Annotated in this window: 46 protein-coding genes, 2 tRNA genes and 1 other RNA gene; 25 read left to right on the top strand and 24 right to left on the bottom strand. The window is 70.6% G+C overall.

What is annotated here, in order from left to right; all coding sequences use genetic code 11:
* From dnaX to ACH65_RS10680, 5 genes are all read right to left on the bottom strand, one after another.
* Positions 1 to 948, bottom strand: a 948-nt coding sequence (gene dnaX, locus ACH65_RS10695; RefSeq protein WP_049622581.1) for a DNA polymerase III subunit gamma/tau, incomplete at its 3' end; no start/stop codon positions are given.
* Positions 949 to 1277: 329 nt separating this feature from the next.
* An RNA gene (ffs, locus tag ACH65_RS18565) (signal recognition particle sRNA small type) lies at positions 1278 to 1374 on the bottom strand.
* 49 nt (positions 1375 to 1423) lie between these two features.
* Positions 1424 to 1516 (bottom strand) — tRNA-Ser (locus ACH65_RS10690).
* A 268-nt stretch (positions 1517 to 1784) separates the two neighbouring features.
* Positions 1785 to 2543, bottom strand: a complete 759-nt coding sequence (locus ACH65_RS10685) for an MBL fold metallo-hydrolase (RefSeq protein ID WP_049622580.1) — start codon at positions 2541 to 2543, stop codon at positions 1785 to 1787.
* On the bottom strand, positions 2540 to 3265 hold the full coding sequence (locus ACH65_RS10680; RefSeq protein WP_082190260.1) for a 3-deoxy-D-manno-octulosonic acid kinase: 726 nt from the start codon (positions 3263 to 3265) through the stop codon (positions 2540 to 2542). Before ACH65_RS10680 ends, ACH65_RS10685 begins: the two co-directional genes overlap by 4 nt.
* A gap of 36 nt (positions 3266 to 3301) precedes the next feature.
* Between ACH65_RS10680 and ACH65_RS10675 the strand changes: the two genes are divergently transcribed.
* Positions 3302 to 4372 carry a glycosyltransferase family 9 protein gene (locus tag ACH65_RS10675; protein ID WP_049622578.1) on the top strand — a complete coding sequence of 357 codons (1071 nt, stop codon included), beginning with the start codon at positions 3302 to 3304 and terminating at the stop codon, positions 4370 to 4372.
* A gap of 52 nt (positions 4373 to 4424) precedes the next feature.
* On the opposite strand, the gene ACH65_RS10670 is transcribed toward ACH65_RS10675, so the two are convergent.
* Entirely contained in the window at positions 4425 to 4868 is a 444-nt protein-coding gene (locus ACH65_RS10670) for an acetyltransferase (protein WP_049622577.1), read from the bottom strand.
* Between the two features lie 7 nt (positions 4869 to 4875).
* Positions 4876 to 5280 carry a DUF6165 family protein gene (locus ACH65_RS10665; protein ID WP_049622576.1) on the bottom strand — a complete coding sequence of 135 codons (405 nt, stop codon included), beginning with the start codon at positions 5278 to 5280 and terminating at the stop codon, positions 4876 to 4878.
* A gap of 192 nt (positions 5281 to 5472) precedes the next feature.
* On the opposite strand from ACH65_RS10665, the gene ACH65_RS10660 reads away from it, so the two are divergent.
* Positions 5473 to 5949, top strand: coding sequence for a glycine zipper 2TM domain-containing protein (locus ACH65_RS10660; protein WP_053096236.1), 477 nt, complete (start codon positions 5473 to 5475; stop codon positions 5947 to 5949).
* Positions 5950 to 6292: 343 nt separating this feature from the next.
* Here the strand turns inward: ACH65_RS10660 and lpxK are convergent, their stop codons facing one another.
* The 15 genes from lpxK to ACH65_RS19005 all read right to left on the bottom strand — a co-directional run bounded on the left by lpxK (position 6293) and on the right by ACH65_RS19005 (position 19462).
* On the bottom strand, positions 6293 to 7276 hold the full coding sequence (gene lpxK, locus ACH65_RS10655; RefSeq protein WP_049622575.1) for a tetraacyldisaccharide 4'-kinase: 984 nt from the start codon (positions 7274 to 7276) through the stop codon (positions 6293 to 6295).
* 10 nt (positions 7277 to 7286) lie between these two features.
* The gene (gene msbA, locus ACH65_RS10650) at positions 7287 to 8966 is read right to left on the bottom strand and encodes a lipid A export permease/ATP-binding protein MsbA (protein ID WP_237561491.1); all 1680 of its coding nucleotides are present in this window, start codon (positions 8964 to 8966) and stop codon (positions 7287 to 7289) included.
* A gap of 95 nt (positions 8967 to 9061) precedes the next feature.
* The gene (locus ACH65_RS10645) at positions 9062 to 9490 is read right to left on the bottom strand and encodes an ExbD/TolR family protein (RefSeq protein ID WP_049622574.1); all 429 of its coding nucleotides are present in this window, start codon (positions 9488 to 9490) and stop codon (positions 9062 to 9064) included.
* A gap of 3 nt (positions 9491 to 9493) precedes the next feature.
* Positions 9494 to 10150, bottom strand: coding sequence for a MotA/TolQ/ExbB proton channel family protein (locus tag ACH65_RS10640; protein WP_202594188.1), 657 nt, complete (start codon positions 10148 to 10150; stop codon positions 9494 to 9496).
* Positions 10151 to 10244: 94 nt separating this feature from the next.
* Positions 10245 to 12566 carry a DNA internalization-related competence protein ComEC/Rec2 gene (locus ACH65_RS10635; protein ID WP_049622572.1) on the bottom strand — a complete coding sequence of 774 codons (2322 nt, stop codon included), beginning with the start codon at positions 12564 to 12566 and terminating at the stop codon, positions 10245 to 10247.
* Positions 12567 to 12670: 104 nt separating this feature from the next.
* Entirely contained in the window at positions 12671 to 13369 is a 699-nt protein-coding gene (lolD, locus tag ACH65_RS10630) for a lipoprotein-releasing ABC transporter ATP-binding protein LolD (protein ID WP_049622571.1), read from the bottom strand.
* Positions 13370 to 13373: 4 nt separating this feature from the next.
* Entirely contained in the window at positions 13374 to 14621 is a 1248-nt protein-coding gene (locus ACH65_RS10625) for a lipoprotein-releasing ABC transporter permease subunit (RefSeq protein ID WP_049622570.1), read from the bottom strand.
* A 60-nt stretch (positions 14622 to 14681) separates the two neighbouring features.
* Positions 14682 to 15143, bottom strand: coding sequence for a hypothetical protein (locus ACH65_RS10620; protein WP_049622569.1), 462 nt, complete (start codon positions 15141 to 15143; stop codon positions 14682 to 14684).
* A complete protein-coding gene (locus tag ACH65_RS10615) occupies positions 15115 to 15363 on the bottom strand; it encodes an FAD assembly factor SdhE (protein ID WP_049622568.1) in 249 nt (82 codons plus the stop codon). The genes ACH65_RS10620 and ACH65_RS10615 overlap by 29 nt, the downstream gene beginning before the upstream one ends.
* Positions 15360 to 15671, bottom strand: a complete 312-nt coding sequence (locus ACH65_RS10610) for a hypothetical protein (RefSeq protein ID WP_161805610.1) — start codon at positions 15669 to 15671, stop codon at positions 15360 to 15362. The genes ACH65_RS10615 and ACH65_RS10610 overlap by 4 nt, the downstream gene beginning before the upstream one ends.
* A 63-nt stretch (positions 15672 to 15734) precedes the next feature.
* On the bottom strand, positions 15735 to 16517 hold the full coding sequence (locus tag ACH65_RS10605) for a succinate dehydrogenase iron-sulfur subunit (protein ID WP_049622566.1): 783 nt from the start codon (positions 16515 to 16517) through the stop codon (positions 15735 to 15737).
* Positions 16518 to 16621: 104 nt separating this feature from the next.
* Complete coding sequence (gene sdhA / locus ACH65_RS10600) at positions 16622 to 18409, bottom strand: succinate dehydrogenase flavoprotein subunit (protein WP_049622565.1); 1788 nt, start codon at positions 18407 to 18409, stop codon at positions 16622 to 16624.
* A gap of 5 nt (positions 18410 to 18414) precedes the next feature.
* The gene (gene sdhD, locus ACH65_RS10595) at positions 18415 to 18822 is read right to left on the bottom strand and encodes a succinate dehydrogenase, hydrophobic membrane anchor protein (RefSeq protein ID WP_049622564.1); all 408 of its coding nucleotides are present in this window, start codon (positions 18820 to 18822) and stop codon (positions 18415 to 18417) included.
* On the bottom strand, positions 18819 to 19214 hold the full coding sequence (gene sdhC / locus ACH65_RS10590) for a succinate dehydrogenase, cytochrome b556 subunit (protein WP_049622563.1): 396 nt from the start codon (positions 19212 to 19214) through the stop codon (positions 18819 to 18821). Before sdhC ends, sdhD begins: the two co-directional genes overlap by 4 nt.
* Positions 19215 to 19294: 80 nt before the next feature.
* Positions 19295 to 19462: a DUF1674 domain-containing protein gene (locus ACH65_RS19005; protein WP_082190259.1), complete on the bottom strand. Its 168-nt coding sequence runs from the start codon at positions 19460 to 19462 to the stop codon at positions 19295 to 19297.
* Positions 19463 to 19598: 136 nt separating this feature from the next.
* On the opposite strand from ACH65_RS19005, the gene ygfZ reads away from it, so the two are divergent.
* Both ygfZ and ACH65_RS10580 read left to right on the top strand, forming a co-directional pair.
* Complete coding sequence (gene ygfZ, locus ACH65_RS10585) at positions 19599 to 20420, top strand: CAF17-like 4Fe-4S cluster assembly/insertion protein YgfZ (RefSeq protein ID WP_049622562.1); 822 nt, start codon at positions 19599 to 19601, stop codon at positions 20418 to 20420.
* A gap of 450 nt (positions 20421 to 20870) precedes the next feature.
* Positions 20871 to 21305, top strand: a complete 435-nt coding sequence (locus tag ACH65_RS10580) for a cell wall hydrolase (RefSeq protein ID WP_049622561.1) — start codon at positions 20871 to 20873, stop codon at positions 21303 to 21305.
* Positions 21306 to 21379: 74 nt separating this feature from the next.
* Here ACH65_RS10580 and ACH65_RS10575 read toward each other — a convergent pair whose 3' ends face one another.
* Complete coding sequence (locus ACH65_RS10575; RefSeq protein ID WP_049622560.1) at positions 21380 to 21859, bottom strand: glycine zipper 2TM domain-containing protein; 480 nt, start codon at positions 21857 to 21859, stop codon at positions 21380 to 21382.
* Positions 21860 to 21887: 28 nt separating this feature from the next.
* Positions 21888 to 22487 (bottom strand): glycine zipper 2TM domain-containing protein, encoded by a 600-nt coding sequence (locus tag ACH65_RS10570; protein WP_049622559.1) that lies wholly within the window; start codon positions 22485 to 22487, stop codon positions 21888 to 21890.
* 187 nt (positions 22488 to 22674) lie between these two features.
* Here ACH65_RS10570 and ACH65_RS10565 point away from each other — a divergent pair, with 187 nt between their 5' ends.
* The 21 genes from ACH65_RS10565 to ACH65_RS10465 all read left to right on the top strand — a co-directional run bounded on the left by ACH65_RS10565 (position 22675) and on the right by ACH65_RS10465 (position 41256).
* Positions 22675 to 23481, top strand: coding sequence for a TatD family hydrolase (locus ACH65_RS10565; RefSeq protein WP_049622582.1), 807 nt, complete (start codon positions 22675 to 22677; stop codon positions 23479 to 23481).
* Positions 23482 to 23544: 63 nt separating this feature from the next.
* Positions 23545 to 24069, top strand: coding sequence for a MarR family winged helix-turn-helix transcriptional regulator (locus ACH65_RS10560; RefSeq protein WP_049622558.1), 525 nt, complete (start codon positions 23545 to 23547; stop codon positions 24067 to 24069).
* Between the two features lie 11 nt (positions 24070 to 24080).
* Positions 24081 to 25610: an efflux transporter outer membrane subunit gene (locus tag ACH65_RS10555; RefSeq protein WP_082190257.1), complete on the top strand. Its 1530-nt coding sequence runs from the start codon at positions 24081 to 24083 to the stop codon at positions 25608 to 25610.
* On the top strand, positions 25597 to 26811 hold the full coding sequence (locus ACH65_RS10550) for an HlyD/EmrA/EmrK family protein (protein ID WP_049622556.1): 1215 nt from the start codon (positions 25597 to 25599) through the stop codon (positions 26809 to 26811). The genes ACH65_RS10555 and ACH65_RS10550 overlap by 14 nt, the downstream gene beginning before the upstream one ends.
* Before the next feature lie 12 nt (positions 26812 to 26823).
* Complete coding sequence (locus ACH65_RS10545; RefSeq protein WP_049622555.1) at positions 26824 to 28374, top strand: DHA2 family efflux MFS transporter permease subunit; 1551 nt, start codon at positions 26824 to 26826, stop codon at positions 28372 to 28374.
* Positions 28375 to 28484: 110 nt separating this feature from the next.
* Positions 28485 to 28979 (top strand): polyhydroxyalkanoate synthesis repressor PhaR, encoded by a 495-nt coding sequence (gene phaR, locus ACH65_RS10540; protein ID WP_049622554.1) that lies wholly within the window; start codon positions 28485 to 28487, stop codon positions 28977 to 28979.
* 70 nt (positions 28980 to 29049) lie between these two features.
* A complete protein-coding gene (locus tag ACH65_RS10535; RefSeq protein WP_049622553.1) occupies positions 29050 to 30450 on the top strand; it encodes an FAD-dependent oxidoreductase in 1401 nt (466 codons plus the stop codon).
* A complete protein-coding gene (locus ACH65_RS10530; protein WP_049622552.1) occupies positions 30443 to 30850 on the top strand; it encodes a DUF3293 domain-containing protein in 408 nt (135 codons plus the stop codon). Before ACH65_RS10535 ends, ACH65_RS10530 begins: the two co-directional genes overlap by 8 nt.
* Before the next feature lie 63 nt (positions 30851 to 30913).
* Positions 30914 to 31549 (top strand): cytochrome c biogenesis heme-transporting ATPase CcmA, encoded by a 636-nt coding sequence (gene ccmA / locus ACH65_RS10525; protein WP_049622551.1) that lies wholly within the window; start codon positions 30914 to 30916, stop codon positions 31547 to 31549.
* Positions 31546 to 32232 carry a heme exporter protein CcmB gene (gene ccmB / locus ACH65_RS10520; RefSeq protein ID WP_049622550.1) on the top strand — a complete coding sequence of 229 codons (687 nt, stop codon included), beginning with the start codon at positions 31546 to 31548 and terminating at the stop codon, positions 32230 to 32232. Before ccmA ends, ccmB begins: the two co-directional genes overlap by 4 nt.
* A 5-nt stretch (positions 32233 to 32237) precedes the next feature.
* A complete protein-coding gene (locus tag ACH65_RS10515; protein ID WP_049622549.1) occupies positions 32238 to 32996 on the top strand; it encodes a heme ABC transporter permease in 759 nt (252 codons plus the stop codon).
* The gene (gene ccmD, locus ACH65_RS10510; protein WP_049622548.1) at positions 32993 to 33178 is read left to right on the top strand and encodes a heme exporter protein CcmD; all 186 of its coding nucleotides are present in this window, start codon (positions 32993 to 32995) and stop codon (positions 33176 to 33178) included. Before ACH65_RS10515 ends, ccmD begins: the two co-directional genes overlap by 4 nt.
* Positions 33179 to 33209: 31 nt before the next feature.
* A complete protein-coding gene (gene ccmE, locus ACH65_RS10505; protein WP_202594187.1) occupies positions 33210 to 33686 on the top strand; it encodes a cytochrome c maturation protein CcmE in 477 nt (158 codons plus the stop codon).
* Between the two features lie 112 nt (positions 33687 to 33798).
* The gene (locus ACH65_RS10500; protein WP_049622546.1) at positions 33799 to 35775 is read left to right on the top strand and encodes a heme lyase CcmF/NrfE family subunit; all 1977 of its coding nucleotides are present in this window, start codon (positions 33799 to 33801) and stop codon (positions 35773 to 35775) included.
* Complete coding sequence (locus ACH65_RS10495; protein WP_049622545.1) at positions 35772 to 36314, top strand: DsbE family thiol:disulfide interchange protein; 543 nt, start codon at positions 35772 to 35774, stop codon at positions 36312 to 36314. Before ACH65_RS10500 ends, ACH65_RS10495 begins: the two co-directional genes overlap by 4 nt.
* Entirely contained in the window at positions 36314 to 36757 is a 444-nt protein-coding gene (locus ACH65_RS10490) for a cytochrome c-type biogenesis protein (RefSeq protein WP_049622544.1), read from the top strand. Before ACH65_RS10495 ends, ACH65_RS10490 begins: the two co-directional genes overlap by 1 nt.
* Positions 36754 to 37797 (top strand): tetratricopeptide repeat protein, encoded by a 1044-nt coding sequence (locus tag ACH65_RS10485; protein ID WP_049622543.1) that lies wholly within the window; start codon positions 36754 to 36756, stop codon positions 37795 to 37797. The genes ACH65_RS10490 and ACH65_RS10485 overlap by 4 nt, the downstream gene beginning before the upstream one ends.
* A 3-nt stretch (positions 37798 to 37800) precedes the next feature.
* Positions 37801 to 38925: a homoserine O-acetyltransferase MetX gene (gene metX / locus ACH65_RS10480; protein WP_049622542.1), complete on the top strand. Its 1125-nt coding sequence runs from the start codon at positions 37801 to 37803 to the stop codon at positions 38923 to 38925.
* A gap of 40 nt (positions 38926 to 38965) precedes the next feature.
* Complete coding sequence (locus ACH65_RS10475; protein WP_049622541.1) at positions 38966 to 39547, top strand: cysteine dioxygenase family protein; 582 nt, start codon at positions 38966 to 38968, stop codon at positions 39545 to 39547.
* Positions 39548 to 39572: 25 nt separating this feature from the next.
* A tRNA-Leu gene (locus ACH65_RS10470) sits at positions 39573 to 39658 on the top strand.
* 368 nt (positions 39659 to 40026) lie between these two features.
* Positions 40027 to 41256 carry a tyrosine-type recombinase/integrase gene (locus ACH65_RS10465; protein ID WP_049622540.1) on the top strand — a complete coding sequence of 410 codons (1230 nt, stop codon included), beginning with the start codon at positions 40027 to 40029 and terminating at the stop codon, positions 41254 to 41256.
* Positions 41257 to 41962 lie beyond the last annotated feature (706 nt).

The raw sequence follows: 41962 nt of genomic DNA, 5'->3' as shown, positions 1-41962 counted from the left end.
CAGCGCGGCCAGCTCGGCGGCGGCCGCGCCCTCGTCCTCGGCGCGGTAGCCGGGCACCAGTTGCAGCAGCTGGATGCGGTGCAAGGTCGCGGCGAGATCGTCCAGCACGCCGCCGAAATCGGGCGAGAAGGAAGCGATGCGCGCGCACTCCTCCAGCAGCCGTTCGCCGTCGCCCGCGGCCAGCGCGTCGAGCAGGCCGAGCACCTGGCCGCGCGCCACGCTGCCCAGCATGGCGCGCACGTCGTCCGCCTTGAGCTCGCCGCCGCCGTAGGCGATGGCCTGGTCGAGCAGCGACAGGCCGTCGCGCAGCGAGCCGTCGGCACCGCGCGCCAGCTCGCCGATCGCGGCGTCCTCGTAGGCGATGCCCTCGGCGCCCAGGATGTGCCGCATCTGCCCGGCGATCTGCTCCGGCAGCAGGCGCTTCAGGTTGAACTTGAGGCAGCGCGAGAGCACCGTCACCGGCAGCTTCTGCGGGTCGGTGGTGGCGAGCAGGAACTTCACGTGCGGCGGCGGTTCCTCCAGCGTCTTGAGCAGGGCGTTGAAGGCGGGCTTGGAGAGCATGTGCACCTCGTCCACCAGGTACACCTTGAAGCGGCCGCGCGCCGGGGCGTATTGCGCGTTCTCGATCACCTCGCGCACGTCGTCCACGCCGGTGTTGCTGGCCGCGTCGATCTCCAGCAGATCCACGAAGCGGCCCGCGTCCACCGCGGTGCACACGGCGCACTCGCCGCAGGGGTCGGCCGATTCGCCGCGCTCGCAGTTGAGCGACTTGGCGAAGATGCGCGCGATGGTGGTCTTGCCCACGCCGCGGGTGCCGGTGAACAGGTAGGCGTGGTGCATGCGCCCGGAGTCGAGCGCATTGGTGAGCGCACGCACCACATGCTCCTGCCCGACCAGTTCGGCGAACTTGCGGGGGCGCCATTTGCGCGCGAGGACTTGATAGGACATTCGCAACTACCTTGGGGCGAGGGACGATTGTGCCAAGGCGGGGGCTACAAGTCAGTAAAGGCCTTTTTCAAATCGCCTGCCTCACCTGGCCGTCGCCTTGCACAGGCATGCCGGGGGCCGTTTTCCGGGCACTGAGGTTCGTGCCAGGGCTTGGGGCCTACATGGAGCCGGCCCTGCCTCAGCAGAGCCCTACGCGAGACCCGCCCCCTCATCCCAACCTTCCCCGGTGGGGAGAAGGGGCGAACGGGCCGTGCGGGTTCGCCCCTTCCGGCCACCAGGGGACCGGTTGCGCCAGGGTTCGTGGAAGGCTGATGCTTGATGGGCGGCGGCCCCGCCAGCCACACCCCGGCACCCGAATCATCCACTACCGTTGCTTCCTTCCGGACCTGGCGGGGTTTGCGGACTATCGTCGCGGGGGGACCGACGGGGCCACCATAGACGCTGGAGGACGGTAAACCGGTCGCTCCGGATTAATTGGCGGAGAGGGCGGGATTCGAACCCGCGATACGGGGATAAGCCGTATACACACTTTCCAGGCGTGCTCCTTCAACCACTCGGACACCTCTCCGCACGCAAAGCGCTTGACGCTGCGACCGACCCGCCGGGCGGGCCGGTCCGGTTTCTTCGTGCCACCCGGACGCTTCCCCGCGTGGCGAAACCGCTCTTGCCCACCCATCCTGGCCGGCAAAGAAGCGGAAGGATAGCGAGAGCGGGAGGCCGAGACAAGGGAAGCGCGCACATCCGGCCGGCCGTGCCGGCGGCGCCGCTTCCCGCCGAGGCTGCCGCGGCGGCCTCAGCGAAGCAACGCGGGGTACTGGGAGATCATGAACAGGCTCTCAGCCGGCGTCCGCCCGCACCGGCCGCGGCGGCGGCAACGCCACCCGCTGGCCGGGGCCGGCGATGCGGTAGCCGCGCGCCGCCAGCGCCGCGCCGTCGGCCACGCTGCCGTAGTGGTAGAGCAGCAATTGCGCGCGCAGCTCCGCCGGGTATTCGCGCTCGAGGTCCTCGATGCCGGCATGGGACGGATTGCCGTGGAGGCCGCAGTCGTGCGCCACCACTTCGCCGTGCGCGGCGCGCTCGGCCAGCATCTCCGGGATCGGCCGCGTGTCGCCGGTGAAGACGAAGCTGCCCTCCAGCGCGACGCCGAAGGACGTGCCCGGCCGGTGATGGCGGGTAGGCAACACGTCGAACCACAGGCCGTCCAGCCAGAAGCCGCGCGAGCACGGCAGCAGGCGGAACGCCTCCCAGAAGTTCACGCCGCCCTCGGCCAGCACGCCCGGGTAGTCCGCCACCCGCCGCTGCAGCCACGGCAGCAGCTCCGCGTGCGCGAACAAGCGTGTGCGCCCGCGCAGCGCCTCGTCGAACCACAGCCGGCCGAACAGCCGCTCCATGCCGCCGACGTGGTCGAGGTGGGTGTGGGTGATGTAGAGCGCGCGCGGCGGCGCGCCGTAAGCGGCGAGGTAGCGGTCGAGCGTGTCGGGGCCGCAGTCGATCAAAAGCAGCGGCTCGCCGTCGCGTTCGAGCACCGCGGCGGACGAACCGAGCTCCACCGCGTGCGCGGCGCCGGTGCCGAGGAAATGCAGGTGCCAGCTCATGCGCCCAGCCTACGCGCATAGCCGTGCAGCAGCGGCGCCCAGATGCCGCGCATGAAAGCCTCTTCGCCCGGGGCGGCGGCGCCGAGCTTGCGCAACGAGCGCTGCAGCCGCTGCAGGTTGGCCAGGCGCCAGCCCTCGGCCGGCGCGCGCAGGCGGCCGCGGTCGAAGTCGATCAGGTGCAGCCCGGACGGCGCCACCAGCACGTTGTGCGCGTTGAGGTCGGCGTGCCACACCCCGGCGCGGTGGAAACGCGCGATCAATTCGCCCACCGCCTCCGCCAGCGCGGCGTCCAGCCGGCCCGCCGCCAGGCATTGGGCCAGCGTGGCGGCCTCGTCGATGCGGCGGGTGATGAGGTCGGCGGTGTAGAACAGGCCCCGCCGCCGGTAGCGCGCGGCCACCGGTTGCGGGCCGGGCAGGCCAAGCTCGGCCATGCGCGCAAGCAGGCGGAACTCGGCGAAGCTGCGCGTGGCGTCCCGCCCCCGCCAGAGGTAGCGGTCGCCCAGCCACGCCGCGACCAGCCCGCCGCGGCGGTAATGGCGCAGCACGCAGGCGCCGGCCGGGGTGTCGATCACCGCCACGCCACCGCGTCCGCCGGCCTGCGTGCGCAGCGCGCCGCGCGAGCGCCAGTGCGCGGGCGAGAACCATGCCTCGTCCGCCTGCGGCGCCAGCGCCGCGTCGAACAGCAGCGCGCCGTCCGTGCCTTCGTGCAGGTGTTCCTGCATCATTCCGCCTCGTTACCCGTAACGGCCCACCGATTCATGACCGGCGATAGTAGCCCAAGCCCCCTTCCCGCTCCCGCCTCGCTCTGCCTGCTGCGCACCTCCGCCCTTGGCGACGTCACCCACGTGGTGCCGCTGGTGCGTACGCTGCAGGCGGCCTGGCCGCAGACCGCGCTGACCTGGATCGTCGGCAAGCTGGAACGCAAGCTGGTCGGCGATCTGCCCGGCGTGGCGTTCGTCACCTTCGACAAGGGCCAGGGCTGGGCCGGCATGCGCGCGGTGCACGCGGCGCTGCGCGGGCGCCGCTTCGACGCGCTGCTGCAGATGCAGGTGGCGCTGCGCTCCAACCTGCTCAGCCTCGGCGTCCGTGCGCGGCGGCGCATCGGCTACGACCGCGACCGCTCGAAGGACCTGCACGGCCTGGTGGTCAACGAGCGCATCCCCGCCCGCACCGGCGAACACGTGCTCGACGCCATCGGCAGCTTCTGCGAGCCGCTGGGCCTCAAGCAGACCGCGGTGCGCTGGGACATCCCTATCCCCGAAGAAGCCCACGCCTGGGCCGCCGCGCAGCTGCCCGGCGACACGCCCACGCTGCTGGTGAGCCCCACCTCCAGCCACGCCCTGCGCAACTGGCGGCCGGAGCGCTACGCGGCGGTGATGGACCACGCCGCCGCGCGCGGCTGGCGCGTGGCGCTGATCGGCGGGCCCTCGCCCGGCGAACGCGCGATGGCCGACGCCATCCTCGCCGCCAGCACGCGCGCGCCGCTCGACCTCACCGGCAAGGACACGCTCAAGCAGCTGCTCGCCCTGCTCACTCGCGCGCCGCTGCTGCTCACGCCCGATTCGGGCCCCATGCACATCGGCAACGCGGTGGGCTGCAAGGTGCTGGGCCTGCACGCGGCCAGCAACCCGCACCGCTCCGGGCCCTATTCGGACCGGCGCTGGTGCGTGGACAAGTACGACGCCGCCGCCCGCAAGTACCTGCACAAACCCGCCAGCGAGATTCCCTGGGGCAGCAAGATCGAGTACCCCGGCGTGATGGACCTGATCGGCGTGGACGAGGTGGTCGAGCGCTTCGAGGCGGCCTCGCAGGAGCTGGGTTTTGGCTAGCTGCGCGGCGGCGGCGGAGCCGATGCGGCCACACCCGGCCGGCACGCCTCCGTCAAAGGCTCCGGCGCAGTTGCAGCAGCGGGTATGGGCGCCCGTCGCCATCGACGTCGGTGCGGCCGGTCTGGCGGAACCCCAGGTGACGATAGAAGCCCACGGCCTGCGCGTTCTGCTCGTTCACCTCGACCGTCAGCACCCCCGCCGGCGTGGCCAGCCGCGCGGCGTGGGCGACCAGCCGCGCGCCGATGCCCTGCCCGTGCCGGTCGGGATCGACGAACAGCGCCTCGATGTGCGCGGCGGAGACGGCCATGAAGCCGAGCGGCCGGCCCGTCTCGTCCACCACCACCCAGAACGTCGCCTGGACGACGTAGCGCTCGACGATGGCCTCGATCGCCGCGAAGTCCTCCGGCGAGAGGAAGTGGTGCGTGGCGCGCACGGCCCGGCGCCAGATGTCGAGCAGCGCCAGGGCGTCCTCCTCGTTCGAGGCGCGAAGATCCACGGTAGGCTCAGCCTGCGGCCGGGCTGTAGTCCTGGTAGGACTTCTCCTCCACCAGCTGGGAGCCGAGCTTGAGATTGATCTCGCGCTTCACCGCCGCGCGCTCGTCGTTGCGGAAGTACACCGAGCGCGCCAGTTCGATGAACTCCTGGTCGAAGGCCTGCGCCTTCTCCTTCAGGCGGATGCGGTCCTCGATGTCCCACAGCGCCTCGTTCACCGCCAGCAGGCGGCCGCGCTCGTCGGCGATGTCGGTGGCGGAGGCGGCATCGTTGGCCCAGGTGGCGTTGAGCAGGTCGAGCTCGTTGCGCACGTTGGCGAGCTTGCCCGCGTCGGTGATCTGCCGCGACTTGATCTCCAGGATGGTGATCTTGTCGATCAGCTCGCCGTAGGACACCGGCACTTGGATGAGGCTCATGGGTACTCCGCGAAGTCAGCAGGAAGGCATGGCGCGCCCCCGGACGGGCTCGGCCAGACATGCATCATAATGAACTCGCGCCCCGCCCGCGGCAGCCCGCCGCGTCCCATGGCGCGGCGGGCGCTTGAACGGAGGTTCACGCGGCACCGCTAGACTCGGCGCCGCCCCACACACGATTCCCAAGGAGCCGTCATGACGATCCATCGCCTTCTCCCCCTCGCCCTCGGCGCCACCCTGGCCCTGGCGACCGCCGGCGCCGCGGCGCAGTCCTCGGTCGCCCCCCGTGCCGGCAGCGGCGTGCTGGTGCGCAACGACGGCATCTACCTGCGCTGCGACGAATGCGGCACGGTGCAATCGATCGAGCGCAACGTGGTGCAGGGCCGCCAGCACGGCACCGCCGGCGCCATCATCGGCGCGGTGGCCGGCGGCGTGCTCGGCAACCAGGTCGGCCAGGGCAAGGGCCGCAAGCTGGCCACGGTGGCGGGCGCGGTCGGCGGCGGCATCGCCGGCAACCGCATCGGCAAAGGCGGCGGCGGCGAGACCTATACGCTGCGCATCCGCATGGGCAACGGCAGCTACAGCAACGTGACCGTGCCCGACGCCAGCACCATCCGCGAAGGCGACCTCGTCAGCGTGGATGCCAACGGCAACGTGACGCGCGTGCGCTGAAAATCGCGCCCTCGCGTTACCGACAACGGCCGCCTTCGGGCGGCCGTTTTTGCTTAGAGCCTGTTCAAAGTCTCTCCCACCTGCACCCCCCCCTGCGTGCAGGGGAGGAGCCAAGCCGCGTCAACGGCAATACTTTGAACAGGCTCTTAGGTTTTTTTGCTTAGCGTCTGCTGGCCGGCGGAGCGAGTCGCTTGTGCCGGCTCGCCCGCGGCAGGCTTTCGGCCGCCGGCAGTCCCGGCCAAAAGCCGGCCAGCCCACGACAAGGCTTCAACAACACGCGACACGCCTTCCTGGCCAGCAAAAAAGAGCGTGTCTCCGTGCCAGGCGCGAAACAAGCACCGGCTCAAGGTCGATGCACCGCCGCGATGCGCGCAACCACCCCCTCGAAGAAACCCTCGTCCAACTCCGCCCTCACCGGCACCGACCACCACCCCGCGCCGGCAAAACGCCGGCACTTCACTGCGTCCTTCTCGGTCATCAGCACCGCGCGCGCATCGCCGAAGGCGAGGTCGGCCGGCTCGAAGGCATGGTGGTCGGGAAAAGGATGCTCGATCACTTCGACCCCCTGCCCGCGCAGGCTGTCGAAGAAGCGTGCCGGATGGCCGATCGCCGCCACCGCATGCACCGCCTGGCCGGCGAAGTCCGACAGCGGCCGCTCGCCGCCGTCGGACAAGGCCCGCGCGGTGCCGCCGCGCAGGCGCATCGCCACTTCGCCCGGCTCCGCCCGGCCGCCGTTGCAGACGCGGAAATCGACCGTGCCCAGGCGCTCCATCGGCTCGCGCAGCGGCCCGGCCGGCAGCAGCCGGCGGTTGCCGAAGCGGCGCGCGCCGTCGATCACGCAGATCTCCACGTCGCGCGCCAGGCGGTAGTGCTGCAGGCCGTCGTCCGCGATCACCACGTCGCAACCCGCGTCGAGCAGGCGCTGCGCCGCCGCCGGGCGCTCTCGCCCCACCGCCACCGGCACGCCGCTGGCGCGGATCAGGCAGGGTTCGTCGCCCACCTCGGCGGGGTCGGGGTGCTCGCCGAGCAGGCGCGGCTCGCGCAGGCTTCCGCCGTAGCCCCGGCTCACCACGCCGGGCCGGAAGCCGCGCGCACGCAGCGCCTCGGCCAGCGCGATGGTGAGCGGGGTCTTGCCGGTGCCGCCGGCGGTGAGGTTGCCGATCACCACCACCGGCACCGGCAGGCGCACCCTGCGCAGCCGACCCGAGCGGTAGAGCCCGCGCCGCAGCGCGACCACGCCGCCGTAGAGCGCAGCCAGCGGCCGCGTCCACCACGGCACGCGGCCGCCGCCGTACCAGGCCGAGGCGAGCGTGTCGGCGAGCGCCACCGCGGCGGCCTCAGTCGGCCGGCCGGTCGTGGAACTGCATGCGGTGGAGCGCCGCGTAGTGGCCACCCAGCGCCAGCAGTTCGGCGTGCGTGCCGCGCTCGACGATGCGGCCCTGGTCCATCACCGCGATCTGGTCGGCGCCCTCGATGGTGGAGAGCCGGTGCGCGATGACCAGGGTGGTGCGGTCGCGCATCAGGCCCTGCAGCGCCTGCTGGATCAGCCGCTCCGAATGCGTGTCCAGCGCGCTGGTGGCCTCGTCCAGCACCAGGATCGGCGCGTTCTTGAGGATGGCGCGGGCGATCGCGATGCGCTGGCGCTGGCCACCGGAAAGCAGGCTGCCGTCTTCGCCGATCGGCGTGTTGAGGCCCTGCGACAGGCGCTCGATGAACTCCATCGCGTTAGCCGCCTCGGCCGCCGCCGCGATCTCGGCCTCGCTCGCCCCGGCCAGCTCGCCGTAGGCGATGTTCTCGGCCACGGTGCCGTCGAACAGCACCACGTGCTGCCCCACCCACGCGATCTGCCGGCGCAGCGAAGCGAGGGTGTAGGACTCGTAGTCTTCCCCGTCCAGCACGATGCGCCCGGAACTCGGCGCATAGAAGCGCGGCAGCAGGCTCACCAGGCTGGTCTTGCCGCTGCCGGAGCGCCCGACCAGGGCGGTGACCGAACCGTGCGGGCAGAGGAGGCTGATGTCCTGCAGCACCTGCGCGGTGGAGTTCTCGTAGGCCAGGCCCACGTGCTCGAAACGCAGGTCGCCGCGGCTGCGCGCGAGCGTGCGCGTGCCGGCGTCGCGCTCGGGCGGCAGGTCCATGGTCTCGAACAGTTCCTCCGCCGCCGCCACGCCGCGCTGGATGTCGCCCTGCACGTTGGTGAGGCGCTTGAGCGGCGTCATCAGGCCGGCCATGGCGAACATCACGGCGGTGAACGTGCCGGCCGTCATGCTGTCGATCTGCCACGGCCGCGTCGCCAGCCACACGATGCCGGCCAGCGCCAGCGCCGCGGTGGTCTGCACCATCGCGCTCGACAGCGCGCTGGTGGAGGAGATCTTGAGGTTGAACTGCGCGGTGCGCTCGGCCACCTCGTCGAAACGGCGCTGCTCGCCGGCCTGGGCGCCGTAGATGCGCACCTCGCGGTGGCCGTCCACCGCCTCGCGCACGGAGCCGGCCACCGAGCCCATGGTGTTCTGCACGCGCCGGCTGATGCGCCGGTAGCGGCGGCTGATCCAGGTCACCACGCCGACCATGCTCGGCACCATCAGCAGCAGCGCCAGGGTGAGGTAGGGGCTGTTGACCAGCATGGTGCCGATCAGGCCCACCACCAGCAGGCTGTCCTGCACCATCGACTTGAAGGCCGTGGTGGATGCCTTGGCGACCTGGTCGGAGGTGTAGGTGATGCGCGAGATCTGCTGGCCGGACGCCTCGCGCGCGAAGAACGGCACCGGCAGGCGCAGGTAGCTGGCGAACACGTCCTTGCGGATGTCCTGCACCACGCTGCGGCTGAGCACGCCCATGCCGTAGTCGGAATAGTAGGAAGCGAACGCGCGCACCACGGCGATGATCAGGATGAGGACCGGCAGCCAGAAGATCGTGCCCGGATCCTTCTCCACGAACAGGCCGTCGATCATCGGCTTGATCATCTGCACGAACGCCGTCTGGCCCGCGGCATCGACGATCAGGCCGACCACAGTAGCCATGCCGATCCAGCGATAGGGTCTCAGGTAACCGAGCAGCCGCCGGTAGATCGCCCAGGTCTGCCCCCAGTCGATCTTCTTCGTCTTCTTGTCGCCGCTCACTGCGTGTCCGACCTGTCTGGCGTCGTGGCGATGGAGAGGTGCGTGAAGCCGAGTTGGCCCAGCGCGTCCATCGCCGTTACCACGTGCTGGTGGGTGGTCTGCGCGTCGGCGCGGATCACCACCTGGCGCTGGCGGTCCTCGCCGGCCGCGCGGGCGATGGCCTGCTTGAGCGGCTCCACGCCCTCGCCCATCACCTCGTCGCTGCCCACGTAGAAACGGCCGTCGCGCTCCACCATCACGGTGAGCGCCGGCGCCTGCATGTCGCGCTCCTCCGCGCTGGCCTTGGGCAGCGTCACCTGCATGCGCGAGTGCTCCACGAAGGTGGTGGTGAGCACGAAGAACATCAGCAGGGTCAGCAGCACGTCGATCAGCGAGATCACGTTGATCTCCACCTCGTCCTGCCGGCGGTCGTTGCCGATACGCATGGCTCAGCCCGCGTCCGTGCCGGCCGTGGCCGCCGCGCGGCGGGTGCGCGGCGCGGGCGCCGCCACGGTGAGGTCGTCCAGCAGCAGCGTGGCCTGCTTCTCCATCTCCACGCAGTAGCCGGCCACCTTGGAGCGGAAGTAGCGGTGCAGCACGTAGGCGGGGATGGCCACCACCAGGCCGGTGGCGGTGCAGATCAGCGCCTCGCCGATGCCGCCGGCCATCTTGGTCGGATCGGCCATGCCGCCGTTCATCACCTGCATGAACATCCGGATCAGGCCGATCACGGTGCCGAGCAGGCCGAGCAGCGGACCGATCAGCGCGATGGTGCCGAGCGTGTTGAGGTAGCGCTCCATGCGGTGCACCACATGGCGGCCGGTGTCCTCGATGCGCTCCTTGATGAGCTCGCGCGGCCGGTTGCGCACGGCCAGCGCCGCGGCCAGCAGCTCGCCCAGCGGCGAACCGGCGGCCAGCGTATCCAGGTGCGCCGGATCGAGCTGGCCGCCGGCGGCCCACTGGCGCACTTCCTGGCCCAGGCCCTCGGGCAGCACGGCCTTGCGGCGCAGCGTCCAGCAACGTTCCAGCACGATCGCCACGGCGACCGCCGAACAGATCAGGATGGGCGCCATCGCCCACCCGCCAGCCATCAATATCTCGAGCATGGCGACCCCCGCACGCAGCGCCAATGGAAAGGGCGACATCATAGCAGTCCGCTCCCGCGCGGCCGCCGCCGGCCGGCCGCGGCCGCGACCGGCGTCACAGGCCGCCTTCGCGCCAGTAGCGGCGCTGCCGCCGGCGCCAGGTCGCCTCGATCCGTGGCGGTGCATCGACCGGAAACGCCAGCGCGATCGCCCCGCTGTCGGCCGTGTTCCATACGGCGACGCCAGCCGTCGCATAGCGCTGCATGGTCTGCGGATGCGGATGGCCGAAGCGGTTGCGCCAGCCGGCCGAGACCAGCGCCAGCGCGGGCCGCGCCGCCGCGATGAAGGCGGGCGTGGAGGAATAGCGGCTGCCGTGGTGCGGCACCAGCAGCACCGTGTCGCGCCCCACACCCGCGTCGGCCACGGTGGCGGCCAGTTGCGACTCGACCCGCGCGTCGATGTCGCCGGTCAGCAGCAGCCGGCCATGCCGGCCCTCCACCTGCAGCACGCAGGAGCGCTCGTTGCCCTTGCCCGGCGCGGCCCCCGGCGGATGGAGCACGCGAAAACGCACGCCGTCCCAATCCCATGCCTGCCCCGCCTGGCACGGCCGCATCGGCAGCGGCATCTTTTCCGGCTCGCCCGCGTAACGCACGGCGTCCGGAAAGGCCGCGGCCACCGCGGCCGCGCCGCCGGCGTGGTCGTTGTCGGCGTGGCTGATCACCAGCGCATCCAGCCGCGCGATGCCGAGCGCATGGACCGACGGCAGCACCACCGCCTCGCCGAGATCGAAGCCCGAGGGATACGCCGCGCCGGCGTCGTACACCATGGCGTGCCGCGCCGTGCGCACCACCATCGACAGCCCCTGCCCCACGTCCAGCACCCAGGCCTGGAAGGCGCCGTCGGCGAGCGCCGGCCGCGGCGGCCACACCAGCGGCAGGAACAGCAGCGCCCCCAGCCAGCGCAGCGGCAGCCCGCGCGGCGCGAACAGCCACAACGCACCGAGCGTCGCCAGGGCCAGCGCCCACGGCCGTACTTCCGGCAGATACCAGTGCGCGCCGGGCCACTGCGCCATCCGTTCCAGCAGCCACCACTGCGCGTGCGCCAGCCAGCCGGCGCCGACCAGCACCGGCGCCGCCGCGGGCTGGCACAGCAGCAGCAACGCCATGCCCAGCAGCGCCATCGGCACGATCACGAAACTCACGAACGGCACCGCGACGAGGTTGGCGAGCAGGCCGACCAGCGAGGATTCGCCGAAGAACCATTGCGTCAGCGGCAACAGCGACACCGTCATCACCAACTGGCCGAGCGAGAGCTCGCGCAGGAAGCCGCGCAGCCCATGCGCCCGCGTCGCCAGACAGAGCATGAGGAACGCCACGCCGACGAAGGACAGCCAGAAGCCCGCCGCCAGCACGGCCAGCGGATCGGCCAGCAGGATCGCGAGCAAGGCCAGGGCCAGCGACTGCGCCCCGCCCGCGCCGCGGCGGCTGCAGCGCGCCAGCGCCACCACCGCGATCATCAGCAGCGTGCGCACGGTGGGCAGGCCGAAGCCGGCGAGCGCGCTGTAGCCGCCGGCCGCGACCACGGCCGCCAGCGCCTGCACCGGCCCGCGCGGCACCCGCAAGGCCAGCCGGGGACAAAGCCAGAAAACGAGGCCGGCCAGCCAGACCCCCACCACGGCCGCGACGCCGACGTGGAAGCCGGAGATCGCGATCAGGTGCGGGATGCCGTTGGCCCGCGCCACTTCCCAGTCGTGCGCGTCGAGTCCGCGCGTGTCACCCACCGCGAAGGCCCGCAGCAGGGCGGCGTCGTGCGGGTCGCGCACGCGCGCCGCGATGCCGGCGGCGATCGACGCGCGCACGCCGTCCAGGCACCAGCCCGGCGCGCCGAGCGGGTGGTTCTCGGGATCGTCGCGCACGTAACCGACGGCCGCGATGCGCCGCTCCAGCGCGCTGCGCTCGCTGTCGGCGCCACCGGGATCGATCAGGCCGCGCGGCCGGCGCAGCCGCAGATGCAGCCGCCAGCGCGCGCACGGCTGCAAGGCCGGCGCATCGTCGTACCAGGCCAGGCGCAACCGCCCGTGCAGGGCGATGGGCTTCCCGTCCACGCTGGCGGATTCCACCCGCAGCAGGAAGGCGGCGGCCTCCTGGCGGGCCAGCGGCAGCTCGTCGACGACACCGACCACCTCGACGTCGCGCCCTTCCAGCTCCGTCGGCAGGCGCAGCTCCATCGCGAGCGTGCCACGCCACGCGGCCCAGGCCACACCCAGGCACAGCACCGCGGCCCAGCGCAGGCGCGGCCAGCGCCAGCCGGCGGCCAGGGCCGCCCCCGCCAACAGGCCATCGCACCAGGGCGGCGGCAGCCGCGGCAGCCATTGCACCAGCAGCACGCCAAGCAGGAACGCCAGCGCCGCCGCCACCGCGCCCGGCCATTTCGTCATCGCGCCTCCGCCGTCCCTTGCAGAAGGGACAGGCTAGCGCGGCCTCGCCCGGCCCGGGGACGAAATCCGTGTAGGCGCCGGCCGTGGCCGTGCGCTGGCGCCGGTCAGGCCCGCGACGGCTCCTGCAGCACGCCGTTGTGCAGCACCAGGGTGCGGTCCATGCGCGCGGCCAGGCGACTGTCGTGGGTGACCAGGATGAAGCTGGTGCCGATCTCGCGGTTGAGTTCCAGCATCAGTTCGTAGACATGTGCCGCGTTGCCCTCGTCGAGGTTGCCGGTGGGCTCGTCGCCCAGCACGCAGGCCGGACGGGTCACCAGCGCGCGCGCCACCGCGCAGCGCTGGCGCTCGCCGCCGGACAGTTCCGACGGTTTGTGTTGCTGGCGCGCGCCCAGCCCGACGCGCTCCAGCAAGGCGCTGGCCTGCCGCTCCGACTCACCGATCGAGGTACCGCGGATCAGCAGCGGCATGCACACGTTCTCCAGCGCGGTGAACTCGGGCAGCAGGTGGTGGAACTGGTAGATGAAGCCCATCGAGCGGTTGCGCACGCGCCCGCGCTCGGCGTCGGAGAGGCGCGAGAGCTGATGCCCGTCCACCTCCACCTCGCCGCGGGTCAGCGTGTCCAGGCCGCCGAGGATGTGCAGCAGCGTGCTCTTGCCGGAGCCCGAAGCGCCTACGATGGCCATGGTCTCGCCGCGCTTCAGTTCGAAATTGACGTCGGCGAGCACCTCGGTGTGCAGGTCGCCCTCCTGGTAGGTCTTGGCGATGCCGCGCGCGCGCAGCACGATCCGGGAAGAGGCAGTCATCGGCTCACTCATAGCGCAGCGCCTGCGCCGGCTGCGTGCGCGAGGCGCGCCACGCGGGATACAGGGTCGCCAGCAGCGAGAACAGGAAGGTGACCAGCGCCACCCAGCCCACGTCGCTGGCCGCGAGCTTGCTGGGCAACTCGCTGATGTAATAGACGTCGGGCGAGAGGAAGGTGACGTGGAAGGTACGCTCCACCCACTTCACGATGGCCGGCAGCTGCCAAGAGAGCAGCGAGCCCAGCCCTACGCCGAAGCCGATGCCCACGAAGCCCACCAGCACGCCCTGCACCATGAACATGCCCATGATGCTGCGTGGCGTGGAGCCCAGCGTGCGCAGGATGGCGATGTCGGCCTGCTTGTCGGTCACCAGCATCATCAGCATCGAGATCAGGTTGATCACCGCCACCAGGATGATCAGCGAGAGGATGATGAACATCACGTGCTTCTCCATCGCGATGGCGGAGAAGAAGTTGGCGTGGCTGTCCATCCAGGTCTCCACGCGGTAGACCTGCCCCAGCTCGTTGGCCAGTTCCTTCGCCACCGGCCGCGCGTTGAACAGGTCGTCCAGGCGCAGGCGGATGCCGGTGGGGCCGTCCAGGCCGTTGAGCCGCTCGGCGTCCTGCATGTTGACCAGGGCGAGGCCGGAGTCGAACTCCTGCATGCCCAGCTCGAAGATGCCGGCCACGTGGAAGCTGCGCAGCGTCGGCACGCTGCCGGTGAGCGGCGTGGAGCGGAACTGCGGCACCGCCACGGTGACGCGGTCGCCCACGTCCACGCCCAGGGTCAGCGCCAGCTCACGGCCCAGCACGATGTTCCAGCTCTTGGGCGTCAGCTCGGCGAGGCTGCCGGCGACCATATGCGTGCCGATGTCGGAAACCTTCGGCTCCAGCGCCGGCTCGACGCCACGCACCAGCGCGCCGCTCGGGCGCCGCGCCTGCAGGAAGGCTTCGGTTTCCACGTAGGGCGCCGCGCCCCGCACGTGCGGGTTGGCCTCGGCCACCTGCACCGCGCGTGGCCAGGCCTGCACGCTCTCGCCCGGCAGGCCCGACACGGTGGCGTGCGAGATCGCGCCCAGGATGCGCGAGCGCAGCTCGTCGTCGAAGCCGTTCATCACCGACATCACGGTGATCAGCGCGGTCACGCTGATGGCGATGCAGACGATGGAGACGGTGGAGATGAAGGAGATGAACTGGTTGCGGCGCTTGGCGCGCGTGTAGCGCAGGCCGATGAAAAGCTCGAGGGGTCGGAACATGGGCGGGTCGCTTTGGGTCCTTGGGGGCTGGCCGCCCTGGCGGGCATTATCGGCTATTCGCTACGGACCGTGCGGCGCGCGGAAAGTGCCTGCGGCATCCGATTCATCCTCGTGCGCCGTCGCCAGCCGCATGCGCAGCCGGCGGCGCAGGTCGGCATCGCTGTTGTCGCCGGCCAGCAGCAGCGCCGTTGCGTGGCCCCGTGCATCGACCAGCCGCAGCAGCACCAGCGGACCGAGCACCCGGTGCGAAGCCAGCCGTGCCGGCACGTCCTCGCCGCCGGCCAGGCGCAGGGTCCAGTCGCCCTCCGCGCCCCATCCCGCCGCACTCACCGTGGACGACGCCTGCGCCCGCAGGCTGCGCCAGCCGATCGCCGCGGCGCCGCCGAGCAGCAGCCCCTGCGACCAGAGCGGCAGGCCGCTCAGCAGCACCGCCAGCATCGCCAGGACAAGCACGGCGCGCAGCGCCCGGCCGAAGCGGCGCGAAGGCCGGTAGTCAAAGCCGAGCGCGGGCGCGGATGTCATCGATGATCGCCTGCCAGTCCGCACGCGGCGCGCGGGCGTGACCCATCACCCAGTCCCACAGGTCCGGATCCTGCACGTCGAGCAGGCTCTCGAAAACTTGCAGCGTATCCGCTTCGGCGGTATCGCCGTGCGCATCCAGCCAGCCGCTGAACAGGGCGTCCAGCTCGCGGGTGCCGCGGCGGGCACGCCAGCGCAATCGCTTGAGCACGGCGTCGGTCATAGCTCGCGGCTGTTCCGCCGCCGCGCTTCCCGCTCGGCGACGAACTCGGCATGGATCTCCGGCAGCGTCTTGCGCAGGTGGTCGCCGCGCCAGGGGGCGCTGCGCGGCACCCGCCCCAGCACGCAGACGATGAGCGACTGCGTCAGCAGGAACGCGCCCACCGCAAGGTTGAACCACGCCATCCAGCGCGCGATGGCAAGCTCATCGTGGCGATGCGGCCACTGCGACACCGCCGATGCCACCACCACGATGGCGACGACGCCAGCCAGCAGGCGCATCTTCCATGACGCCCGCGGCAGCAGGAGCAAGGACGGGAACATCACGGCACCTCCCTGTTCTGGTATGGCCAGCGGAGCCGGGTGGCCGCGCGGTCAGGCCGCGCGCCGCTCCACGATCAGCTTCTTGATCTCCGCGATCGCCTTGGCCGGGTTGAGGCCCTTCGGGCAGGTGCGGGCGCAGTTCATGATGGTGTGGCAGCGGTAGAGCTTGAACGGGTCTTCCAGGTCGTCCAGGCGGGTGCCGGTGTCCTCGTCGCGGCTGTCGACGATCCAGCGGTAGGCCTGCAGCAGGATCGCGGGCCCTAAGTACTTGTCGCCGTTCCACCAGTAGCTCGGGCAGCTGGTGGAGCAGCAGGCGCAGAGGATGCACTCGTACAGGCCGTCGAGCTTCTTGCGGTCCTCCGGCGACTGCAGGCGCTCGCGGTCCGGCGCCGGGCTCTGCGTGCGCAGCCACGGCTTGATCGAGGCGTACTGGGCGTAGAAATGCGTGAGGTCGGGCACCAGGTCCTTCACCACCGGCATGTGCGGCAGCGGGTAGATCTTCACCTCGCCCGAGCCGCAGTCCTCGATGGCCTTGGTGCAGGCCAGCGTGTTGGTGCCGTCGATGTTCATCGCGCAGGAGCCGCAGATGCCCTCGCGGCAGGAGCGGCGCAGCGTCAGCGTCGGGTCGATCTCGTTCTTGATCTTGAGCAGCGCGTCCAGAACCATCGGGCCGCACGCGGCCAGGTCCACCTCGTAGGTGTCGATGCGCGGGTTCTGGCCGTCGTCCGGCGTCCAGCGGTAGATGCGGAAGGTGCGCGGCGTCTTGGCGCCCTTCGCCGGATAGTGCTTGCCCTGCTGGACCTTGGAATTCTTGGGTAGCGTGAATTCGGCCACGTTTGCCTCACTCCATCGTGCTAGCCGTAACAGCTCGTCTGGCGAGCGCCGGTACAACGTTCAAAGAAACCCGATCGACACCTGCCCGACCGGTGCCAGCCCCATCAATACACGCGCTTCTTCGGCGGCACCACGTCCACGTCGCCGGTCAGGGTATACATGTGCACCGGGCGGTAGTCGAAGCCGGCCTTGCCCGCCTCGTCCACCGACACCAGGGTGTGCTTCTGCCAGTCGTGGTCGTCGCGGTCGGGGAAGTCCTCGCGGGCGTGCGCGCCGCGGCTCTCCGGGCGCTGCTCGGCCGAGTACATGGTGGCCACCGCCTGCCCGAGCAGGTTGGACAGCTCCAGCGTCTCGGTGAGGTCGGAGTTCCACACCAGCGAGCGGTCGCTGACGGCCACGTCCTTGAACGACTCGTAGACCTCGGAAATCTTCCTGCAGCCCTCCTTCAGCGTCTCGCCGGTGCGGAACACCGCGGCGTCCTTCTGCATCGTGCGCTGCATTTCGGCGCGGATCTTCGCCGTGGGCGTGCCGCCCTTGGCGTGGCGCAGGCCGTCGAAGCGCGCCAGCGCCTTGTCCAGCGCGCTGGCCGGCAGGTCCTTGTGCGGCGCGCCCGGCTTGATCAGCTCGGCGCAGCGGTTGGCCACCGCGCGGCCGAACACCACCAGGTCGAGCAGCGAGTTGGAGCCCAGGCGGTTGGCGCCGTGCACCGACACGCAGGCCGCCTCGCCGATGGCGAACAGGCCCGGCACCACCGCGTCCACGTCGTCGCCGCGCTTCTGCACCACTTCGCCGTGGTAGTTGGTGGGGATGCCGCCCATGTTGTAGTGCACGGTGGGAATGACCGGGATCGGTTCGCGCGTCACGTCCACGCCGGCGAAGATGCGCGCCGACTCGGCGATGCCCGGCAGGCGCTCGTGGATCACCTCCGCGCCCAGGTGCATCAGGTTGAGGTGGATGTGGTCGGTGTGCTCGCCGACGCCGCGGCCCTCGCGGATCTCGATGGTCATCGCGCGGCTCACCACGTCGCGCGAGGCGAGATCCTTGGCGTTGGGGGCGTAGCGCTCCATGAAGCGCTCGCCCTTGGCGTTGGTGAGGAAGCCGCCCTCGCCGCGCACGCCCTCGGTGATCAGGCAGCCGGCGCCGTAGATGCCGGTGGGGTGGAACTGCACGAACTCCATGTCCTGCAGCGCCAGGCCCGCGCGCAGCACCATGCCGCCGCCGTCGCCGGTGCAGGTGTGCGCCGAGGTGGCGCTGAAGTAGGCGCGGCCATAGCCGCCGGTGGCCAGCACCACGGCCTGGCCGCGGAAGAAGTGCAGCGTGCCCTCGTTCATGTCCAGCGCCAGCACGCCGCGGCACACCCCCTCTTCGTCGAAGATCAGGTCGATCGCGAAGTACTCGATGAAGAACGAGGCGTCGTGCGCCAGCGCCTGCTGGTAGAGCGTGTGCAGGATGGCGTGGCCGGTGCGGTCGGCCGCGGCGCAGGTGCGCTGGGCGGTGCCCTTGCCGTAGTGCGTGGTCATGCCGCCGAACGGGCGCTGGTAGATCTTGCCCTCCTCGGTGCGCGAGAACGGCACGCCGTAGTGCTCGAGCTCCAGGATGGCCGGGATCGCCTCGCGGCACATGTACTCGATGGCGTCCTGGTCGCCCAGCCAGTCCGAGCCCTTGATGGTGTCGTAGAAGTGGAAGCGCCAGTCGTCCTCGCCCATGTTGCCGAGCGCGGCCGAGATGCCGCCCTGCGCCGCCACCGTGTGCGAGCGGGTCGGGAACACCTTGGTGATGCAGGCGGCCTTGAGGCCCTTCTCGGCCAGGCCGAAGGTGGCGCGCAGGCCGGCGCCGCCGGCGCCGACCACGATCACGTCGTACTTATGCTGTTGGATCTTGTAGCTTTCCATCGACCTCAGGCTCCCAGCGCAATGCGCAGCACGGCCAGCACGCTCGCCAGCGCGCCGAGCACCGCGAGGAACTTGATCAGCACCAGCAGGACCACTTCCTTCCAACGGGTGTGCACGTAGTCTTCGATCACCACCTGCAGGCCGAGCACGGCGTGCCAGAACGCGGCGACGACGAAGGCGATCAGCAGCAGCGCGTTCCACGGCCGGGCGACCGTGGCCTTGGCGGTGGCGTAGTCGGCATGCAGCAGGCCGAGCGCGGTGACCACCAGCCACAGGCCGAGCGCGACCAGCGCCACGGCGGTCACGCGCTGCGTCCACCAGTGGCCGACGCCGGACTGCGCCGAGCCCAGGCCGCGCGCACGCTTGATCGGGTTGCGCAGGTCCTTCGACAGATCCTTCGCGTTCGCGCTCATGCCGCACCTCCCGCCGTCAGCACATAGGCCCAGACGATCACCGTCAGCACGATGCTGCCGATCACCGACAGCCAGCTCGAGCGCACGAACTGCGCGATGGTGTAGCCCGCGCCGGTGTCCTGCACCAGGTGCCGGATGCCATTGCACAGGTGATAGAAGAAGGCCCAGGTCCAGCCGAACAGCAGCAGCAGGCCGAGCGGGCTGCCCGCGCAGGCCTTGAAGGCCGCGAAGCTGTCCGCGCCGCCGGCCAGCGCCAGCAGCCCCCACACCAGCACGAGGGTGCCGGCGGCCAGGGCGATGCCGGTGGCGCGGTGCAGGATGGACGTGACCATCTGCACCTGCCAGCGATAGATCTGAAGATGGGGAGAGAGCGGTCGTCGCGTGTCTGCCATGGTGGCTATCCCGGGGTGGAATCGCTGTCGTCCGACCGCCGCTTCAGCGGTGCGCCGCCGGTTCGCGCCGGCCGGCGACCTCAGAAGTCGATGCAGCGCCCGTTCTTTTCCCAATCGCCATAGCGGGTGGGATCAGGCGCGGCCCGCTCCGGCCGAACCTTTTCGCCCGCCGGCTGGGCAGGCGCGGCCGGTCGCTCCGCGGGGACGGAGGCTGGCGTGGTTTCGGTGTGGGAGGGCGTATCGGACATGGTTCTGTTAGCGCGGCAAGACTAATGCCTGCGACAAAACGGCACAATCTTGACAGCGGACGCCATTCGTTGTTGCGTCGCACCGAGCGCGCGCGGCGCGATTGTCCTCGCCCGCCACCGCCCCCATGCTGCACGCATGAATCAAGCGCCCCCTGCCTCGCCCATCGACGCCCTGCCCGCCCAGACCCTGCTGCTCAGCGGGCCCGACGCCGGCGCCTTCGCGCAAGCCCAGTTCAGCAGCAACCTGTCCACGCTCGACGTCGGCCACTGGCAGTTCAGCGCCTGGCTCGACGCCCAGGGCCGCGTGCGCGCGCTGTTCCAGCTCGCGCGACTGCGCGAGGACGCCTGGCTCTTGCTCCTGCGCGGCGGCGCGGCGAACGCGCTGGCCGATGCGCTGCGCAGCTACGTGCTGCGCGCGAAGCTGCGCATCGACGCCTTGCCCGCAAGCACCTTGTCCACCGGCGCCGCACTTCCCCTGCACACTCTTGCCGGCGACGAGCATCGCCTGACGCTCGGCTGCGGTGACCACAGCCTGCAGGTCGGCGCCGGCGACGCCGACGGCCAATGGCGGCTGTGGCAGATCCGCCATGGCTGGCCGTGGCTGCCCGACGAGGCGCTGGATGCGCTGCTGCCGCCGGCGCTGTCGCTCGCGCAGCTACAGGCGACCGCACTCGACAAGGGCTGCTATCCCGGCCAGGAAATCGTGGCGCGCCTGCACTACCGCGGCGGGAACAAACGGCATATGCATGGCGTCTTATTGTCGCACCCCCTGCGCGCTGGCACGGTAGTGCGCGACGACGGCCGCGAGACGCTGCGCCTGCTCGACGTGGCCCCCGCCGACGGCCACTGGGAGGCCCTGGCGGTGATCGCCGACGATGCCCTGCAGAGCGCGACGGACAACGTATTCGCAACTGCGGAAGGCGTCGCGATTACCTTGGGCACGAAGTGGCCCGCCTAGCGCGAAGGCGCACTTGCTGCGCCGCATGACACGCATCACGAACACGTGAGCACGGCGTGAATCGGATCGGCCCGGCACTTGCCATGGCCCGATCCCGCCATTAGGCTCCGCCGGCCATTGATTCAGGGACGCCCTCCAGGCGGCGTCTCCTATACGCGACGAACCGGAAGATCCGGATCGGCGCGACCCGGCGAAAAAGCCGGCGACTTAAAGATCCCCGCACGTGATGTTGCGGACCCCAGCAGGCTGGACACACAGGAGCCGCCTAGCTAACGAAAACCGGTCGACGCCGGATCAGTCGACCACGCCACAATCCCGTGGCAAATCGCGCCGACCTCAAGTTTCTGTCGGCGCGATCTCATCCAGGTGGAACGGCCTGCCCGCCCGTCCACCGCAACGGCGCGCAAGACGGTGGTTTGTCTCGCACGTACAGCACGTTGGAGGCAGACAATGAAACTTTCCCTGTTGTTGTGGCTTGCGTCCGTGCTGCCCCAACCCCTCGCCGACCAGACCTGCCTGGCGACGACGGTGTACCTGGAAGCCCGCAGTGAACCCACCATCGGCCAGATGGCCGTGGCCGAAGTGGCGCTCCGCCGCCGCGAGCGCGGCCTGTGGGGCGACACCGTATGCAAGGTGGTTACCTCGCCGCACCAGTTCGCCCTCACCACCACGCCGTCCGCCTTCGAAGTCACCAACATCGAGGCCTTCCACAAGGCATGGGACATCGCCGGCCGGTCCATCACCAACTGGCAGCTACCGGCCAAGCAGCGCCGGCTGTTCGTGCCGCACGCCGACCACTTCGCCACGGTCGCGATCGTGCCGAACTGGTCGATCAACCGAAGCGGCACCACCATCGGCGAGCATCGCTTCTACGCGGTCAACTGAAGCCCGGCCCAATGAAAAAGAAAAGGCCCTCCAGCGGAGGGCCTTTTTGTTTGGACATCCAGACGTTTTTACGTCTATCTCACGTAGACATGGTCGCCGCGCACCTCGACATAGTCGCCGGAACGCACGCGCGGGTCTTCGCGCTGGGTGACGGTGGCGTACTGCCCGTCGTCCAGCCGCACGACGATGCGCCAGGCGGGAGTGTCCCCGCCGCCGCTGCGCTGGCCGACCTGGTTGCCGACCACGCCGCCCGCGACCGCGCCGGCCACGGTCGCGGCCGTGCGTCCCTCGCCCTTGCCGACCGTGCTGCCCAGCACGCCGCCGGCCACCGCACCGATGACCGCACCCAGCGTGCCGCTGCCGCCGCCGCGCACGTAGACCTGCTGCACGTCCTGCACCACGCCGCAGGACTGGCAGCGGCCGCCGTAGTAGCCGCCCTCGTTGCGCGGATAGCTCCGGTAGCCGCCATTGTCGTAGGGACCGCTGGCACAGCCCGCCAGAGCCAACGCCCCGGCCAAGGCCGCAAACATTGCTTTGTTGGATCGGACGCTCATGACTGCGACTCCCTCTTCAAAGCACACCTCAGTGCGCGTCGGACACGGCGATCACGCCCTCTTCGATCTGCACGCGGTCACCCGGATCGTGATCCATGCGCGTCGTGCGGGTCACGCCGTTGTACTCGTAGCGCACGTCGTAGCCGACGATCTTGGAGGACGAGTTGCTCACCGTGTCGCAATGACGTTCGGTGGTGGTGGTGACGTTGGCCTGCTGGCGGCCCTCCTGGATCTTCTTGCCGGCATAGCCGCCGCCCACGGCGCCGGCCACGGTCGCCAGCGTGCGGCCCTTGCCGCCGCCGACCTGGTTGCCGAGCACGCCGCCCAGCACCGCACCGATGGCGGTACCCGCGATCTGGTGCTGATCCTTGGGCGGTTCGGAGTGGGTGACCACCTCGTCGCGGCAGACCTGCTTGGGATTGTTCACCGTCTGGCGCACCGGTTCGACGCTCACCACCTTGGCGTACTTCGGACCGGCCGGTGCCGCCTCCGGCGCCGGCGCGGCGGCGGCCTGCGGAGGCGCCCCCGCGCCGGCATCGGCGCTGGCTTCGCGGTTGCAAGCCGAAAGGCCCATCGCGAGCGCTGCCGCGATGCCCACGTTAAGCGCATTGACCATCAACCTGTTCATGCTGAATCTCCTCGTTGAATGCGGCTCAGGCGCGCGCGCCATGCGCGTTCCCGGCATCCTGCGAAAGTATTGAACGGTCGTCATACTGAATACCACCTAGACCGTCGCGATCACGATTCATCAACGCCGCCGCGACCGATCCGTCACGGTTTCATCACGCGGCCGGCGCGGGAAAAACGGAGCCATGCTGGAACTTGCCGACAGCCATATCCACCTCGACGACCGGGCCTTCGACGGCGACCGCGACCGAGTGCTCGCACGCGGCGCGGCCGCCGGCGTGCACACCTGCATCGTGCCCGGCGTCGACGCCGCAAGCTGGCCGCGCATCAAGCGGCTGGCGGAAGAAATCCCGGCGGTCCGTCCCGCCTACGGCCTGCACCCGATGTACGTCGCGCAGCACCGGCCGGAACACCTGGCCCAGTTGCCCGACTGGCTGGCCGAGCCGGACACCGTCGCCGTGGGCGAGATCGGCCTGGATTTCTACGTGCAGGAGGCGGACCCCGAACGGCAGCGCCATTACTTCCACGCGCAATTGCAGCTCGCGCGCGAGCGCGGCCTGCCGGTGATCCTGCACGCCCGCCGCGCGCTGGAGGAAATCATCCACACCCTGCGCCGCCTGCCCGGCCTGCGTGGCGTAGTGCACAGTTTCAGCGGCAGCGAGGAACAGGCGCGGCAGCTGTGGCAGATGGGCTTCCACCTCGGCATCGGCGGGCCGGTGACCTACGAGCGCGCGCAGCGCCTGCGCCGCATCGTGGCGCGCATGCCGCTCGAATTCCTGCTGCTGGAAACCGATGCCCCCGACCAGCCCGGCGCCGGCCATCGCGGCCTGCGCAACGAGCCGGCCTACCTGACCGAAGTGCTGGACTGCGTGGCCGCGCTGCGCGGCGAGGACCGCGCCGCGCTGGCCGCCGCCACCACCGCCAATGTGCGCGCGCTGTTCGGTCTCGACCGGCTGGCGCCGCCCCATACACCTGTCCAGCCGCCAGCCGGCTGATGCGCTTGCCCCGCCTGCGCGCCGCTGCTACGTTTATTCACCCATGAACTATATCTTGAAGAAATGACGCGGCTGGCGCATCGCATCGACATGCTGGACGAGGGCGTGGAGCGCGCCCGCCAGATCGTCCCCGACCTTCCGGTCGCCGAGGTGACGCTGGCCCGCCTGCTGCTGATGGTGGGCGGCGGCCTGCAGGAAGAGCTGGAGCGCAAGCTCAAGCCGCACAAGCTCGGCGACAGCGACTTCCGCACCCTCATCGCGCTGTTCAGCCACCCCGACGGCAGCTCCACGCCGAGCGAGCTGTGCCAGTTCGCGGCACAGGGGCCGACCAACATGACCCGCATCACCAATGCGCTGGTCAAGCGCGGCCTGATCACGCGCGGCCACAGCGAGGCGGACCGGCGCCAGGTGGTGATCCGCATCACGGCGGACGGCCGCCGTTTCGTGCGCAAGCTGCTGCCCCCGATGTTTCCCCGCGCGCACGCCTACTTCGCCGGCTTCAGCGAGGCCGACAAGCGCCATCTCGGCCGCCTGCTGCGCAAGCTCGCCGCCAACCTCGATCATCTCGACGCGGACGCCCAACGATGAAGGAAGTCCCGATGAAGCTCGCCCCGCCACCCGGCCGCCGGCTGCTCGCCATCGCCCTTGCGGCCGTGCTGGCGGGCTGCGCGATCCCGGCCAAGCTCGACCGCCCGGCCTTGCGCGACGACGTGCCGCTGGCCGGCCTCGACGCGCCGGCGAACGCCGCCGGCTGGCCGGACGCCGCCTGGTGGCGCGCCTACGGCGACCCGCAGCTGGACACCCTCGTCGAGCTGGCGATGAAGCGCTCGCCGGACCTCGCCCAGGCGCACACCCGGGTGCGGAACGCCGAGCAGACCGTGCGCCTCGCCGCCGCGCAAGCCGGGCTCAGCATCAACGGCAGCGCCCAGGTGACACGCCAGCGCCTCAGCGAGCACGGCCTGATGCCGGCGCAGCTGCTCGGCTTCACCTGGTATAACCAGGCCGACCTCGGCGTGCAGTTCCAGTACGACTTCGACTGGTGGGGCAAGAAGCGCGCGGCGATCGAGGCGGCGCTCGACCAGGCGCATGCCGCCGAAGCACAGCGCAGCGCCGCCGCGCTGACGATCCAGAACGCCGTTGCCGACACCTACTTCGGCTGGCTGGCCGACCGGGCACGGCTCGCGCTCGCCAGGCAGGCGGTCGCCACCCAGGAGCGGCTGGAGCGCACCGCCGAACTGCGCGTGCGCCAGGGCGTGGACCTCGCCGACACCGCGCGCCAGGCGCAGGCCCAGCTCGCCGCGACGCGCCAGCTGGCGGTGACGCTCGACAGCTCGGCGCAGATCCGCAAGGTGGCGCTGGCCGCCCTGCTCGGCATCGCGCCGGCCGAACTGCCACCGCTCGCACCGCGCCCGCTGCCCGCGGTAAACGGCGGCCTGCCGGCCGACGCGAAGCTGGACCTGATCGCCCGCCGCCCGGACATCGTCGCCAGCCGCTGGCAGGTGGAAGCCGCGCTGCGCCAGACCGACGAGGCGCGCGCGCAGTTCTTCCCCGACGTCAGCATCACCGCCATGGCCGGGCTGTCCAGCACCAACCAGGGCATGCCGGCGCTGTTCGGCGGCGGCGGCTCGAGCGGCAGCCTCGGCAATCTGTTCTCGCCCAGCAGCCGCGTGTTCGGGCTCACCCCGGCGCTGCACCTGCCGATCTTCGAGGGCGGCCGCCTGCAGGCGAACTACGGCGTCAGCCGGGCCCAGCTCGATGCCGCGGTGGCGGCCTACGACAGCACCGTGGTGGGCGCCGCGCGCGAGGTCGCCACCCAGGCGCTCGGCGCGGAGCAGCTCGCCGCCCGCCGCCGCGAACAGGCCGCCCAGGTGGCCGCCAACGAGCGCCTGCAGGCCAGCGCGCAGGCCCGCGCGCGGCAGGGCGTGCGCGACGTGCGCGAGTCGCTGGCCGCCACCGCCCAGTTGCTGCAACAGCAGGACGGCGACGTGAGCCTGCACGCCCAGGCGCTGTCCACCGACCTCGCCCTGATCAAGGCGCTGGGCGGCGGCTACCACCTGCCGCCTGCCGCCTACACCTCCTCCACCGCCGCCCCGCATCCGAACACCGGAGACGCCCATGAGCGCCACTGAGAACCCCGCCGCCCCTTCCAACGGACGCGACAACGGCCTGTCCGCCAAGGACCCGGCCAAGCGCCGGCGCGCCCTGCTGATCGTCACGGCGATCTTCGTGCTGGTCGCGCTGGCCTGGCTGCTGCTGTGGCTCCTCGTGTTCTCCACCCGGGTGAAGACCGACAACGCCTACGTGGGCGGCAACCAGGTGGCGATCTCCGCCCAGGTGCCCGGCACCGTGGTGGCGATCCTCGCCGACGACACCCAGCGGGTCGACGCCGGCCAGGTGCTGGTGAAGCTGGACAGCACCGACGCCGACGTGCGCCTGCGCCAGGCCGGCAGCGCGCTCGCCCTGGCGGTGCGCCAGGTGCGCCAGCAGACCGACTCGGCCAGCGGCGCCGACGCCCAGGTGACCGCCGCCGAGCTCGACCTGAAGAAGAACGAAGAAGACCTGCGCCGGCGCCTGCCGCTGATCGCCGAGCAGGCCGAGTCGCCCGAGATCGTGCAGCACCTGCGCGACGGCGTGGCGCAGGCCCGCGCGGCGCTGGCCACCGCCAGGGCGCAGGCCGCCGCCGCGCACGCGGCCATCGAGGGCACCGCGCTGGCCGACAACCCGGCCGTGCAGCAGGCCCGCGCCAACTTCCGCGCGGCCTGGGTGGCGGCGCAGCGCAACGCCATCCTGGCGCCGGTGACCGGCTACGTGGCCCAGCGCAGCGTGCAGCTCGGCAACAGCGTGCAGCCCGGCCAGCAGCTGATGACCGTGGTGCCGCTGCACGACCTGTGGGTGGACGCCAACTTCAAGGAGAGCCAGCTGCGCCGCCTGCGCATCGGCCAGCCGGCGAAGATCGAGGCCGACGTCTACGGCGGCGGCGTGGACTACCACGGCAAGGTGGTCGGCATCGGCGCCGGCACCGGCAGCGTGTTCTCCCTGCTGCCGGCGCAGAACGCCACCGGCAACTGGATCAAGGTGGTGCAGCGCGTGCCGGTGCGCATCGCGCTGGACGACAAGGAACTGGACCAGCACCCGCTGCGCATCGGCCTCTCCACCGACGTGACGGTGAACATCGCCGACGACTCCGGCCCGGTGCTGGCCCAGGCCCCCGTGCAGCAACCGGTGGCCGAGACCGCGGTGTACGAGCAGATGGTGCGCCGGGCGGACAAGGAGGCCGAGCAGATCATCCAGGCCAACCTGCCGCAGAACGCGCCCGCCGCCACGCGCTGAGCCCCGACCGCCATGGCCGCCACCCCGAAGGACGCCACGTCGCTCCCGCCCCTGCACGGCGGCGCGCTGGCGCTGCTCACCATCGCGGTCGCCTTCAGCACCTTCATGGAGGTGCTGGACATGACCATCGTCAACGTGGCGGTGCCGCACATCGCCGGCAGCCTGGGCGTGAGCCCCAGCGAGGGCACCTGGACGATCAGCTCCTACGCGCTGGCCAGCGCGATCATGCAGCCGCTGACCGGCTGGCTGGCGCGCCGCTTCGGCGAGGTGAAGACCTTCGTCGGCTCGGTGCTGCTGTTCGTGGTGTTCTCCATGCTCTGCGGCCTCGCCAACTCGATGCCGATGCTGGTGATCGGCCGCCTGATGCAGGGCGCCGGCTCCGGCCCGATGGTGGCGCTGTCGCTCACCCTGCTGCTGTCGAGCTACCCGAAGGCCAAGCAGGGCGTCGCGCTGGCGCTGTGGGCGATGACGGTGGTGGTGGCGCCGATCTTCGGCCCGATCCTGGGCGGCTGGCTCACCGATAATTTCTCCTGGCCGTGGATCTTCTACATCAATGTGCCGGTGGGCCTGCTGGCGGCGGTGATCACCTGGACGCTGCTGCACAAGCGCGAAACGCCGATCGCCAGGGTGCCGATCGACACGGTCGGCCTGGTGCTGCTGGTGGTGGGCGTGGGCAGCCTGCAGTTCATGCTCGACAACGGCAACGACCACGACTGGTTCGCCTCGCCGATGATCACCGCGCTGGGCATCGTCGCGCTGGTCTGCCTCGTCTTCCTGGTGGTGTGGGAGCTCAACGCCAAGCACCCGGTGGTGGACCTCGCGCTGTTCCGCTCGCGCAACTTCACCGCCGGCACGGTGAGCCTGTCACTGGGCATGTTCGCCTTCTTCGGCATCAACGTGGTGTTCCCGTTGTGGCTGCAGACCACGCTGGGCTACACCGCCACCTGGGCCGGCCTGGCCACCGCACCGGTGGGCATCCTGGCCTTCCTGATCTCGCCGATCCTGGGCCGCAACATGCACCGGCTCGACCTGCGCGCGGTGGTGACCTTCGCCTTCGTGATGTTCGCCGCCACGGCGTACTGGTTCTCCACCTTCGACAGCTCGGCCTCGTTCTCCACCCTGGTGGTGCCGCGCTTCGTGATGGGCATCGCCATCCCCTGCTTCTTCATCCCGCTCAACCAGATCTACCTGTCGGGCCTGCCGACCTCGCAGGTGGCGAGCGCCACCGGCCTGGCCAATTTCTTCCGCACCCTGGGCTCGAGCGTGTCCACCGCGGTGACGGTGACGCTGTGGCAGCACCGCGGCATCTTCCACCACGCCACACTGACCGAGAACGTCTCGCCGGACCATCCGGCCGCCACGCATTTCCTGCAGCAGCTGTCCACCGCCGGCCTCCCCCGGGCCCAGGCGCTCGGCCTGACCGACCAGCTGGTGAACCGCGAGGCGCTGACCCTGGCCGTCAACGACGTGTTCTGGATGTGCGCCGTGCTGTTCATGGCGCTGATTCCGTTGCTGTGGTTCGCGCGGCCGCCGTTCGGCAGCGCCGGCGGCCCCGGCCATTGAGGGACGCCGAGACCAAACGCGCAGCAAACGAGACTATGGTCTGGCTGGTGCGGCGCAATACGTTCTGCTAGCGTCTGCAGCATTTCCAGCATGCCAATAGGTTTGTGGCGATGGCACAAACGACGCGCATCATCAAGAAGTACCCCAACCGCCGGCTGTACGACACCGAGATTTCGAGCTATATCACGCTGGAAGAGGTACGCCAGCTGGTGCTCGACGGCGAGACTTTCGAGGTCCGCGACGCCAAGAGCGGCGAGGACCTCACCCGCTCGGTGCTGCTGCAGATCATTTCCGAGCACGAGGAGCGGGGCCAGCCCATCCTCTCGCCGCAGCTGCTGACCCAGATCATCCGCTTCTACGGCGACTCGCTGCAGGGCTTCATGGGGCCGTACCTGGAGCGCAGTCTGCAGGTGTTCCTGGAGCAGCAGCAGCAGTTCCGCACCCAGCTCAACAGCCTGATGGGGCAGACCCCGTGGTCACTGCTCAACGAGCTGACCGAGCGCAACCTGGAGGTGTGGAAGTCGTTCCAGCGCGGCTTCCTGGACGCCACCCAACAGCCGCCGACGCCGGGCCAGACCGGCGGCAAGAGCGGCCGCAAGAGCTGAGTTTCCGCGCACAACGCCTGCAGCATGCGCGCGTGCGCTGCCCCGTCGCAGCGCACGCGCCCGGTCCTCCATGACGCGCCCTACCCTCACCCTCATCGGCGGCGGCCTGGTCGGCGCCCTGCTGGCCCAGCAGCTGGCCCGGCGCGGCTTCGCCGTCGAGGTCTTCGAGAAGCTGCCCGACCCGCGCCGCGCCGGCTTCAGCGGCGGGCGCTCGATCAACCTCGCTTTGGCCGAGCGCGGGCTGCACGCGCTGCGCAGCGCGGGCCTGGCCGAGGACGTGCTCGCCCGCGCGGTGATGATGCGCGGGCGCATGGTGCACACCCGCGACGGCCGCAGCGCGCTGCAGCGCTACGGCATCGACGACAGCGAGGTGATCTGGTCGGTCTCCCGCGGCGCGCTCAACATGCTGCTGCTGGACGCCGCCGAGGCCGCCGGCGCCTGCTTCCACTTCGGCCAGGCCCTGCTGGCGGCGGACCTCGCGCGGGGCCGCATCCGCCTGACCGACGCGCAGGGCGCCGAACGCGACACGGAGGCCGCGGTGCTGATCGGCGCCGACGGCGCGGGCTCCGCGCTGCGCGCCGTGATGAACGCGCACGCGCCGCTGGGAGAGCGGGTCGAAGGGCTGGGGCACGGCTACAAGGAGCTGGAGATCCCGCCGGCCTCCGCCTTCACCGCCGACGTGCTGCGCAACACCGGCGGCCGCGACCGCTTCGCCGTCGAGCCCAACGCGCTGCACATCTGGCCGCGCGGCGGCTACATGTGCATCGCCCTGCCCAACACCGAGGGCAGCTTCACCGTAACCCTGTTCCTGCCGGCACAGGGGCCGCATCCCAGCTTCGCCACGCTGCCCGACGGGCGTGCGGCGGAGGCATTCTTCCGCGACGACTTTCCCGACCTGCATCCGCTGATCCCCGACCTCGTCGCGGACTACGACGCGCACCCGGTCGGCACCCTGGCCACGCTGTACCTCGACCGCTGGCACCTGGACGGCCGCGCGCTGCTGGTGGGCGATGCCGCCCACGCCATCGTGCCCTTCCACGGCCAGGGCATGAACTGCGGCTTCGAGGACACCGTGGCGCTGGCCGACCTGCTGGCCGAGGCGCCCGACGATATGGCCGACGCCTTCGCCGAGTTCCAGCGCATCCGCCAGCCCAATGCCAACGCCATCGCCAGGATGGCGCTGGAGAACTACGTCGAGATGCGCGATTCGGTGGCCGACCCGCGCTACCTGGCCCGGCGCGAACTGGGCGCGCGGCTGGCCGAACGCGCGCCGGAGCACTTCATGGCGCGCTACCGCATGGTCACCTTCACCCACCTGCCCTACGCCTACGCACTCGAGCGCGGGCGGGCGCAGGACACGCTGCTCGACCAGCTGCTGGGCGGCGGCACCGACGCGGCGCAGGTCGATCTCGATGCCGCCGCGGCGGCGCTGCGCGCCACGCTGCCGCCACTACCCACCACGCATGGATGAGGCGCTGCTCGCCGCCTTCCTCGACACCGACTACAGGGTGCGGCTGCCGCGCGGCGGCACGGCGACGATCCGCATCGGCGCGCCGCTGCCGGAGACGCTGCGCATGCTCGCCGGCGGCCGGCCCTGGGGCTTTCTCACCGCCTGGAACCCCGGCTCGGTGCCGCAGCCGCGGCCCGTCAACCGCCAGGCGCAGCGACGGCTGCTGGCCGACCTGCGCGCACGCGCGGATGTCGAACTCCGCGCCGGCCTTGGCGTAGGCCGCGACGGCTGGCGCGAGGCCAGCCTGTGGGTGCTCGGGCTGGACGAGGACGCGCTGGCCGGACTCGGCCGCCGCTACCGCCAGCATGCCTGGCTGTACGGCCGGGGCGACGCGCCGGCCCGCCTGCGCTGGCGCGACTGAGCGCATGCGCAGGCGGGCGCCGCGCGTGGACAAGCAGGCGCGGCATTGGGGACAATCGTCCGGATGATCGCCGCCGCCCCTGTTCCTCCGCTGCTCGAAGCGCGGGCCCTGTCCTTTTTCCGCGCGGACGAACCCGTCTTCGGCCCGCTGGATTTCAGCCTGCACGCCGGCGAACTCGCCCTGGTGGAAGGCGACAACGGCAGCGGCAAGACCACCCTGCTGCGCCTCCTGGCCGGCCTGCTGCACGTGGGCGCCGGCGAGCTGCGCTGGCGCGGCGAGCCGTGGCAGCGCGAGGCCTGCGCCGGCGAGACGCTGCTGCTTGGCCACCAGCTCGGCCTCAAGGCCGACCTCAGCGCGCGCGAGAACCTCGCCGTGGCCGCCGGCCTGCACGGGCGGCGCGAAGGCGCCAGCGCCGACGGCGTGCTGGCCGCCATCGGCCTGGCCGGCTACGAGGACGAGCCGGTGCGCCGCCTCTCCGCCGGCCAGAAGAAGCGCGTGGCGCTGGCGCGGCTGCGCCTGCTGCCGGCCACGCTGTGGCTGCTGGACGAGCCCTACGCCAACCTCGACCGCGCCGGCATCGAGCTGGTCAATGCCTTGCTGGAAGAACACATCGCCCAGGGCGGCGCCGCCCTGGTCACCAGCCACGGCGCGGTGAGCTTCCACGGCGGCGCACCGCGGCGCATCCGGATGCACGCATGAGCGCGGCGCCGCTCTCCCGCGCCTGCGCCGCCGTGCTGCGGCGCGACCTCACCCTCGCCTGGCGCCGCCGCGGCGACATCGCCATGCCGGTGCTCTACGCGCTGATCGTGGTGACCCTGTTCCCGTTCGCGCTGGGCCCGGAGGATGCCCTGCTGCAGCGGATCGCCAGCGGCGTGGTGCTGGTTACCGTGCTGCTGGCGATGTTGCTGGCGCTGGACGGGCTGTTCCGCGGCGATCTCGAAGACGGCTCGCTGGAGCAGCTGATGCTGGCGCCGCAGCCGCTGGCGCCGCTGCTCGGCATGAAGATCCTCGCCCACTGGCTGACCACCGCGCTGCCGCTGATCGTGATCGCGCCGCTCTTGGCCGGCATGCTGCACCTGCCGCTGGCGGTGCAGCCGGTGCTGCTGCTCGCGCTGCTGCTCGCCACGCCGCTGCTCAGCCTGCTCGGCGCCGTGCTGGTGGCGCTGACGGCCGGCACGCGGCGCTCTGGTATGCTGCTGGCCTTGATGTTGCTGCCGCTGTGCGTACCGGTGGTGATCTTCGCCGCCGGTGCGGTGGCCGCCGCCCAACAGGGGTTGCCGTGGATCGCTCCGCTCGCCTGGCTCGGCGCGGCGCTGGCCATGGCCGTGGTACTGGCCCCGCTGGCTTGCGCGGCCGCCCTCCGCATCGCCCTGGACGCTTGATAGGTATGGCCAACTGGATCCCGCTCTGGGTACACAAGCTCGGCTCGCCGCCGCTGTTCTACCGCTTCGCCGGCGCCGCGCGCCCGTGGCTGCTGGCGCTGGCCGTGCTCGCCGCCGCCGGCGGCCTGTACGGCGGGCTGGTGCTGGCGCCGTCCGATTACCAGCAGGGCGACGCCTACCGCATCATCTTCATCCACGTGCCCAGCGCCTGGATGAGCCTGTTCATCTACGGCGTGATGGCGGTGGCCTCGTTCGTGGCGCTGGTATGGCGCGTGAAGCTGGCCGAGGTGGTGGCGATGGAGTCGGCCCCGGTCGGCGCCGCCTTCACCTTCATCACCCTGGTCACCGGTTCGCTGTGGGGCAAGCCGATGTGGGGCACCTGGTGGACCTGGGACGCGCGGCTCACCTCCGAGCTGGTGCTGCTGTTCCTGTACCTGGGCGTGATCGGCCTCTACCACGCCTTCGAGGACCGCCGCCAGGGCGCGCGCGCCGCGGCCTTCCTCGCCCTGATCGGCATCGTCAACGTGCCCATCGTGCACTTCTCGGTGAACTGGTGGAACACCCTGCACCAGGGCTCCACTGTGCGCATCCTCGGGCCCTCGAAGATGGCCCCCTCGATGCTGTGGCCGCTGCTCACCATGATGGCGGCGACCAAGCTCTACTACCTCGCCAGCCTGTGCAGCCGCGTGCGCGCCGACCTGCTGGCGCTGGAGGGCGGCAAGGACTGGGTGCGCAAGATCGCCGAGGCGGAGGGTTCGCGGTGAATGCCTTCCTCGCCATGGGCGGCTATGCCGCCTACGTGTGGCCGGCCTACGCGGTGTTCTTCGCCGTGCTGCTGGCCGACGCGATCGCCCCGCGCCTGCGCCGCGGCCGCATCCTGCGTGAACTTCGCGCCCGTCTCGCCCGTCAAACGGCCCGCCAGCAGCGCGGCGCCGCGCCGCCCTGAGCCGCCGCCCGCCACGAGATCCGATTTGCCCATGAACCCTGTCCGCAAGCGCCGCCTCACCATCGTCGTCGCCATCCTCGCCGCCGCGGCCGTCGCCATCGGGCTGACTGTGTTCGCCCTGCAGCAGAACATGAACTACCTGTTCACCCCGAGCCAGGTGCAGTCGGGCGCGGCCACCAGCTACAAGACCTTCCGCCTCGGCGGCATGGTCAAGTCCGGCTCGATCCAGCGCGCCAGCGATTCGCTCAAGGTCACCTTCACCGTGATCGACGCCGGCGGCGCGATGCCGGTGGAGTACACCGGCATCCTGCCGGACCTGTTCCGCGACAACCAGTCGGTGATCGCCACCGGCCACATGGACAACGCCCGCTTCATCGCCACCGAGGTGCTCGCCAAGCACGACGAGACCTACATGCCGAAGGAGCTGAAGGACGCGATGGCGGCCGCCCACCAGGGACGGAAGATCGACGAGGCGGGGAACGGGGAGCGGGGAACGGGGAACCCGTGAGCCGCCGCCTCGTCATGCCCGATCGCCCCAGCGTCCGCCCTAAGCACAGGCTGCCCGCCATGCCGGATCTGCCCGTCCCCCGTTCCCCATTCCCCGTTCCCGGAGCTCGGCCATGACGCCCGAACTCGGCCAACTGGCCCTGATCCTCGCCCTGCTGCTCGCGCTCGCCCAGGGCATTCTGCCGATCCTCGGCGCCTGGCGCGGCAACGCGGCGCTGATGGCACTGGCGCGGCCGGCGGCGGCCGGCCAGGCGGTGTTCGTGGGGCTGGCCTTCGCCATCCTCGCGTGGGCCTTCCTGCAGTCGGACTTCTCCGTCGCCTACGTCGCCAACAACTCCAACCTCGCCCTGCCCTGGTACTACCGCCTCGCCGCCGTGTGGGGCGCGCACGAGGGCTCGATGCTGCTGTGGGTCACCATCCTCAACGTGTGGACGGTGGCGCTGGCGGCCTTCAGCGCGCAGTTGCCGGACGCCTTCCGCGCCCGCGTACTCGGTGTGCTGGGGCTGATCGGCGTGGGCTTCCTCGCCTTCATCCTGTTCACCTCCAACCCGTTCGCACGGCTGCTGCCGGTGCCGGCCGACGGCGCCGACCTCAACCCGCTGCTGCAGGACCCGGGCATGACCTTCCACCCGCCCGTGATCTATATGGGCTACGTGGGCTTCTCGGTGGCTTTCGCCTTCGCCATCGCCGGCCTGCTCGGCGGCGAGCTGGAGCAGGCCTGGGTGCGCTGGTCGCGGCCGTGGACCAACATCGCCTGGGGCTTCCTCTCCGCCGGCATCGTGGCCGGCAGCTGGTGGGCCTACGCGGAGCTGGGCTGGGGCGGCTGGTGGTTCTGGGACCCGGTGGAGAACGCGAGCTTCATGCCGTGGCTGGTGGGCGCCGCGCTGGTGCACGCGCAGGCGGTGACGGAGAAGCGCGGCTCGCTGCGCGCATGGACCATCCTGCTCTCCATCTTCGCCTTCTCGCTGTCGCTGCTGGGCACCTTCCTGGTGCGCTCGGGCGTGCTGACCTCGGTGCACGCCTTCGCCTCCGACCCGCGACGCGGCCTCTTCATCCTCGGCTTCCTGGTCGTGGTGGTGGGTGGCTCGCTGCTGCTCTACGCGCTGCGCGCGCCCAAGGTGGTGGGCGGCAAGCCATTCGCGCTGGTCTCGCGCGAGAGCGCGGTGCTGGTGGGCAACCTGCTGCTGACCACGGCGGCGGCGATGGTGCTGCTGGGCACGCTGTTTCCGCTGATCGGCGATGCGCTGCATCTGGGCAAGATCTCGGTCGGCCCGCCCTACTTCGGTTTCCTGTTCACCCTGCTGATGCTGCCGGTGGTGCTGTTGCTGCCGTTCGGGCCGTTCCTGCGCTGGGGCGGCAGCGGCGGCGGCGCGCAGCTCAGGAGCGTGCTGCTGCGGGTGAGCGTGGCCGCGCTGGCCTGCGCCATCGTGGCGGCGTTCTTCGCCGACGGCCGGCTCAAGGCCGTCGCCGGCGTGGCCGGCGCGGTGTGGGCCGGCACGGGCACGCTGCTCTACGTGTACAAGCGCTGGCGCGAGATGCCGCGCGGCCGCCGCTATCCGGCCGAGATGGCCGGCATGCTGCTGGCCCACGCGGGCGTGGGCGTGTTCGTGATCGGCGTGCTGCTGTCCGAATCGCTCAGCACCACCCGCGACGTGCGCATGGCGCCGGGCCAGACGCAGAGCATCGGCCGCTACGATTTCCGCTTCGATGGCGTCGCCGCCACCCGCGGCCCCAACTGGCACGCCGAGCAGGCCACGGTGACGGTGAGCGAGGACGGCCGCACCCTCGCCACCATGCATCCGCAGAAGCGCACCTACCTGCGCGGCCAAGTGCAGACCGAATCGGCGATCGACCCGGGCATCGTCCGCGACCTCTACGTGGCGCTGGGCGAGCCGATGGATCCGCAGCACCTGGAAGGCGCCTGGGCGCTGCGCCTCTACCACAAGCCGTTCGTGCGCTGGATCTGGGGCGGCGGCCTGCTGATGATGCTGGGCGGCTTCGCCGCCGCGGCGGACCGGCGCTTCCGCACAAAGCGCCAGGCGGGCGCCGACGAAACCGTGCCGGCCGGCGCACAGGAATCCCACGCATGAGCCGCCTGCTGCCCTTCTTCGGCTTCCTGCTGCTGGTGGCGCTGTTCGGCTTCGGCATCTGGTGGAACACCGGCCACGACCAGCGCGAGGTGCCCTCGCCATTGATCGACAAACCGGCACCGGCCTACGCGCTGCCCAAGCTGGACGATCCCGCGCAGACGGTGAGCAAGGCCGCCATGCTCGGCCATCCCTACCTCCTCAACGTGTTCGCCAGCTGGTGCATCGCCTGCGGCGAGGAACACCCGGTGCTGATGGCCGAGGGCCGCACGCTGGGCATCCCGGTGGTGGGCTACAACTACAAGGACGCGCCGGAAGACGCCAAGGCGTGGCTCGCCCAGCACGGCAACCCCTACGACCTGATCGTGGCCGACCGCGAGGGCCGCACCGCGATCGACTTCGGCGTGTACGGCGCGCCGGAGAGCTTCTTGGTCGATGCCAAGGGCGTGATCCGCTACAAGCGCATCGGCCCGTTCACGCCCGAGGCGATCGAGCGGGAACTCAAGCCCGCCATCGCCGCGCTGCAGCGGGAGACGCCGTGATGCGCGCGCCGCTGCGCCTGCTGTGCGTCCTGCTGCTCGGCCTGGCCGGGCTGGCCGCGGCGCAGGCGATCGACCCGCTGCCGTTCAAGGACCACGCGCAGGAAGTGCGCTTCCAGCAACTCACTAGCCAGCTGCGCTGCCTGGTGTGCCAGAACGAGAACCTCGCCGACTCCAACGCGGGCCTGGCGCGCGACCTGCGCCACGAGGTGTTCGAGCAGATGCAGCAGGGCAAGAGCGACGATGAGATCAAGCAGTACCTGGTCGCGCGCTACTCCGACTTCGTGCTGTACGACCCGCCGCTGCAGGCCGGCACCGTGCTGCTGTGGTTCGGGCCGCTGCTGGTCCTGCTCGGCGGCGCCGTCGCGGTGGCCGTGACCATCCGCCGCCGCAGCCGCCGCGCCGTGCCGGCCACACCGACCGAAACCGGGGACGACGACTGGTGAAGACCGCTTTCTACCTGATCGCCGCGGCCATGATCGCCGTGGCGCTGCTGCTGTTGCTGCTGCCGCTGGTGCGCCACGGGCGCCGCATGGGGCGCCCGCGCGGCGTCTTCGCGCTGGCCCTGGCCGTGGCGCTGGTGCTGCCGCTGGCCGCGGCGGGCCTGTACTTCAAGGTCGGCACGCCGCAGGCGATGAACCCCGAGGCCCGCGCCGCCTCGCCGGTGGACATCGAGCAGGCGCTGGCCCAGCTGCGCCAGCACCTGGCGGAGCAGCCGAACGACGTGCAGGGCTGGCTGCTGCTGGCCCAGACGCGCGGCGCGATGGGCCGGCCGGACGAGGCGCGCGAGGCCTTCGACCGCGTGCTGAAGCTCGACGCCAACAACACGGCGGCGATGGTGGGCTGGGCCGAGGCCGACGCGCAGCTGCAGGCCGAGCACCGCGTGCAAGGCCGCGCCCGCGAGCTGCTGCAGCGCGCCGTCGAGATCGACCCGGCCAACCAGCGCGGCCTGTGGCTGCTCGGCATCGGCGACTTCCAGCAGGCGCACTACGCCGAAGCGGCCGCCACCTGGCGCCGCCTGCTGCCGCTGCTGGAGCCCGGTTCCAGCGTCGCCCAGGCGGTGACCCAGCAGATCGCCGCGGCCGAGGCACGCGCCGGCGGCCAGGCGCCCGCCGCATCGCCGGCCGCGACCTCCACGGATGGCCCGCAACTCAAGGTCGAGGTGTCGCTGGCGCCGGCACTGAAGAGCCGCCTCGCCGGCGGCGAAACGCTGTTCGTCTACGCCCGCGCCGAGCAGGGCCCGCCGATGCCGCTGGCGGTGGCGCGCCTGGACGCCACCACCCTGCCCGCCTCGGTCACGCTCACCGACGCGATGGCGATGCTGCCACAGCACAAGCTTTCCTCCGAGCAGCGCGTGTTCGTCGGCGCACGGATCAGCAAGAGCGGCCAGGCCCGCGCCCAGGCCGGCGACCTCGAAGGCGACGCCGGCGTGGTCGAGGTGGGCCGCAGCGCGCCGCTGAAGATCGTCATCGACCACATACACTGAGCCATGGACGCACGCCGCTACCACGCCCTGCCCTCGCCCTTCGCCATGAAGCGCGGCGGCGCGCTGCACGGCGCCCAGGTGGCCTACGAGACCTGGGGCACGCTGAGCGCGGCGCGCGACAACGCCGTGCTGATCCTCACCGGCCTCTCGCCCAGCGCCCACGCGGCCTCCTCGTCCGAGGACGATTCGCCCGGCTGGTGGGAGGCGATGATCGGCCCCGGCAAGGCCATCGACACCGACCGCTGGTTCGTGATCTGCGTGAACTCGCTGGGCAGCGACAAGGGCTCCACCTCGCCCGCCTCGCCCGACCCGGCCACCGGCGAACCCTATCGCCTGGGCTTTCCCGAGCTGGCGCTGGAAGACGTCGCCAACGCCGCGCACGCGGTGGTCGCCGACGGCCTCGGCATCGCGCGCCTGGCCTGCCTGATCGGCTGCTCGATGGGCGGCATGAGCGCGCTGGCCTACATGCTGCTGCACCCCGGCAGCGTGCGCGCACACATCAGCGTGGACACCGCGCCACAGGCGCAGCCCTTCGCCATCGCCATCCGCTCGCTGCAGCGCGAGGCGATCCGCCTCGACCCGAACTGGAACGAAGGCCGCTACGACGACCGGCGCTACCCCGAAACCGGCATGAGCATCGCGCGCAAGCTCGGCGTGATCACCTACCGCTCGGCGATGGAGTGGAACGGCCGCTTCGCGCGCATCCGACTCGACCCCGAGCAGCGCGCCGAGCAGCAGCCGTTCGGCGTGGAGTTCCAGGTGGAGTCCTACCTGCAGGGCCACGCGCGGCGCTTCGTGCGCGGCTTCGACCCCAACAGCTACCTCTACCTCTCGCGCGCCAGCGACTGGTTCGACGTGGCCGAGTACGGCGAGGGCAGCGTGCAGCAGGGCCTGCAGCGCATCCGCGTCGAACAGGCGCTGGTGATCGGCGTCAGCACCGACATCCTGTTCCCGCTGGAACAGCAGGAGCAGATCGCCGAAGGCCTGCGCGCCGCCGGCGCCGAGGTGGAATTCGTGGCGCTGGATTCGCCGCAGGGCCACGACGCCTTCCTGGTCGACATCCCCAACTACAGCCGCGCCATCGGCGGCTTCCTCGGCCGCTTGAGCCTGGACCGCGGTCCGGGCTGATATTATCGGCATCGCCGCCCGGCCGTATCCGAGAACGACCATGCTCACCACCGAATTCCCCGGCTGTCGCGAACTCATCGACGCCATCGACGCCGCCGTCGAGCACGACACCACGCCCGCCATCACCGACAGCCTGCGCAACAGCCTGTGCAAGCTGATCCGCGGCGGCCACGTGCAGCTGCCCTCCTGCGTGTTCGAGACCGCCGCCGGCCGCTACGCCCGCCGCGAGCTCTACCGCAGCGAGGAGCACGGCTACTGCGTGGTGGCGATGACCTGGGGCCCCGGCCAGGGCACGCCGATCCACGACCACAGCGGCATGTGGTGCGTGGAAGGCGTATGGAGCGGCGCGCTGGAAGTGACCCAGTACGAGCGCGTGCAGAACGAGTCCGAGCGCTACCGCTTCCTGCCGGTCGGCGCCATCCAGGCCGGCCCCGGCTCCGCCGGCAGCCTGATCCCGCCGCACGAGTACCACACCATCCGCAATCCCAGCGACGACACCGTGGCGGTCAGCCTGCACATCTACGCCGGCAACATGACCCGCTGCGCCATCTTCCAGCCGCTGCCCGAGCACGACTGGTACCTGCGCCACGAACGCCAGCTGGGTCTCGACCCGGTCCACTGAAGCCGGCATAATGCCTGGCCCACGTGCCGGTGTGGCGGAATGGTAGACGCGGCGGACTCAAAATCCGCTTCTGGCGACAGAGTGTAGGTTCGAGTCCTATCACCGGTACCAGCAGGGGGTCTTAGGTGGTACCAGAAAGACCCAAGAATCACCCGAAGCCCGCATAACAGCGGGCTTTTTCATGCCTGCGGTGTACCACGGAGTCTCACGGGAACCCAGGGAAGCCGACGGTACCTGACGGTACTTTTGACGGTATCTGTGTAAGATACCGCCACCGCAGCGGGTGAAATCGCTTGAATCGGCGCCAGGCGCCGGAGATACCGTCAGAGCCCCATAAGTCACTGACGAAACAAGCGAAAACGACAAAGCCCACGCATGACCAAGGAGCCCTCCCGGCCCCCTGCGGTACCAATGCGGCCCTCCAGATACCGTCAACAGGTACTGCCGGGCTCTCCAGATACCGTCACGAGGTACCGTCAGTGCTCACAGATACCGCCATCCGCAAAGCCCGGCCCGCAGAAAAGCCGCAGAAGCTCTCCGATGGCGGCGGCATGTATCTGCTGTTGAAGACAGACGGTGGCCGGTACTGGCGCATGGACTACCGCTACGAGGCCAAGCGCAAGACGCTGGCTCTCGGGGTGTACCCGGCCGTCTCGCTTGCCGACGCTCGGCAGCGCAGGGACGAAGCACGCCGCCTGCTGGCCCAGGGTCGAGACCCGGGCGCCGAGAAGAAGGCAGCTAAAGCCGAGAGGATCACTGCGGCCGCCGTGGCTGCCGATACCTTCGAGAAGGTCGCACGCGACTGGATGGCATGGCGCGATGCTCGCGGCGAAACGGCGGAGAGTACGGCAAGCAAAGACCGCTGGCGCCTGGAGTCATACCTGTTCCCGCACATAGGCAGCCGCCCCATCACGGAAGTCACTGTGCTGGAATTGCGTGACGTGCTGAAGAAGATCGAGGACGCCGGCAAGCGAGAAACCGCCAGCCGAGCGAAGATCACAGCGGGCCAGGTATTCCGTTGGGCAGTGCTGGAGGGCAAGACCCACAGCGACCTCACGGCAAGCCTGCGGGGCCTGTTCACTACACCCAAGCCCACCCACCGGGCCGCCCTCACCGATCCCGCACGCATCGGCGAGCTGCTGCGCTCTTTCGACACCTTCACCGGCCATTACGTCACCCGCGCGGCCCTGAAGATCGCCCCGCTGGTCTTTGTGCGCCCTGGTGAGCTACGCAAGGCCGAGTGGTCGGAGTTCGATCTGGACGACGCCGTGTGGCGCATCCCCGCCGAACGAATGAAGATGAAGGCGCCCCACATCGTTCCGCTGTCGTCACAGGCGGTCGCCCTGCTGAGGGAGCTGCACCAACTAACGGGGCACGAGCGACTGGTCTTCCCTGCCGTGGGTCGAGCTGGCCGCCCCATGAGCGAGAACACCCTCAATCAGGCGCTCCGGCGCCTCGGCTATGGCTCGAACGAAATGACCGGCCACGGCTTTCGCAGCATGGCGGCCTCACGACTCAATGAAATGGGCTGGAATGCCGACGCCATCGAACGCCAGCTGGCCCACGCAGAGTCGAACAAGGTTCGCGCGGCGTACACCCATGCTGCGCAGTACCTAGAAGAACGCACTCGCATGATGCAGGCGTGGGCGGATTATCTCGACGGATTGAAGCACGGGGCGAAGGTCGTTCCGTTCAAGCGGCAGGCGTAGCCGAGCGGGGTCTAATCGTTCCGCCCGTGTCTGTGCTGATCTGTCGTTTTTGCCTGCGGGTTGCTCAGCACGTTAACGGCACGTTCGGCGCTGTTCGATATAACGCGGAGCGTAGGAGGAAAGAGCGTTTTTTCGCCGAAGTTCGTTCGCCGAAGATGCGCCCCTGTATCCCCTCAGAACCCCTCAGCCCCGTCGGCATCCCACAGTCCCGACAAGGCATCCTGCGGGCACAGCATACGGGCACCAACAGGCTACCCGAGGACCACGCGAAGACCACCGTGCATCCCCGTGTAATCCCGCGCCAATCGAGTCAGAATCGCCGCGCAGCCCGAGGTGGATGGGTGTGTTACTACTGAGGGCCTGGAAGGGCTTCTAGGGGCTTCTAGGGGCTTCTAGGGGCTTCTAGGGGCTTCTAGGGGCTTCTAGGGGCTCCTGGGTGCCACACCGAATAAAACCAGCAGCCTAGAGGGAACGAAGTTCCTCCCCCTAAAGACTCCCAAAGAACCCCCAAAGACCCTCTCTCATCCCCTCCCAAAGCCCTAGGCGCCCTCCCGGCCCTGGGGCTTTCTCTTGTCCATCTGCCAAAGGACCACTCCATGACCACCACCACCCACACCTACGCCACCGCAGCCTCCAGAACCGTCTCCACCATCATCGCGGCCACTCCGATCCGCCAGGACCAGGAGGGCCGCTACTGCCTCAATGA

The organism is Frateuria defendens (assembly GCF_001182895.1).
GTDB lineage: Bacteria > Pseudomonadota > Gammaproteobacteria > Xanthomonadales > Rhodanobacteraceae > Frateuria_B > Frateuria_B defendens.
This window is presented reverse-complemented; position numbering and strand designations above follow the sequence as displayed.

Excerpts from the sequence above, each read along its gene's own strand:
- ACH65_RS10685 (WP_049622580.1), bottom strand. The coding sequence starts at position 2,543 with ATGAGCTGGCACCTGCATTTCCTCGGCACCGGCGCCGCGCACGCGGTG.
- ACH65_RS10680 (WP_082190260.1), bottom strand. The coding sequence starts at position 3,265 with ATGCAGGAACACCTGCACGAAGGCACGGACGGCGCGCTGCTGTTCGAC.
- ACH65_RS10675 (WP_049622578.1), top strand. The coding sequence starts at position 3,302 with ATGACCGGCGATAGTAGCCCAAGCCCCCTTCCCGCTCCCGCCTCGCTC.
- ACH65_RS10665 (WP_049622576.1), bottom strand. The coding sequence starts at position 5,280 with ATGAGCCTCATCCAAGTGCCGGTGTCCTACGGCGAGCTGATCGACAAG.
- ACH65_RS10660 (WP_053096236.1), top strand. The coding sequence starts at position 5,473 with ATGACGATCCATCGCCTTCTCCCCCTCGCCCTCGGCGCCACCCTGGCC.
- msbA (WP_237561491.1), bottom strand. The coding sequence starts at position 8,966 with ATGGCTACTGTGGTCGGCCTGATCGTCGATGCCGCGGGCCAGACGGCG.
- ACH65_RS10645 (WP_049622574.1), bottom strand. The coding sequence starts at position 9,490 with ATGCGTATCGGCAACGACCGCCGGCAGGACGAGGTGGAGATCAACGTG.
- ACH65_RS10640 (WP_202594188.1), bottom strand. The coding sequence starts at position 10,150 with ATGCTCGAGATATTGATGGCTGGCGGGTGGGCGATGGCGCCCATCCTG.
- ACH65_RS10635 (WP_049622572.1), bottom strand. The coding sequence starts at position 12,566 with ATGACGAAATGGCCGGGCGCGGTGGCGGCGGCGCTGGCGTTCCTGCTT.
- lolD (WP_049622571.1), bottom strand. The coding sequence starts at position 13,369 with ATGACTGCCTCTTCCCGGATCGTGCTGCGCGCGCGCGGCATCGCCAAG.
- ACH65_RS10625 (WP_049622570.1), bottom strand. The coding sequence starts at position 14,621 with ATGTTCCGACCCCTCGAGCTTTTCATCGGCCTGCGCTACACGCGCGCC.
- ACH65_RS10620 (WP_049622569.1), bottom strand. The coding sequence starts at position 15,143 with ATGACATCCGCGCCCGCGCTCGGCTTTGACTACCGGCCTTCGCGCCGC.
- ACH65_RS10615 (WP_049622568.1), bottom strand. The coding sequence starts at position 15,363 with ATGACCGACGCCGTGCTCAAGCGATTGCGCTGGCGTGCCCGCCGCGGC.
- sdhA (WP_049622565.1), bottom strand. The coding sequence starts at position 18,409 with ATGGAAAGCTACAAGATCCAACAGCATAAGTACGACGTGATCGTGGTC.
- sdhD (WP_049622564.1), bottom strand. The coding sequence starts at position 18,822 with ATGAGCGCGAACGCGAAGGATCTGTCGAAGGACCTGCGCAACCCGATC.
- sdhC (WP_049622563.1), bottom strand. The coding sequence starts at position 19,214 with ATGGCAGACACGCGACGACCGCTCTCTCCCCATCTTCAGATCTATCGC.
- ACH65_RS19005 (WP_082190259.1), bottom strand. The coding sequence starts at position 19,462 with ATGTCCGATACGCCCTCCCACACCGAAACCACGCCAGCCTCCGTCCCC.
- ygfZ (WP_049622562.1), top strand. The coding sequence starts at position 19,599 with ATGAATCAAGCGCCCCCTGCCTCGCCCATCGACGCCCTGCCCGCCCAG.
- ACH65_RS10580 (WP_049622561.1), top strand. The coding sequence starts at position 20,871 with ATGAAACTTTCCCTGTTGTTGTGGCTTGCGTCCGTGCTGCCCCAACCC.
- ACH65_RS10575 (WP_049622560.1), bottom strand. The coding sequence starts at position 21,859 with ATGAGCGTCCGATCCAACAAAGCAATGTTTGCGGCCTTGGCCGGGGCG.
- ACH65_RS10570 (WP_049622559.1), bottom strand. The coding sequence starts at position 22,487 with ATGAACAGGTTGATGGTCAATGCGCTTAACGTGGGCATCGCGGCAGCG.
- ACH65_RS10560 (WP_049622558.1), top strand. The coding sequence starts at position 23,545 with ATGACGCGGCTGGCGCATCGCATCGACATGCTGGACGAGGGCGTGGAG.
- ACH65_RS10555 (WP_082190257.1), top strand. The coding sequence starts at position 24,081 with ATGAAGCTCGCCCCGCCACCCGGCCGCCGGCTGCTCGCCATCGCCCTT.
- ACH65_RS10550 (WP_049622556.1), top strand. The coding sequence starts at position 25,597 with ATGAGCGCCACTGAGAACCCCGCCGCCCCTTCCAACGGACGCGACAAC.
- ACH65_RS10545 (WP_049622555.1), top strand. The coding sequence starts at position 26,824 with ATGGCCGCCACCCCGAAGGACGCCACGTCGCTCCCGCCCCTGCACGGC.
- phaR (WP_049622554.1), top strand. The coding sequence starts at position 28,485 with ATGGCACAAACGACGCGCATCATCAAGAAGTACCCCAACCGCCGGCTG.
- ACH65_RS10535 (WP_049622553.1), top strand. The coding sequence starts at position 29,050 with ATGACGCGCCCTACCCTCACCCTCATCGGCGGCGGCCTGGTCGGCGCC.
- ACH65_RS10530 (WP_049622552.1), top strand. The coding sequence starts at position 30,443 with ATGGATGAGGCGCTGCTCGCCGCCTTCCTCGACACCGACTACAGGGTG.
- ccmA (WP_049622551.1), top strand. The coding sequence starts at position 30,914 with ATGATCGCCGCCGCCCCTGTTCCTCCGCTGCTCGAAGCGCGGGCCCTG.
- ccmB (WP_049622550.1), top strand. The coding sequence starts at position 31,546 with ATGAGCGCGGCGCCGCTCTCCCGCGCCTGCGCCGCCGTGCTGCGGCGC.
- ACH65_RS10515 (WP_049622549.1), top strand. The coding sequence starts at position 32,238 with ATGGCCAACTGGATCCCGCTCTGGGTACACAAGCTCGGCTCGCCGCCG.
- ccmE (WP_202594187.1), top strand. The coding sequence starts at position 33,210 with ATGAACCCTGTCCGCAAGCGCCGCCTCACCATCGTCGTCGCCATCCTC.
- ACH65_RS10500 (WP_049622546.1), top strand. The coding sequence starts at position 33,799 with ATGACGCCCGAACTCGGCCAACTGGCCCTGATCCTCGCCCTGCTGCTC.
- ACH65_RS10495 (WP_049622545.1), top strand. The coding sequence starts at position 35,772 with ATGAGCCGCCTGCTGCCCTTCTTCGGCTTCCTGCTGCTGGTGGCGCTG.
- ACH65_RS10490 (WP_049622544.1), top strand. The coding sequence starts at position 36,314 with ATGCGCGCGCCGCTGCGCCTGCTGTGCGTCCTGCTGCTCGGCCTGGCC.
- metX (WP_049622542.1), top strand. The coding sequence starts at position 37,801 with ATGGACGCACGCCGCTACCACGCCCTGCCCTCGCCCTTCGCCATGAAG.
- ACH65_RS10475 (WP_049622541.1), top strand. The coding sequence starts at position 38,966 with ATGCTCACCACCGAATTCCCCGGCTGTCGCGAACTCATCGACGCCATC.